Origin of the sequence: Acidithiobacillus ferriphilus (assembly GCF_028215975.1) — a bacterium.
Lineage (GTDB): Bacteria > Pseudomonadota > Gammaproteobacteria > Acidithiobacillales > Acidithiobacillaceae > Acidithiobacillus > Acidithiobacillus ferriphilus.
Genome location: NZ_CP116458.1, coordinates 1,595,674 through 1,650,329, shown reverse-complemented (window position 1 = coordinate 1,650,329; position 54,656 = coordinate 1,595,674). Strand labels below are relative to the sequence as shown.

The following is a 54,656-nucleotide window of genomic DNA, read 5'->3' as shown; positions in this document are numbered from 1 at the left end:
CTTGTGTGCTACCCACATGAATCTGTTCGTAGAGGCGCTGCAGAAACTCCGGCGCATCGGTTTCCGACCCCCCCGCGCAGACGACCTGCGTGCGTCCGGCGGCGGCTACCGCTTCACCCAGGAGCGTGCCGTCCATGGTGCCAACCGCATTGAGTGGTGGGTTGATCTTGACGAAGTCCGCCCCGAGACAGGCTGCCAGACCCGCGGCACCGGCAATGAGATGCGGGTCCTGCTCGCGTTCACCTACGGCCTTGCCGCGCGGGTAGGCCCAGATGACGGCCAGCAATCCCATGGCATGGGCATCCTGAATGATACGTGCCGCTTCACTGAGCATGGTCGGCTCGAACTCAGAGCCAGGATAAATGGTGTAGCCCACCCCAACCACCCGGAGACCGGAATGGCTCACAAAGTCGTGGACTTGCGCCATGCTCTGCCACTGCAGACTGACCGGATCGCGTTGCGCACTGTTGATCAGATGGGTTTTGCTGTTGAGCTTGAGTAGATAGGGCGTATTCGGGTAATCCATGCCGTAGCGGGCAATGAGACCCATTTGTGCGGCAAAGCAGCCCACGGGCGCTTCACCGGCTATGCGAAACAGATGCTCCGGGTCGGAATCGTCCGTCGCTACATGGCCGCCGATAAAATCGTCGTTGAGATGTTCGACTTTCTGATCGCCAGCCATCAGGAACAAGCGTCCGCTGTCCTGGGTGGCGAGACGATAGTTTTCTGTCCAGCGGTGTGTGCTTTCGGCGGACATGCCGAGCGGTGCTTGAGCAATTTTAGGCATGCGGGGCTCTCTATGGTATGGGCGGCTTCGTCCATCAGTATAGAACAGTCGGGGATTTTGAGTGCTCCAGCGGATGATCCTGTAACCTCCCGTGGGGATCTGAGTGGTTTCAGCAGGAATGACGCAATGCTACGGCAAATTAGTGTAGACAATGGGCTACAATCATAACAAATTGTTTATTATGAAATATATTATAATTATTTTGATGATCGTCGTTATGAGGCGACAGGTTTCCAGGGCGATATCCTTGATTATCCCGGCCAGGCTCATGATGAATCTGGAAAAAACAAATTTATACAATAGATTATCATAAATGGCACGAATTCTGCTAATTGAATGCGTGGGAAAAATTCCCACAAAACAGTAACGGTTAAGAGGATTGTTCCCCCTCACTCGTTGCTGACCCACGCCGGGAAGCAGGCATGCTGGTGAAAACCTTTTTGGGACCTTTTTGGAAAGAGGAGCACGTTATGATGTACAAAGGCAGATTTACAGCATCTATCCTGTTGGCGCTCGGTCTCACGGTTCCGGTCTTGTCCTGGGCCGAAGGGACCCTGCTGAATCTCAGAAACCAGGCCGAAGGTTCTCCTGCGGCCTTGCAGCAACTGCAGAACCAGGCCGATACCGGAAACAGGGCTGCCGGATATTATCTGGGGACGCTCTATGACCCTGGCCTGAAATTGGGGCATATCGAAAAACCCGACTGGGTCCGGGCGACCTACTGGTACGAAAGGTCTGCACGGGCCAAAAGGGACCCGGTGACCTGTTATCCCAACAAGGCGGTGGCCAGGACAGCGTCCGGGATCGGAGCCTGGTGGCGTATCGAAGCGGAAGAGAATATGAACGGCGGCGATAACGATAACGGGCATTGCTAAAGGCCCGTTATCCTGATGCGCCGGGAAGGTGCGCGCTAATTCCCCCGTCTGATTCGCAGGACAAATGATCGATCGGTCTTCCATACTTCCCCCATACTTCCCCTTGGCCCTCTTCGCGAGGGCTTTTTTGGGGGTACTCTCAAATGTTGAGCACGCGCGCCTCGGTCATCTGCAGCAGTTCGTCCAGATCATTATGGGAGAATATCTCTGTGCCCGGCCGGGCAGCCGTGCCGCTGCCGCAGGCGACGGCCAGACGCAGGGCCTCTGCCGGACTTTGGCCGTGGACCAGCGCGGCGACGAGGCCGGCGACCATGGAGTCGCCCGAGCCGACCGTCGACTTCACCTGAATGGGAGGTGCCTTGGCGAAATAGCTGCCATCGGGTCCGGCCAGCAGTGCTCCGTCGCCCCCCAGGGATACACAGACATACTGCACTCCTTCCCGCTGCATGGCGCGCGCCTCCTTCGCCACATCCTCCAACCTGGGTAACTCGCGCTGGCGCAGCAGGGAGAGTTCATAGCGGTTCGGTTTGATCAGGAAGGGGTGATGGGGAATGGCGTGTTGCAGGAGGGCGCCATGGGCATCGACAATGGATTGTCCGCCGCCGGCGCGGACGCGATCGACCATATCTCCGTAGAAATGGTCATCCACGCCGGGGGGAGCGGAGCCGGTGAGTACCGCAAAGCCGTCTTTGCACAGGCCCAGAAAGGTTTCCCGGAGTTCGGCGAGAATGAGTTCTGAAACCCGCGGCCCGATGCCGGTGATTTCAAACTGTGCGGCGGGGTCACCCTGCAAAATGGTGGCATTAACGCGGGTTTCTCCCTCCACCTGCACGCAGTGGGAATCATCCAGTTGATGCTGCAGCAGTTTTTGCAGCAGTTCGCCGATGTTGCCGGCCACGACACAGCAACTGTGGGCGTAGACCAGTAGCTCCTTGAGGGCGCGGGCGACATTGATGCCGTTACCGCCGGGATCGTAGCGGGTGGATGTAGCGTGACTTTTCTGATCCTCAATCAGGTGCGCCACCTCGTAGGCGATGTCTACGGCGGGGTTGAGCGTCAGGGTGGCGATGGGCGGGCGGTGGACGTTGCTTTCGGTCATGGCAGCATCTGGAGACGATGATAGTGCACCAGCGCCGCCAGCCCGGCGGAAACCAGGCGAGCACGGGCGGGATCGGCGCGGGAGGTGAGGATAACCGGCACCCTGGCGCCCATCACGATCCCTGCCAGCGTCGCCCCGGCCAGATATTCCAGATCTTTGGCGAGGATATTGCCGGACACCAGATCGGGCACCAACAGAATATCGGCATCTCCGGCCACGGCACTCTGTATCCCTTTGATCTCCGCCGACTCTTTGGAGATGGCGTTGTCGAAGGCGAGGGGTCCGTCCACCAGCGCGCCGGTAATCTGCCCGCGTTCCGCCATTTTCGACAGGCAGGCGGCATCCACCGTCGAGACGATAGCGGGATTGACTACCTCCACTGCCGAGAGAATGGCGGCCTTGGGTTGCGTAACATCCAGAATCCGCGCCAGATCAATGGCGTTTTGCAGGATGGCCGCCTTGGTGGTCAGGTCGGGTGCAATATTGATGGCGGCATCAGTGATGAGCAGGAGTTTCGGGTACGTCTTGATATCCGCAACAAAGACATGGGAAAGGCGCCGATCCGTGCGCAGTTTGGCGAGAATGGGGTGGAGGAAGGCGTCGCTATGCAGGTGTCCCTTCATCAGCGCCTTGGCCTCTCCGGCAAGCACCAACTCGACACCCTTTTCCGCGGCGGCTTCGGCGCCGTCGACGTGGATGATGCGAAAGTCGGGACAGACGCTGGAATCGTGCCCCAGCTTGGGCAGCAAACCACGAATTTTGTTTTCATCGCCGATGAGGATGGGATCTACGATGCTTTGCAGTTTTGCCTCGCAGGCACCGCGCAGAACATGCTCCTCGGCGGCATCGACCACGGCCACGGGGATGTCGTTCAGGGGGGCGACCGCGGCCAACAGCGCATCAAAATGGGCATAGGGCATATCCGACTCCTTATTGCGGCAAGGCCGGTCCGTGGTGTTCTTCCAGCGTCAGACCATGGCCTTGTACACGGAAGCTGTAAGTGAGCACTAAACCCAGCAGGCTGACCGTGCCCATCAGCAGCAAAACCATGGTAATGCCCAGCGCAGATTGGATCACCGGCAGCAAAAAAACGCTGATGGTGGCGCCGATTTTGGCTATGGCGGCAGCGAACCCGGCGCTGAAGGCGCGGACCTGGGTGGGGTACATTTCTGTCGGTAAGATGAAGGTCGTGGCGTTGGGGCCGACGGTCATGAACAGATTGAACACCATGAAACCGATCAGAATGAGCTGCAGATGGGCAGCGGCCCCTCCAGCCATGCCCGTCGCAAAATAGAGCAATCCCATGCCGAGCGCCATGCCCCCAAAACCGATCATCTGCATATGAATCCGGCCCAGCCAGGGTACCGCCCAGAGGGAGAGCAGGGAACCGAGGAGGAGGAAGAGATCCACCTTGCCGCTGTCCAAAGCATTGGCAAGGTCCCTGCCGACAATACCGATGATACCGACGTTCCCGCCATCGCGCATGGTGCCGAGCAGGATGGTGGTGAAAAGGCCGACGCCGTAGGTGGCTACGTCCATAAAAAACCAGGGCAGGGTCACCAGAATGGTGCGGCGTCGATATTCCGGAGAAAACAGGGTCCCTATACCCATATGTCGACCTGGTCGTACCTTGGCCACATGGTGGATTTTTTTGCCCAGATGCCGGGCCATGGCGGCGAGCATCTCTTTTTGTTGGGGCGCGATGTGTTCGAGAATGCGGACGGCTTCGGCATTGTGACCACGCCCCATGCACCAGCGCACGCTCTCCGGCAGGGTGAGGCGGCCGAGCAGGTAGGGGAGCACCAGCAGTGCTTCTGCGGCGAGCAGCCAGCGCCAGGTGTCGTCTCCGGGGTGGGCGCTTTGCAAGAGGACCAGCGCGAAACCCGCACCCGTCAGCATGCCGATGGATTGCACGGCGATCGCGGCCGCCATCATGCGTCCGCGCCGCCTCTGGGGCATGAATTCCGCCAGATAACTGCTACCTACCGGAAAATCCATGCCAATACCCACGCCGACCAGTAGTTCGGCACCGATGAGCACCGCAGCGTTGGGCGCGAGCGCGGCCAGCAGGGCGGCGATCATGAGCAGGATCATGTCCATGATCATGACGGGTTTGCGCCCGAGGTGGTCAGCCAGATGCCCGCCGACCAGCGCGCCGATGACGGTACCGCCCATGAGCATGGCGGCGGCGAGGCCGACGCTGGTGGCGGGCAGGGCAAAAATGGGTATCACCAGGGGCAGCGTGACACCCAGTAGAAACATCGAGACGCCGCTGAGCAAGGTGCCGCCGGTGGATAACGCCCAGATGCGATAATGAATCGGCAGCATGGGACTTTCGTCGAGAATCTGGGTCATGCTGGCATGATCGGGGTGTACCGGGTGCGCGGGCTGCCGCGCACGGTGATGGGTTTTACCGTATTTCAACGACGGTGCTCCCGTGTCGGTAGGAGCCGGTGACAGTGCCGGGCAATCATCAGATCTTCATTGGTGGGGATGACGAGGATTTCTACCGGGCTGTGCGGCATTGAAATGCGTAGTTCGGGGTCTTCATTGGCGACCGGATCTATCTCCAGCCCCAGTCCCAGCAGGGGCCGGCAAATGGCCCAGCGGATCGCGGCGGCGTGTTCGCCAATGCCTCCCGTAAAGACGAGGCGATCCAGTCCGCCCAGCACCGCCATCAGGCTGCCGATGGCCTTGCGCGCACTATAAGCGAATATGTCGATGGCCTGCGCCGCATGGGGATCGCCACTGCGCAGCTTCAGCAGGGTCTGCATGTCGCCGCTACTGGCAGAAATGCCCAGCAAGCCGGATAAATGATTGAGGAGCCGTTCCAGTTGCCCGGCGTTGTAGCCCTTTTCTGCCATGAGATAGAGCAGGACGCCGGGGTCGAGATCGCCGCTGCGCGTGCCCATCACCAGGCCGCCGGTGGGGGTGAGGCCCATCGTGGTATCGCGGCACTGCCCGTTATGCACCGCCGCCATGCTCGCGCCATTACCGAGGTGGGCGATGATGGTCTTGCCGGTGGCGTGATTGGGGAGCCGACCGACGATGTACTCGTAAGAGAGGCCATGAAAGCCGTATTTACGGACGCCTTCCTGCCAGAGATTGCGCGGCAGGGGCAGGCGGCTGGCGATTTCCGGGATGCTTTGGTGAAAGGCCGTATCGAAGCAGGCGACCTGCGGAATATGGGGCCACACCGCTTGTACGGCCTCTATGGCGGCGATTTCTGCGGGAAGATGTAAAGGGGCGAAACGCAGGGAAGCGCGCAGATCGCTGAGCACTTGGTTATCCACCAGGCAATGTGTCTGATGACGTGGTCCGCCGGAGACAATGCGGTGGCCGACGCCGTCTGGTGTCGCGCATCGTGCCTCCGCCAGTGCCGCGAATACGGCCTTTAGCGCATCCTGCTGCTGCGGCAGGGCCAACTGCCGGTCGATGGCCTGATCTTCTCCCCATCGCAACCATAAACGCCCGACGCTCTGCCCAATACGCTCGGCGGCGCCTTCCGCGCGTTTCTTTTCACCTGCAGCCCCCAGCGCAAAAACCGCGAACTTGATGGAGGACGAACCGCTGTTGAGACAGAGGATATGTCGCGTTGCCGCTATGCTCACCGGCCCCCCTCGCCAGAGGCTAACCAGGACAAGTCCTCCAGCCGCTTGCCCAGCCGCTGCAGAAAGCGCGCCGCGTCAGCGCCAAAAATCACCCGGTGGTCGCAGCTCAGGGTAAAGTCCGCACGCCCATCACCGCCTGCGGCGGCCACGGCCAGTATGGCGGAGGCGCCCACCGGCACGATGGCATTGAAGCGTTCTATTTCCGGGAAAACCCCGAGATTGGAAAGATAGAAGCTGGCTCCCTGATAATCTTCCGGATAAATCCGCCCCTTTTTGACTTTGCCGAGCAGGATCCGCCAGTACTCCATCAGTTCCTTGAGCGGCCGGCCAGCCGCATCGCGCAGCACCGGTGTGATCAGCCCGTCGCCGGTATCCACGGCGATACCTACATCCACCCGGCTGCGCCTGGCCAATCCCTGACGGGTCCAGACGTGGTTGAACCAGGGATCTTCGGCGACGGTCAGCGCACAGGCGCGGGTCAGGGCGAGGGTCAGACTGAGGCCCGCCTGTTTGGCGGCAGCATGCAGGGACGCCGTGGCAAAGCGGCTGCTGATGAGAAAGGTGGGGGTGTCGAGGGTCGCCGACATATTACGGGCCACCGCCGCGCGGAGCATGCTGGGTCGCTCGATGGTGTAGGGCGGGCCGCGGCGCAGGTCCGTATCTTCGGGCACTAAAGCGCTGGTCAGCACCTGGGCCGCATGAATGATTCCGCCGGGACCGGGTCTGATCTGGCTCAGGTCCAGTTCCAGATCACGGGCGAGGGCGCGGGCGTACGGAGAAGCCTGGAGACCATCGGCGTGCGGTGCGGTTGTCGCGGCAGTTCTGGCTGCGCCGCCTACATCGGTCTTTGTCGCTTCCGGCGTATCGACGATGTAACCGATGACCTGCCGTACCGGAATGTCCGTGTCCAGCTCGGCTAAAGGGCCTGCCAGAAAACCGTCGGCAAAGGCCTCCACATCCAGAATCGCTTTATCCGTTTCGAGCTCGGCAACGACTTCGCCTTTCTTGATCGCGTCACCGACGGCCTTGTTCCAGCGGGTGAGGCGTCCGGTCTGCATGGTGTCGGATAATACCGGCATGGTGATTTCTGCTTTCGTCAACCTTTCCCCACGATCAATGGCACTCATAGCGACGACTCCTTTTCCCTTGGGGGAAACCTGCTTCAGGCGATGCTGTTTTTGAGGAGGATGCTGTGTCCGGTCATGGCCTTGGGCTGCGGCAGACCCATGAGATCCAGGATGGTGGGGGCGATGTCGGCGGTACCACGGCCGATACCCAGGCGCGCGTCCGGTTCCCCGATCAGCAGCATAGGCACCGGATACACCGTGTGCTGGGTATGGGGCTCGCCGGTGATCGGATCCACCATCTCGTCGCAGTTGCCATGATCAGCGGTGAGGATGACCTTGAAACCCTGCTGTCGGGCCACTTGCAGCACCCGGTGAAACTGCAGGTCGAGGGTCTCCACCGCGCGCAGGATGGCGGGGATTTTGGCGGTATGGCCGACCATGTCGCCATTGGCAAAGTTCACCAGTACAAAGGCATAGCCACCACTCTCCAGCGCCGCGATGATCCGGTCCGCCACTTGAGGCGCGCTCATCTCCGGCTTCAGGTCATAGGTGGCCACCTGCGGTGAGGGGATGATCTCGCGATCTTCCCCCGGAAAGGGGTCTTCCCGCCCGCCATTGAAAAAATAGGTCACGTGGGCGTATTTCTCGGTCTCGGCGCAGTGGAACTGCTTCAGACCTGCGTCGCTGACCACTTTGGCCAGGACCCTGTCGGGAATTTCGGGGGGGAAAAGGACCGGAAAGGGATACTCGTCGTTGTAGGAGGTCATGCACAGGGCAGGTCTGGCGGCCTCGCCCTGCCGGTCGAAATACTTGAAGTCGGGCATGGCGACGGCCGCGCTCAACTGACGCATGCGATCCGAACGGAAGTTAAAGAAGAAGACCGGCTCATCGGCGGCTATGCGGTTCTGTCGCGGATCGCCGATGATGGTGGGCGGAATGAATTCATCCCCCTCACCGCGCTTCCAGGCGCTGTGGATAGCGGCCTCAGTGCTGTCCGCAGTGAGGCCTTCCCCACGCAGCAGAGCGGCCCAGGCTTTTTCCGTCCTGTCCCAGTAAGCGGCACGGTCCATGGCCGTATAGCGCCCGCAGACGGTGGCAATACGGCCCTTCCCCAGATGGCGCAGGGCTTTCTCCAGCTGACGGGCGTAAAGGTCGGCGCACTGCGGCGCCGTGTCACGACCGTCGGTAATCATGTGTACCACCGGCTCCACACCCGACGCCGCCACCAGCGGCAGAATACCCAGCAAATGCTCGATATGGGAGTGCACGCCGCCATCGGAAACCATACCTACCAGATGCAGACGCTTGGCGTCTCTGAGCATATCCTGCCAAGCCGGAATCCGCGCAAAACTGTCGTCCGCCAGGCTATCGGAAATGCGCACCAGGTCCTGCAGGAGAATCCGCCCCGAGCCCAGGGTGAGGTGACCCACCTCCGAATTGCCGAATTGTCCGTCCGGCAGGCCCACCGCCCGCCCCGAAGCCTGCAGGGCGGTATGGGGGAAACTGGCAAAGTAGTGATCGAGGTGCGGCGTGTGCGCCTGTGCCCAGCCATTAAAAGCGCGATTAGGATTGAGACCGAAGCCGTCAAAAATCACCAGTAATACCGGGTTGACCTTCATGCCCCTCCGCTCCGCTTTTTTTCCACGTCGAGCACATGCAAGGTCGTCGCCAGTACCGTATCCGGATTCAGGCTTATGGACTGAATGCCGATTTGCACCAGAAACTCGGCCATTTCCGGATAGTCCGAAGGGGCCTGCCCACAAAGCCCGGAGTGGACGCCGTTACGGGCGCAGCCCTCCACCGCGAGGCGGATCATCTCCTTGACGCCATCGTCCCGTTCATCATAGTCGAAGGCGACTATGGCCGAGTCGCGGTCGACGCCCAGGGTGAGCTGGGTCAGGTCATTGCTGCCAATGGAAAAACCGTCAAAGCGTTTGGCGAATTGATCGATCAGGATGACATTATTGGGAATTTCGCACATGGCATAGACCTGCAAGCCATTTTCGCCGCGGCGCAGGCCGAACTCCGCCATCTTCGCCAGCACCTCGTCCGCTTCTTTCACCCGGCGTACAAAGGGCAGCATGAGGATGACATTATCCAGCCCCATCTCTCCGCGGACCCGTTTCATGGCCAGACATTCCAGACGAAACCCCTCGGCATAGGCCGGGTGTGCGTAGCGCGAGGCGCCGCGGAAGCCGAGCATCGGGTTATCCTCCTCCGGCTCAAACCAGCGCCCCCCCAACAGCGCGGCATATTCGTTGGTTTTGAAGTCGGACATGCGCACAACCACCGGCTTCGGATAAAATGCGGCAGCGATGGTTCCGATGCCTTCCGACAAGCGTTCCACAAAGAAATCTGCGGGCTGGGCGTAGCCCTGGGTCAGCGCTGCCAGTGCGTTGCGCTCATGGGCATCCTCGACCTTTTCCGGATGCAGCAGCGCCATGGGATGGGCCTTGATGGCGCTGTTGATGATGAACTCCATCCGCGCCAGACCGATGCCATCGTTGGGTAACATGCACGTTTGAAAGGCGATTTCCGGATTGCCGAGGTTGATCATGATCTGCGTCTGCGGACGGGGCAGGGTGGCCAGATCGGTATGGCGGACCGTGAAGGGCAGGGCACCCGCGTAGACATTGCCGATATCGCCATTGGCGCAGGATATGGTCACACTGTCGCCTTCTTTCAAGGTGGTGGTAGCTTGATCGGTGCCGACGACAGCGGGAATACCCAGCTCCCGGGCGATGATGGCGGCATGGCAGGTACGCCCGCCGCGATTGGTGACGATGGCTGCCGCCTCTTTCATGACGGGCTCCCAGTCGGGGGTGGTGGTTTCCGCCACCAGAACCTCCCCAGGCTTGAACTCCGCCAGATGTTTCACATCGCTGATAATATGCACCGGACCGGAAGCTATCCTGCTGCCGATGGCGCGTCCCTGCACCAGTACGGTGCCCTGACCCTCAAGGATGTACTCCTCGAGCACCTGTCCCTTTTTTTGCGAGGCCACGGTTTCTGGTCGCGCCTGGACCATGTAAAGCTGGCCATCGGTACCATCTTTTGCCCACTCCATGTCCATGGGTCGGTTTGCCTGCATTTTCTGGCTGTAATGCCGTTCGACCTTGATGGCGTAATCGGCCAGGGTCAGCACGTCCGCATCACTGAGGCAGAAGCTCTCCTGTTCATGGCGCCGGGTGGCGACATTGCGAGTGCTGTTCCGGGTATCCCCTTCGGTATAGATCATCTTGATTTTCTTGCTGCCCAATACCCGCCGCAAAACCGCCTTTTTGCCACGCAGAAAAGCGGGTTTGAAGACATAGAATTCGTCGGGGTCCACGGTGCCTTGCACCACGTTCTCACCCAGCCCCCAGGATGCGGTGATGAAGACCACGTCGCGGAAGCCCGTCTCGGTATCCAGCGAAAACATCACGCCGCTGGTCGCCTTGTCCGAACGTACCATCTTCATGACACCGATGGACAGGGCGACCTTGAAATGATCAAAGCCCTGGCCAACCCGATAGTGGATGGCACGGTCGGTAAACAGGCTGGCAAAACAGCGGCGGCAGGCGTCCAGCAGGGCGGCTTCGCCGGAAACATTGAGATAGGTATCCTGCTGACCAGCGAAACTGGCGGTGGGCAAGTCTTCGGCGGTCGCCGAGGAACGGACCGCTACCGACAGTGTTTCGCCATATTCCCTGCGCAGTTCGGCATAAGCCGTCAGAATCTCTGTCTGTAAGTCTGCGGGTAACGGCGCGCCATAGATTATTTCGCGCGCCCGTGCGCCGCGTTTGGCCAGATCGGTGACGTTGGTCGGATCTAACCCATCCAGCGCGGCATGCAGTGCTGGCCAGGCGCCAGCCTGATCCAGCAGGTAACGATAGGCTTCGCCGGTGATGGCGAAACCATTGGGGACCTTCACGCCGTATGGGCTCAGCTCCCGGTACATTTCCCCCAACGAGGCATTTTTGCCTCCTACCAGAGGTATGTCCTCAATGCGTATATCTTTGAAAAAACGAATATAACGACCAGACATAACCTTCTCCTCTGCGGTAAATCCGATTGCCTTAAACATAGTAGACGTGTCGGGGGCCAGCAAGCCTTGGCAGCGCCTGGGCGAGGGCTCAGATATTGCTGGATGGCTTCTGGGGCAGGGTGGACGGTTTGGTATCTTTTATCGGCTCAAAGGCCTTCCACGATACTCGCAACTCTGGCAGAGGTCGATTCAGAACATGTTCCAGGCGCTCGATTTCCGGAGCATACAGTTCCTGTAGAAAACGGCGTGCTGCGTTGTCCATGGGCGGCTTACGACCTGCGCGCAAGAAAATGTGACGCCAGATATATTCGCCCCAGCTGTGCGGAAAAAGATGCTCGCCGATAAAACGGCTCATACGTCCGCTGGCAAGGCGCCGGGCCCAGTTTCCGCGCGGCAGGCGGTGAGCGTTGTGGGCTGTTTCCAAATCAATGACGCCCATCGCCGCACGATCAATGTCCAGAAAATCGGCGATGCCCTCCAGCACCGCCAGCGGGGTTTTTTTGAGATCTTCCAGGAGGCAAACATGCACATGGTCGGCTCCAAAACGCTGCTGATAACGGATGATCTGCGCCGTATAGCGCCCGAGTTCCACATAGAGTTGAGAGATGCCCCAGCCTTTGTCGGGACGGGTCCAGTCCCGCTGCAACGCCTCCATGAAAGGCAGGTCGAGGACGCCTTCATTGAAATCCATGAGATATTGGGCGTAGGCCCGTTGTACCGGGTCGCGCAGGATGACAATAATCCGTGCATCGGGCTGCACGGCATGGATACGCTCCGGGGCCTCTTCGCACCAGAGATAAGAAGGACTGGCATCGCCGATGCGGGGAAACTGATTCGCACCCCGGTAGAGGTGCTGATATTGCTCGACATTGGCTACGTACTGAATCAGATGGGTTTGCTCCGGAGACGGACGGGGCCGGGTGAAAAAATGCGGTTCCTTCATCGTTGGCAAAAAAACCTGGGGATGTTGCCGCAAGTAGGCATAGAGCGAAGTCGTGCCGCTTTTCACCGCACCAACGATATAGAAATTGGGCCATATGCCTTGGGACATGATGCGGTTCCTTTATTGTTCCACGCTATAAAAGCCGTGAAAACCCATCTGTTTAAGCTCGGCAATGACCTTGACTGCGGTGAGGCCATCCGGTAGCGGGCCGATCTGTACCTTGTAATACGGCCGCCCCTTCATCCGTCCCGGTACGATGAGCACACCGTGAATGCCCGCCTTGAGCAGGTGGTCACGCTCGCGAGTGGCGTTGTTGACCTGACTGAAGGCCCCAGTTTGCAGGAAGCTTTGTGACGGCGCGGGCATTTCCGGGGCCATGGGCAGGGGGGGCACCGTGCTCGTGCTCCCTGCTGTGCTTGCCGGAAGGGGGGCGGCGGGCGGCAGAGCGACGATCTGTACCGGCGCGGTCCCTTGCCCAGTCATTCCCAGGGCGTTGGCCGCTCCATAAGAGAGATCCATTATCCGACCATCCACAAAGGGACCACGGTCATTGATCAGCACGACAATGCTGCGCCCGTTGCTGAGGTTGGTGACCCGGGCGCAGGTGGGTAGCGGCAGATCCCTGCTGGCGGCACTGAAGGCGCGGGGCCGGAAGGGCGTGCCCATGGCGGTGGTGGAACCGGATTCCCAGCCGTACCAGGAAGCCATGCCGCGCACTGCGTACCCAGTGGAACTGGTCAGTGGCGTGTAGTGGCGGCCATGCGTCTGATAGGGACGGTTATAGGCAGCGCGCAGATTGGGGGCGGGCATGGCGCAGGTCGCAGAGGAGGACGACGAAGCGCCAGTGGCGGGAGGGGGGGGCGCGACCCCCGCACAGCCGCCCAGTGCCAGACTCCCCATACTCGCCGCCGTGTAGAGGATTTGCCGCACGCGCCTAATGGTCATCCGCAGCCTCCAGCAGATGCGCCATGATCTCCGTATAGATCTGGGACAAATGTTCCAGATCGGCGACGGCGACGCACTCGTTGATCTTGTGGATGGTGGCATTGACGGGTCCGAGTTCCACGACCTGCCCGCCCAACTGGGCGATAAAGCGCCCGTCCGAGGTGCCGCCGTCGGTAGAGAGCCGGGCTTCATGCTCTTCTACGGCTTGCAAGGCCTTTTGGGTGGCGGCCACCAAAGTCCCCGGCGCGGTAAAGAAGGGTGGACCGGACAACTGCCAGTCAATGGTGTAGCGCATGGCGGAGGTGTCAAGAATCTTGTGGACCTCCGCCTGCAAAGATTCCGGCGTGGACTCCGTGGAAAACCGGAAATTAAAATCTGCCTGCAACTGGCCGGGAATGACGTTGTTAGCCCCGGTACCCGCACGGATATTGGAAAACTGCAGGCGGGTGGGCGGGAAAAAATCATTCCCCGCATCCCAGGCCTGATCCACGAGATCCGCGAGTGGGCGAAAAGCGCGATGGATGGGATTATCGGCCTTGTCTGGGTAGGCTACATGACCCTGTATACCCTGCACGGTCAGACGTCCATTCAGCGAGCCGCGCCGCCCATTTTTGATGACATCGCCCAGCATGTTTTCGGAAGAAGGTTCGCCCACCACGCACCAGTCGATGGTCTCCCCATGTTCCCGTAACCAGTCCACCACATGCCGTGTGCCATGGGTGGCGATGCCTTCTTCATCGGAAGTGATCAGAAAGGCCAGACGCCCGGAATGCCCCGGATGCAGGGCGACAAAACGCTCCGCCGCCACCACCATGGCAGCAAGACTGCCTTTCATATCGGCGGCACCACGTCCGTAGAGTAGGCCGTCGCGGATGGTCGGCTGGAAGGGGTCGCTCTGCCATTCTGCGAGCGGGCCGCTGGGGACCACATCCGTATGCCCCGCAAAACAAAGACATGGACCGGCGTTGCCCCGCTCCGCCCAGAAGTTTTCCACCCCTCCGGCGGGCAGGCGCGTCACCCGGAAACCGATAGCCTCCAGCCGGGCGATCATCATATCCTGACAGCCTGCATCCTCCGGGGTCACCGAAGGGCGGGAAATCAGGTCCTTAGCCAGCTCCAGTACGGCACTGTTGCCCACGGGGCGCCCCTCAGATGTCACGGAGAATGGCGTTGATGCCGACTTTGCCCAGGGTTTTGGCATCCACCTGCTTGACGATGACGGCGCAGTAGAGGCTGTAGCTGCCGTCTTTGGAAGGCAGGCTGCCGGAAACCACCACTGAACCCGCGGGCACCCGTCCGTAGGTAATCTCGCCGGTTGCGCGATCATAAATGCGCGTGCTGGAGCCGATGAAGACGCCCATAGAGATGACCGAGCCCTCCTCGACAATCACGCCTTCCACCACTTCCGAGCGGGCACCGATGAAGCAGTTGTCCTCGATGATGGTGGGGTTGGCCTGCAGGGGCTCCAGCACGCCACCGATGCCAACACCGCCGGAGAGATGCACATTCTTGCCGATCTGGGCACAGGAGCCGACGGTGGCCCAGGTATCCACCATGGTGCCTTCATCCACATAGGCGCCGATGTTGACGAAAGAGGGCATCAGCACGCAGTTGCGGCCGATAAAGGCCCCGCGCCGCGCCGTGGCGGGGGGCACTACCCGAAAACCGCCGGTGCGAAAATCGTTGCTGTTATAGTCGGCAAACTTGCCCGGTACCTTGTCGTAAAAATTGGTCTCGGCTCCCGGAATACGGGCATTATCCTGCAAACGGAAGGAGAGCAGCACCGCCTTCTTGATCCACTGATGAGTGACCCATTGGCCATCGCGCTTTTCAGCCACCCGCAGGACGCCCTTGTCCAGCCCTTCGATGGTCTGATGCACGGCTTCCCGCAGTTCAGCCGGAGCCTGCTTGGGGGAAATCTCCGCCCGGTTTTCCCAGGCGGCGTCGATAATGGTGGCAAGACTCTGGCTCACACGAACTCCTTGATTAAGATTTGTTAATGGTCGAAATGGAATGCTGTTCCATAAAGTGACGCATGCGCTGCAGGCCCTCGACGCAATCTTCCAGGCTGCCGACCAGCGCGATGCGGACCCGATCCTTACCGGGGTGGACGCCGTGGGCATCTCGCGCCAGATAAGCGCCGGGCAGACAGCGTACATGCTCTGCCTCGTAGAGGGCGCGAACGAAGGCTTCGCCATCCCCCACCCGTGGCCAGAGATAAAAGCCGCCGGCGGGCGTTTCTACCGGCAGCAGCGCACCGAGAATATCATGGGCGGCGGCAAACTTCCGGGCATAATCGGCACGGGTATGCTGCACATGCTGCTCATCCCGCCAGGCGGCGATGGCGGCGGCCTGAATGAAGGGCGGGGTGGCGGCACCCAGATAGGTCCGGTAACGGACAAAAGCCTTGAGAATATCCGCGTCACCCGCGACAAAACCACTGCGCGCACCGGGAATGCTGGAGCGCTTGGAGAGGCTGTGAAAAGCCAGCACCTGCGCCAGACTGCCCGTCGCTGCGGCGGCCTCCAGAATGCCCGCGGGCGCACCTCCCTCGGAATAGAGTTCACTGTAGCACTCGTCGGCAGCGAGCACGAAGCCGTGTTGCCGGGCTTTGCGGATCAGCCAGCCCAGCGTCTCCAGCGGCAGTGTCGCACCCGTGGGATTATGGGGTGAGTTGATGTAGAGCAACGCGCAGCGTGCCCAGACCGATTCCTCCAACGCGAGAAAGTCCGGCTGCCCGCTGGCATCGCAATTCAGATAATAGGGCTCTGCCCCGGCGAGCAAGGCAGCACCCTCATAAATCTGATAGAAGGGATTGGGCAACAAGACCAGGGGCTTGGGGGTCTGACAAGGCGGCAGCGCCGCCTGCGCGATGCTGAACAGGGCCTCGCGGCTGCCGTTGGCGGGGATGACATGCCGCTCCGGATCGAGAAAACCGGCGGGCAGGGCAAAGCGCTGGGTGGCCCAGTCGGCAATGGCCTGCCGTAAACGCAGGTCGCCGAGCACCTTGGGATACTCGGCGAGGCCATGCAGATGCTCAATGATCGCTTCACTGACTATGGCCGGCGCCGGGTGACGCGGCTCACCGATGGAGAAGTCGATGAGCTCCTTGTCCGCCGGTGTCACGCCCGCGAGCAGCGTGCGTAAACGCTCGAAAGGATAAGCCTGCAAGGTTTCCAGCAGGGGATTCATGGAGTTTTTTGTCATAAGCAGCGATTCTGGGGCAAGGATGGCGGTCATGACAAGTGCCTGGAATTTTCTGGTGGGGGTGGCGGAATTCCGGGCGCTGACAAAGGTGCTGGGATTTTGTCGATTTGTGCAGGACAATACGGCGGAATTAAAACTTTGCCAAATGGGACGGTCGCTATTCATCAGAACATTCAGCCTGCCTCCGCGTTCCACCGGGGTGGCCCGACGATCGCCCTGCTCGTCGGCTCCAGCCTCTGGGGGGTGCTCTGGTGGCCGCTCCGCCATTTCAATGCGGCAGGTCTGCGCGGCGCGTGGCTGATTTTGGCCGTCTACCTATTGCTGGCGATACCGGCCGGTCTATGGTCCTGGCGTCGCCGCCATGAACTGCGGCAGCACGGGCGCACTCTGGTCGGTCTGCTCCTACTCGGTGGCTGGACCAATGTGGCCTTCATGCTGGCGCTGGTGCATGGGGAGGTTATCCGTATCCTTCTGCTCTTCTATCTCTCACCGGTTTGGGCTATTTTTGCGGCGCGGATTTTTTTGCAGGAGGCGATAGGCTGGCGCGGTGGCCTTGCGGCCTTGCTGGCGGTAGGTGGGTCGGCTCTGGTCGTCAACAATGGTCAGAGGTTTTCTCTCGCGGATATGGATACGAATGACCTGCTGGCTATTTCTTCCGGCCTCGCCTTCGCCCTGAGCAATGTCATTCTGCGCGCGGACACGGTCCTCGGTGATGTGCACCGCGCCACTGCAGTATGGTGGGGTTGTGTGCTGATTGCCTTGCCATTTGCATTTTTTCAGTATTTACCGGCGCTACCATTGCCGGAATATGGTTATCTGCTGGCTTTTTCCTGGCTGTGGATTGCCGGGGCGACGGTGGCGGTGCAATTCGGCGTGGCGCGGATGCCGGTGAGTGTTTCGGCGGTGATCATGCCTTTTGAGGTCATTGTGGGCGCGCTATCGGCCTGGTGGCTGGCCGGGGAGGCGCCGACGCTCCTGGAATCGTTCGGAGGTATCCTGATACTGCTGGCGGCGCTTCTGCAGATCACCCGCGGCCAGGGGCGCCCTATTTTACTGGGAGGCGTCGAAATGGAGAAGGGCGAACTCTAGCTGTTCGCTGCGCTGGATGATCTGGTCGGCACCCCAGTGTTGCGGGTCGTTACCGGCCTCCAGATAGCCCCAGGCGGCGGCCCAGCAGCGGGTTCCCGCCGCCTTGCCTGCGGCCATATCGCGCGGATCGTCCCCAATCATGATGCTTCGGGCCGCACTGACCCCCATCTCGGCAAGGGCATGGGTGACCGGCAGCGGATCGGGTTTGGCATATGCTGTGGTGTCGCCGCTGACGACGGCGCCTGGGGCAACCGGCAGTTTGAGCGCGTTCAGCAAAGGCAGGGTCAGGAATCCCGGCTTATTGGTCACAATGCCCCATACCATTCCGCGCTCCGACAGGGCCATCAGTGTTTCCACCATACCGGGAAAGAGGGTGCTCTGTTCGCAGATGTGGGCGGCATAAATCTCCAGAAACTCCGCCCGCAGGGGCGCAAAATCCGGGTCCTCCGGCTGCACATGAAAGGCTACCCGCAAGAGACCGCGGGCACCCTGGGAGGCGACCGGGCGAAGCGTTTCCAGCGGTAGTGCCGCTAGCCCGCGAGCGGTCCGCATCCGGTTGGCCGCGGCACCGAGATCAGGGGCGGTATCTACCAGCGTGCCATCGAGATCGAAGAGTACTGCGGCCAACTCAGGCATCAGGAGTTGCTTTGCGCGCATGGCTCAGATAGTTGACGCTGACGTCATCCGTCAGCCGCCCGCAGTGGCGGATAAGGTCAAAGTGCATGCCCTGGATGGTCACGGTTTGCAGATGACTTTGCCGGGTCATGGCGAGCAGCTCGCTGGGCCGGATGAATTTCTGATAATCGTGGGTGCCGCGTGGCAGCAGGCCCATGACGTATTCCGCACCGATAATGGCCAGCAGATAGCTTTTGGGATTGCGATTGAGGGTGGCGAAGAAGGCGTCGCCACCGGGACGCAGCAGGTGGGCACAGGCATTCACCACGGCGGCGGGGTCCGGGACGTGCTCCAGCATTTCCATGCAAGTCACCACGTCATAATGCCCCGGTTTTTCCGCCGCCAAATCCTCGACGGCGATCCGCCGATAGTCGATGCGGAGATGGCTGGTGTCTGCATGGGCACGCGCCGCATTCAGGCCGTCCTCTGCGAGATCAATACCGGTAACTTCCGCCCCCTGACGCGCCATGGCCTCTGCCAGGAGCCCGCCCCCAGTACCCACATCCAGCACTTTCTTGCCGTTCAGCCCAGCACAGCCTTTGGCGATGAAGTCGAGACGCAGCGGGTTGATTTCATGCAGGGTACGGAAGGGTCCATCGGTATCCCACCACTGATCGGCGAGGGCGTCGAACTTGTTGACTTCAGCCTGATCCATATTCATGCGTCATTATCCTTTTCACGAATGCGCTGTGCCCAGCCCCGGGCGCGTGCGAACAAATCCTGCGTGTCCCAATCCACGGCTCGTCCCTCGACAATACGCGGATTACCGTTTACCCAGACATGGCTGACCTGATCGCGGCCGGCACAATACACCACCTGCGAGACCGGATCATAGACCGGGAAAGTGGCCGGATGATCCAGATCAATGGCGATACAGTCGGCGGCCTTGCCGGTTTCCAGGCTACCTGTTTCTGCGCCCCAGCCGATGGCCTCCGCACCTCCCAGTGTTGCGGCCTCCAGGGCCTCCCAGGCGGGGAAGGCGGTGGGATCCCCGCTCACGCCTTTCGCCAGCAAAGCGGCGGTGCGCAATTCACCCAGCATGTCGAGGTCATTGTTGCTGGCCGCGCCATCTGTCCCGATAGCCAAGCCGATGCCCTGTTGACGCAGGACAGCTATCGCTGCCATCCCCGAAGCGAGTTTCAGATTGGATTCGGGGCAGTGGGCAACGCGTAGTCCCGAGTCGCGGCAAATTGCCAAATCCTCGTCATTCAAATGGGTCATGTGTACGGCGAGAAAGTGCTGGTCCAATAATCCCAGTTTGGCCAGACGCGCCAATGGGCGCATGCCATCACGATCAGTGGCTTCCTGCACCTCGCAAGCGGTTTCGTGGACGTGCATGTGCACCGGCAGGTCTTCCACCTTGGCCAGGTCGCGCGCCCCGCGCAAGCCCGCATCACCGACGGTGTAAGGCGCATGGGGTGCGATACTTTGGCGAATGAGGGGCATTTGGCGCAGGCGCGGCAATAAGTCCGCCGCCGCCTGCAGGCAGGCATCGGCATTGGCCGCATAGGCGGTGGGGAAATCAATGACGACGTGCCCGATGGTGGCCCGCATGCCCATGCGCTGGGCAACCTCCGCCGCAGCTTCAGGGAAGAAGTACATGTCATTGAAGGCGGTGGTGCCGCCGCGCAGCATCTCCACGACAGCCAGCTCCGTGCCCATGGCCACAAATTCCGGGCTGACAAAACGACCTTCTACGGGCCATATATGTTCATGCAGCCAGGTCCTCAGCGGGAGGTCATCCGCGAGTCCGCGCATCAGGGTCATGGCCGCATGGGTATGGGCGTTGACCAGACCGGGCATCAGCACATGGTGGTCGAGCTGTGTAGTGTGTGTTGCTGTGTAGCGCGCGCGGATTTCTTCGGCCGGGCCGATAGCGCGGATATGTCCGCCATGCACCGCCAGGGCGTGATCGCGGAGTACGCTGCGCGGTCGAATCGGCACGATCCAGCGCGCATGAATGATCAAATCGACGGATTGCATTCCCGATTTTTCTAACGCCACACCGGACTCCATCTTTTCTGGAAAGACAAAGGCGCCATGTTAGCACAAGGGCAGCGGCCTCCGACAAATGTCGTGGCGCCCGTGATATGGCCCCGAATCAGCCGTTGATAACCCGCTTGATCGCTTCGGCGTAGGCCCAGACTGTTGCCGAGTAATAAGTGCTCGGGTTGTAGCCCATGATGGCGTAGAAATTCGGGTAGGCGATGAACAGTGTCGGGCCACGCTCTGTCTGCAAGCGCAGCAGGCCCACTGGCGTTGATCCTGGGAGCCTCGAAGCCGTCTCCGGCTGAATGCCGGCAGCGCGCAGTTGCGCAAGCGGGTGCTTGCCTTGTAGAAAGGACGCCACGTCAGCGCCCCGATCGCCGGATACCCGGCCCAGCACCGGCTGTCCCGGCTGCCAGCCGTGGCCGCGGAAGAAGTTGGCGGTGGAAGCCAACACATCGGCAGGCGACTGCCACAGGTTGGGCATGGGTCCGCCCGGCGGGTCATTCCAGGTGACGCCGTAGCGCAGATAACTGCTGGCCAGGAACTGGGACATACCCATGGCGCCGGCCTGTGAACCCTGGAGTGTTCCTGGGGGAACACCTAAACGCTGCGCGAGCTTCAGGGTTTCCGCTGTCTGATGCAGAAAAAACCGCCGCCGGCCAGGTAACGCCAATGCCAGGCTCAAGTTACTGTTGAGCACCGAAAATCCGCCCTGAAAGGAGCCGAAGCCCGTTTCAATATTGAGAATGCCCATCAAAATCGATCCAGGAACGCCATATTTCTGACCGACCGCTTGCAGGAGCACGGCATGATCCCGCCAGAATTGCACGCCCTGATTCAGGCGGTTCTGACGCAGGAAGTGATTCCGGTAGCGCCACCAGGGAGAAGGCGGCGCGGGCGTTGCGGAAGGGGGAGCGGGCGTCATCAGTGCCACTGCGCGGGCGTTGAAACTGGCGTCTTGCAGGGCGGGGATCACATAGCTGGCGGGCAGGCCATCCCGTTCCTGCAGGTGGCAGGCGATTTTCTGCATCCGCTCCTGGTATTGCCGGGGAAAATTGGGGAACGCCACGTTGCTGATACAGGTGTTGCCGGTCTTTGGCATGACCACGGTGCTGGGTTGCTCGGGGGTGGACAGCGCGGGCAAGGGTAGTGGGGCGGGGGTGGCGATTGCCGGTGCGGCCGCTTGATTCACCGTGCCGACATTGGTCGCGCATGCCGGTAAAACCGCGGTTACCACAGTGGCCAATATGGTCTTCGGAAATGAGGCCCAATTTTTATGCATTTAGTTGCCTCGCATCGCCAGCAACTCGGTAGGCATCGGACGTCGCACGCCATCCAGCCGCTCCGCCCAGTAGGGAGTCCGCAGGCTCTGCACAGCGACACCTTGCTGCCGGTTCAAGGCGCTGACGAAGTGATTGCCGCCGATATAGATGCCCACATGGGAGAAGGGCTGGCCCATGGTGTTGAAAAACACCAGGTCGCCGGGGCGAATGCGGTTGAGACCTACCGCTGGCAGCGCTTCGGCTTGGGCAAAGGAGGTCCTGGGAATCGTTACTCCGGCGCGACCCAATACATATTGAATGAACCCGCTGCAGTCGAACCCTGTCCGGGGGCTTTCTCCACCCCATTGATATGGCTTGCCAATTTCTGCGATGGTATGGACGAGCACGGCATCCAGCGTGGTGGCTTCCGCGCGGCTGTCGTAAACGGGCGACGCGTTGTCGTGAGATAGGTTTGCCGGTGGATATGCTGAGTGCGGCGTCATGGAAGCGCAGCCGCTGAGGGTCAGAGTCAATAACAGAAGGAGTCCACCCCCACCTTTGATTGGACCGACAGGTAACATAATGCTTTGCCTTCGCATCGGCGCCTTCCTCGTTCTTTTTTCTCTAAAAAAGTAGATAGCCGAAATGCTGTGATTTGGCAAGGGGGAGTGTTCTGTGGCTCAGAGAAAAGCGGGGGCGCATGGTCCTTGACGCGAGTGGCGCGGAAGGCTAGGATACGCGCACTTTTCCCCGGTAGCTCAGTCGGTAGAGCGGGTGACTGTTAATCACTAGGTCGGCAGTTCGAGCCTGTCCCGGGGAGCCAAGTTAAACAAGGAGTTAGCCTTTCTTTTGCGCTATCAAGAAAGGTGGTTGTGACAAATTTGTACCGAGAGACGATAGCGCGCCCTCAATATTTGCTGAATCTCCCGCCAGGTGTTCCGGAGCAAGATGTGCATAGCGCCGGACCATCTCAACGGATTCCCAACCTCCCATTTCCTGCAACCGGCTAATAGGTGTTCCCGCCTGGACATGCCAGCTTGCCCAGGTATGACGCAGATCATGCCACCGGAAATTGCTGATTCCCGCTCTTTTAAGTGCATTCCGCCACGCCTTTGTATTTACCTGGTGAATGGACTGTCCATTGTAGGTGAATATGTAAGTCGGGTTTTTGCCCATTTGCCTGCGGATGATGGCTACTGCCGAATCTGTCAGACTTACACCAATCGCCTTGCGGTTTTTGGATTGATCCGGATGAATCCAAGCCACTTTTCGTGTGAGATCCACCTGTTCCCAAAGTAGTCCCGACATATTGGACTGCCGTAACCCCGTAGCCAGTGAAAAATGCGCCATATCCCGCAAGTGATCGGGCAACTCTCTCAACAGGCGAGTCGCTTCGTCGGTGGTTATCCACCGTACCCGCCTTTTGTTCTCGGGATACTGACGCAGTTTTGGGGCATTATCCAACCAGTCCCATTCGATACACATCCGCAGTACAGCACGAACTAAAGCCAAAACGCGATTTGCCGATGCCGGGCTCGTTTCTTTCTTTTTGATTTCCAATACCTCCATGATGAATGCCCGGTTCATTTCGATTAAGGGCTTCCCACGAAAATATGGCTGCAACCATGTCAGGTGTTCCATGTCTTTTTGGATGGTGGCCTTGTAACTCCGTTCATCCAACCACCGTACCCCGGCATCATCCCATGTGTAAGTGGGTCTTTCCCCTAGCTTGACCTGTCTCCATGTCTGGGCCCTGATGTTGTCGTAGAGTTCTTGTGCCTGTGTTTTGTCCGCTGTGCCAGCAGACTGTCTAATGCGCTGGCCGTTGGGTGCAGTGAAGTCAAACCACCAAGTTTTACCACGTTTGTAGAGCATTTTGCCTCCTTTTGCAGAGAAGGCGCCGCTTGCCGATTCTCAGGATAGAGCGATCGGAAGTAGGCGACAAGGTCTTCTTCAAGAAATGCCCAGCATTTGCCAGGCTTGGCGCCCTGAACCGCACCACGTTTGGCCCGGCGCCGAAGCTCTTCCTTGCTGAGTTGGAGAAAATCGGCGGCCTGTTGCAGGTCAAAGGTGCGGGCCATGTGGTTTCTCCTCTGGAATGCTGGGGTTCACCATAAAATCCTTTGGCGGGCCTTGCCCGCCCCAGGTGACTATTCACCCCTGTTATAGGTGTGTCCGAAATAAATGGCCGCGTGACGTACGGCCCCCGGCGCATCCCCGGGCGGAGGTACTGATACCCGTGATGCACTGCCGATGTTTTTTTTACGCTCTACGCAGGCATCCAGCCGACGGTGGATGTCCATGGGCACTACGGGCATTTATTGCAGCGCGGACATTCAATGCCGCGCTTAGCTTCAGTCACCATTAGTCCTTGCATCCAGTCCGACTCATAGCCGCACTTTGCGCAAGAAAATCGCACGATTTGACTACCTGGCCCATCACCACCTGCGTCACAGACGTGCATCAAATGACGGCGCCTTGCTCGCGGTTCGACAAGATCGGGAAACAGATCAAGTGTCTTTCTCATGGCTAATCCTTATTCTTTCCTGGCCCAGGCGCATGATGTGGCGATACAGCAGGTAGAAAAACAGGCAAACCCATACAATCCCTGATGCTCGGCTGCCCCAGACCACCCAATACGGGCCATGCGGGGTAGAGAACAGCCAGAATCCTTCCATTAACCCCACAATGCCGAATCCGAAGAGCAGGGCACTCAACGCCATAACTAACAAAACCAGCATGCTGCGCATTATTTGCTTCGAGACTTGCCATAGTCCGGCAACAAAAATCGACAGGTGATGGTCATTGCCCATGGATTTACTCCAGACACCGGGATGGAGCGGGCATCGCGAAACTCATCTCCGCTTCCATGCCCGGTGTTCTGTCTCCGGCATCCCAATCCGCCAACCGGTGGCTACATGCGCTGCATAGGCCAAGGCCGGTCTTGCGGTCCAGCCGGAGCCAGGAACAGCCTTCTGGGCAAGCGTGCAGGTCATCACATCCACACTCGACGCAGGTGGCCATGGCCGTTTCCTGTTGCACCCTCCGGATCGCCCGGATGACGGCACCCTCCTCGCACCAGGAACCCGCCCATACGATATGCTCCAGAACCTCGCGGATATGCTCTTCTGAAGCCTCCTCCAGCCATTCCGCCACGGTGCGCACATTGCGCTCCTCGACCATCCGCGCGGCGGAGAACTGGTAGGCCACCGGCAGGCGATCCGCCCGTACGGCCCTGAACACCCGATCCATGACCTGATCAAAAAGTGACATGTCAGAACAATCCCCTGGTAATCTCCGGCATGCCGCCGCCGGCGAGATCAGCGAGTTTCTCCAGACGGCCACGCAACCGGGTAATGGCGTCCCGGTCCGATTCCAGCACATCCAGGAGGATGCCTTTTTTGAGGCTCAGCGCGCGGTAGAACCGCGCAATCTCCTCCCAGGCGGGCCGTCGGCTTTTATCCTGGCTGTTGAAATCCTCTTTCCAGTGCTCCTCCATGATATGGATCAGGTCTTCCGCAAGCCGGGTGATCTGCGGGACATAGGCCGTCAGCACCTCGTCGAGCTTCTGGTTCATGGCGGTGACGCCACTCTGAAACTGCACGGCCCGCTGCTGGATCAGATCGACCAGAGGGGAATCTTCGGGAAGGGGCGGAATATCGAAGTGGAAAGCGCTCTCCGCCATGGACTGCTCTGCTGGACGGCCACCGCGCTCGGCGGGAAGATACTCGCCGGATGCAGGCTGAGGTTGTGGGGGAGCTTTCCGCGCCGCCAACTGCTCCACAATCCTTTTCGTCGGCAGTTCCTTGTCGATTTCCGCCAGGGTGGCCTGGATCAGTCCCTCCGCTCCCAGTTTGGGCAGGGCATATTCCTGCGCTGCGGAATCTTTGGGGAATCGGGCGAAATCGGCGACGTAAGCGCTGAAGGCCCGCCGGATCGTGGAGTCGGGATCGTCGATGATCTCATATTCCACCAGGCGGTGGCTGATCTTGGCGAGGACGCCCAAATCGACATGCCTGCCGCGCTCGGTATCGCGCCACAGATCGAAAAATCGTGTGGTGGTATCTTCCATGCTGAGGCGCAACTGTTCGGCCAGTACCCGGATGATGCTGCGGCAGACCTTGGCCATGTTGCCGTAGCGGTGTACCGTAGCCGGGCCGACGTGGTAAAGGGCTGCCAGGGCTTCTCGTGTGCGGCCATCCGCAAATGTTGAGGAAACGGAGGTATCATTTGATACCTCCGTTTTGGCCGCATTTAAATTGCCGGGGAGAGCGCCATGCCGCTGTTTCTCACTGAGATAATGATTCCCGATCACCCAGACCTTCTCGAAATCGGAGAGGTGGCGATGGGACCAGTTGAGGCGGGCGGCCAAGTCCACCACGGCGGGATCTGCGGGATGGATCTGTTTGGCGATGTAGGGCGCCTGCTTGAGACCGAGCCTCCTCGCCACCATGACCCGCATATAGCCGTCGATGACGTACAGATTGCCATCCTCACACTCGATGGCCACCACGGGATTCAGGATGCCCATTTCCCGGACACTATCGATCAGGGTGGTGAACTCGGGACGCCCATTGTCCCGGGGCGGCATCAACTGGACGACGCTTTCGATGGCCCTGAAGCGCTCCAGGTCGCCATACCACACTTTATGGGTGTCCTGCCCGGTTTGAGCTAGTGCCTGGGTGCTCATACCTTGACTTCCTTCCAGTTTTTGGCCGGATGGGGGATGACCGCGATGCGTGCGCCATCGGTGGCGAGGACGGCCCCCAAGGGGGCAGCCATCCGGACTTTGCGGAGGGCTTGCGCGGTCTTGACCGGCAGATCAGGACGGGCGGGGACCGAGACGATGGGATTGACAGCATCCTCGCCGTCTTCGGTGGCGGGCCGAAAGATCAGGCGGCCATGGCCGTCGTGGGTAACCATGAGGTTGAGGGATTGGGCCAAGTCCTGCGCGAGGGCGAGGACGGAGTGAAATGGCAGATTTGGGGCTTGGATGTCGAGAATCATGAAGCACCTCCTTTATGTTAAGCAGCAAAGTTGCCGACCCCTCATCGGGGGTATAGCAATAAACTGCTACTTCATGACGAAGTTGTCAAGCAAAATATTGCTAGACAACTAAAGAACGGAAACGCACGCCTCTCCTTTGGGTGGGCGTCAGGACATGACGGCTACACCTTGTGAGACCTTACTTTCTGGTCAGGTTTCTCCTGGCTACTATAACGAGCCTCTGCCTCAGAGATGCGGCTGACCATGTCCCTACCATTTTGGTCAATCGTAGAGTAAGCATCTACAATCTTTGCAAGATTGTGAGATGTAAGAACTTCTATTGGTAGATCAGGAATTTGCAGTTGCCAAGCAGGCAAGGAAAACGATGCTGCCAGCTTTTCGATGATGTGGATCGTAGGCGAGTAGCGAGGGTCTGCATCAGCGTTGAGGATATTGCTTATGGTGCGCTGAGATACGCCTGATCGCCCTTCGACGTCTTTCTGTGATAAGCCATGATGTTTCATCAGCTTGTCTAGGTTTTCAGCAATAGCCATCTTGGTTCTTTTATCCATATCTGAACTGTACGATAAATGGTTAGCAAAATACTGCTTGCGTGGATAGCAATATAGTGCTAGCTTTGTTGGCCATGACGAACTCTCTGTATAGCAAGGCTATCACTATCCTTCAGTGCCAAAGAGGTTCTTGGGCAGCAATAGCCCGCGAATCGGGTATCAGCTATTCCTGGATTACAAAATTCGCAAACGGAAAGATCACCAACCTAGGGATTAAACGCATCGAAGACCTCATGGCGCACTTGACGCGTCAAGGAGTTATTGGTCACCAGCCAAAGCTCCCGCGCGAGAAGGAAAAACGATGACTTGGATCTGCGGTTACCCTGATGGCACTACTCGACGCCTGCCGAACCGGATGCGACGGACAGGTTGGTGGAGCATGTGCAGGTATACCGACAAATCCCTATAACCCAATCAAGCCCCCCATTCCGGCCAACTGGCGAGGAGACTACTGATGAGTAAGCACCGTATGCCCCGCAAACTTTCTGCACCGGATACCTGCTCTGGGAGGACAGCTAATGAACTGTGACGAGAATCGGCAGAAACGCCGTGCGTTGCTACGCCGAATGATGCCAGCCAAGCCCAAAGCGAGGGATTGGTTGTTGCTGCAACTACTTCTGGATCTGGAGAGCCGCGACCTGATCGATCCGATCGAGACAGAGGATGACGATCTGCAGTTTTTTCTTCCGTGCGCGGACAGCGCGGTGCGGAGGCGGGCTCTTGAGCAGGCGGGGCCGGAGGCGCACCAATGACCATCACCTGCTGGAATGACCTGGAAGATGGTCAATTACAGGGCGCTCCATTAGCTTCCCAAATCTTGTACTTGCGCGGTTTGCGGAAATACATGGACTATGAGACCGGGCTTGTAGGCGCCAAGCGGCGAACCTCCTGGCAGGCGTTGACAGAAGTTCTCTATGTGGAGCCGCATCAGGGGGAAACCCGCTCCGGCTCCTATTCCAAGCAGCAGGTCCGGCGTCTTGCCAAGCGACTGGAGACACTGGGCCTCGTAGAAATGCGCTCTGACCAGACCGCCAAACACCTTGTTTTTTTCCTTCCCCTGGCGTTTACGGATCGGTCCGTTCAGAAAAAAGCCGACACAAACCCGACACAAACCCGACACACCAAACCCGACACAGAACCTGCCATAGCGAACGCCAATAACGGCGGGGCTTCTGTGGGGAAAGGCGGCACAGAACCCGACACAAACCCGACACACCCAAAAATAGGAAAAGCCGACAGACATCCGATATCCGATATAAAAGATAAAAAGCCTTACACCGAAGCTGACGCTTCGGTGTCTGCGCAGCCCGTTGTTTTGCGAAATCCGATCCCATCGCCTACCGAACCGCAACGCCAGGCACCGCTTCTGCCGCCGGTGGTTCTGACCAGCACCACTCCGGCACCGGAGCCGACGCCCAAAGTCGCCAAACCCCGGGTATCCACCGTGCCAGCCTGGACGGCCTACAGCGCCGCCTACCACGAGCGCTACGGCGTCGATCCCGTGCGCAATGGGACCGTCAACGGCCAGCTGGCCCACCTGGTCCGTCGCCTGGGAGATGAGGCACCGGACGTGGCCCGGTATTACCTCGACCTGGAAGATGGGCTCTACCGCCGTGAGGGTCATTCCGTGGGAATGCTGCTCAAGCACTGTGAGCACCTGCGGACCCTGTGGGCCAGATCTCGCAGAGCGTTCCCCGCCGGCGAGATCAGCGCTGACGACGTGGTGGTGGCGCTATGAGTGCAACAATATCTCCTACGCTACGCGCGACCGCGGGGCGATGGAAAGGCTCAATCGTGGTGTTCTCTGCGGCCAAGTCCTTCAGCCAGAAGCATGGTCACCAGGGTGTTCAGGGAAGTGCCCTCCGCCCTGGCGCGTGCCACAAGACTTGCGTGCAGACTGCGTGGCAGGCGCTGCATCAACCGCACCGGCGCCCGGTTTTCGCCGTGCCAGGTTGGTTTGGGTATCGGTTTGCCCATGTGGATGCGCGCCGACATCCAGGCGGAAAACGCGTCCCGACCGTTCGCGATGGCCTCCTCAATGGTTTCCCCGTCGGACATGCAGCCCGGAAGATCGGGAAAGGTGATCAGGTAACCGCCGCCGTCATCCACTGTCAACGGTTCCAGCACGTGCGGATAGGCTTCAAAGGAATACGGCGGGTCCATGTGAACCACTTGAATTTCGCTCATGACAACAACTCCTTCACTTTGTCGACCAAGGCCACGAACCGCCGCACATACACCGGCTTGATTGGCCGATGCGCCGGCACGGACAGATCTTCTTCGATGCCAGGGAAGGAAAACACATGATGGCTCCCTCCCTCATTACGCCAATCTATCCGGTAATGGCTGGCCACCGCTTTGAGATCATCGATGCGCCAATCCTTGGGATTGTTGCGCATTCGGTTCAGCAGCTTGGCGTGGGTATTCATAATGGCAATAGTGTCGCATATGGCATCATGCCCAACAAGCACTGCTGCCGGTTAATGGAGCCTTTCGTACCGAAAACGTTGCTCAAGTACGGCGAGCACTTGCGGACCTTGTGGGCGCGGTTCAGAGGCAAGGCCACCACCATGGGTGAAATCGGTCCTGATGACGTGGTGATAGCGTTATGACCACCCTCACGCTCAGCCGCAGTCACCTCGACGGGGGCTTCCACCGTGCGGTCGCCCTGATTCGGGTGATCGTGCGCGCGTTCACATTCGCAAGCCTGTTTTTCTCGGTTCTGGTTGCCTTTTTGTACCTGGCGGCGCCCTCGATCTTGCGCAGCTTCGCCCGTTCCGCGGCTTTGCATCGGGGCGCGATTACGGTCTGGGCGGCGATCTTTCTGGCGCTCATGGCGATGTATCTGGCGATGACCGGGATCTCCGCCCTGGCGGATTGGCTGGATCGCCTTTGCGAGCGGTCACCCAAGGCTGAAACGGCGATCACCGCATCAGTGGCTCTGATTGTTATGGCTTTCCTGGGATTTATTGCCTACGGCGCGCTTTTTGAGAACCCAGCCAAACATCCGCCTGTCCCGGCGCGCACCGTACTCCGTGAGGCCCAGCCGTCGGGTCGGGTGCTGCTGCATTTCTGGACCCATCGAACCCCTGCGGAAGCCCGCCAGGATTCGCCACACTGGATAACCAACAACGTGGTCGGTGGCGCGAAGATCGAGCGGCTTGGACCAGGGCATTACCAGGTATGGGTGCATAAGGAGGGTGGCGCATGAATACCCAGACGAAACACATTTCGGCGAGTGACTTAGCCGAGGATATCCGGCGTCGCCATGGTCTGCCGCAGAGCAGCAACGTCGCCCTGCTGCCCGACCGGCACCCCCAGTACCGCCAGTGCGAGCGGCATGGGCGTTATCCGGCATCCCGGATCGATGCCGACTGCACCGTGCGCTACATCATGCCCGCCGACTGTCCGCGCTGCCGCACCGAGCGGCAATTGGAAACCCTTCTGGACCGCGCGGCCATTCCGCAACGCTACCAGCACTGCGATTTTGACAATTACCGGATCATCTATCCCGCCCAACGGGCCGTGGTCGATGTCTGCCGGCGCTTTGCCACGGAGTTTGCCGAAAACCGGGACGGCCGCGGGCTGATCCTGCTCGGCCCGCCCGGGACGGGTAAAAACCACTTGGCGGCGGCCATGGCGCGGGAACTGCTGGCACAGGGCCACACCGTCCTGCAAACCACCGTCTGGGAAGTGATCGACCGGATCCGGGAGACCTGGCGGCGGGAGGAGGGTCCCAGTGAGCGCGCCGTCATCAAGACCTTCGGCGCAGTGGATCTCCTGATCCTCGACGAAATCGGCAAGCAGCACGGCTCGGACAGCGAGCGGGTGAGCCTCTTTGCCGTCCTGGACAGCCGCTCCCGCGACTGCCGCCCCACGATTGTACTGAGCAACGAAACACTGGCCGGAGTGGAAAGCACTCTGGGAGCGGACGCATTCGATCGCCTTTGCCACAACGGCACGCTACTGCAATGCCAATGGCCCAGTTACAGGCGGCAGGGAGGAAAATGATCATGAAGGCTGACGGGATTTTTATCGGCTCCTGGAGCGAGTTTCTGGAGGAGAGCATCCATGAGTAGCGACACGAATAGCTTTCTGAGTGACACAGACAGAAGGGCCATGGAAAACCAGATTGGAAAGATGGGTTGGGAATTGACCGTGTTCCAGCTGTCGTTGAGCCATCTGATCCGTGATCTGATAGCGGACCCCGGGGTGTTGCGACCGGTGTCCGCCAGTGACCGCGCAAGGCTGGTGGAAAGGGTGTGTGAGAAGTTGGCGGACGATCCTCTGGATGCATCATCACTGCACAGCATGGTGAATATCCGAATGGTGCCATTTCTGATGTGCCCCGCCCCCGTAGTTGAGGGTGAGGAGATTCTTGATGTCCCGTCCGGCGCGGTAAGTCCGGCCGCCGGAGATCGCCCAGGCTCTGCCGCAGAGCCAGATACGGATGCCCCTGCGGAGCGGTTGAAGCGGTCCTTGTCCGGTTTGTGGCGGACCATGGTGATCTGCCATTGGCAAGTGTGCGTCTTGGGGTACATGGTACCTCCAAACTACCTGGAACGGCATAAGGATGACGCTAACTTTTCGGTGGAATTCCTTTCCGGCGGACCGGAAGTGATCCGTCCGGCAGATCCTGCGTTGGACGAATCAGTGGGGAGCGAAGTCGTCAAACCCGGAAACCTGGGCATCAAACATGCGGAATCCTAGCTTTTCGAGCAAGTCCTCTCCGGTTGCTATGGGTAAATATTCTATGGATAGAAAATCACGCCAATGTTTTGCGTCATATCTTAGGCTATCGCGATTAAGGCCATTGTTGATGATGACGGAAGGTCGAAGTGTGAAATCAATGATCTCCATGCTGGGTAGCGTTAACCAGGCGTGCAGGCTCAGACCAAAGGGATTCCCAACGCCTGACCTTGCCCAGGTGCTTACGTCGGCCTGTGTGAGCGGGAACCCGATAGAATCCCCCTTTTTAATGCTGCCGATGGTAAACATTGGATGCAGATTAAGGCGTTTCTTCATAATTTTTGCCAAGGCCAAGTGTATGTTGATGCACTGCGAAAAAAACACCGATGGTCCTTTGTCTTCCATGAATTTGAGGAAATATATATCCAATTGCGGCAGTACGGTTGAGGTAAGCAGCCGCGTATCGGTTTTTTCAAATTTCGGAACCGACACGCCCAGGCTCCGGGAAAACTGGACAGCTTCAAGAAAACGATCCTCGAATGTCAGGTGGGGTTTCGTTGCCATTATTCCGTATCCATGTTCGCAGGCTTTCCCGCATAGCCATCTGACCGAGTGTACCGCAGGAGGTCACCCATGAGCACGCCGCTGGAACAGATCGGCATCAAGGCCTTCGCCGCAGTGGATCTCCTGATCCTCGACGAAATCGGCAAGCAGCACGGCTCGGACAGCGAGCGGGTGAGCCTCTTTGCCGTCCTGGACAGCCGCTCCCGCGACTGCCGCCCCACGATTGTGCTGAGCAACGAAACACGGGCCGGAGTGGAAAGCACTCTGGGAGCGGCCGCATTCGATCGCCTCTGTCACCACGGCACGCTACTGCAATGCCAATGGCCCAGCTACCGGCGGCAGGGAGGGCAGCCCAGATGAACGCTGCGACTTTAAGCACTTATGACCTGAAGTGTATCGTGACGTTTTTGTTTTCCTTCGCCAGCTTTGATTGGGGATCGAGATTTCTCGCTGGTTTATTCCGACTGCATTCTCTTGAGACTTTTGCCGATACCGCAAGACCGTTTTATGGTCGGGATGTCATATTCATCAAGTCGGTTTTCTGGAGCAGCATGGACCGGCTTATAGTCATGTTTGCGACGTATTTTCTGTTTATAACGGTTTTTATATTTCGCAATGACGATTTGCCCAGTATCAGTTATATATTTATCGCATTTTTTTACGGAATTTTCCATTTTTTTGCGGAGTTGTCGTCATATCGTGAGTATACCTATTGCGAAAACCAATGTAAGAAGAATCGCCACGATGGCGAGGGCGTAAATATACCTGTTGACGGCGACGCCAGTAGCCAAAAGCTGAATGGTAATCTTGAGGAAAAAGATCGTGATCACCAGGAAGATCAAAATATAAAAGAAAACCTGAATCCAGAATTGGTGAGTATACCGGTGACTAATATCCAGGAGAATGGACATGACCACGATATATCCGATTAAGGTGTTAAAAATGTCGTTGAGTGCTGCCAGAAGGCGTTTCTCTTTTGGTGATAATGGGACGATGGGCGATTTTGTGATCCATGGCTGCATCCAACGATGGAGCCTGTCCGTGATCCATTGTTTCCACGCCATGAGCGATTTCTCCAGTTGTTTGTGGGCAACCGGCCCATGTTGCCACGGATTCGCGAGGTCTGAGTATGTATAAACCCTATTTCCCCAAGCCGGCGAGATTGAAGGGATTGCTGATCGTCCTGTCTCTGGTGGCGACACCCGCCTGGGCGGCCTGGACCTACATCGGCCCCGGCGCCCGCTCGGTGCACCTGACCCTGCCGCCTGTTGCGCCAGGTCCGGTCAGCGCCAACGCCGTACCCCCGCTCCCGGTGACCACACCACCGCCCCACGAGGGTGTCTCCCTGACCCATCTGCAGCAGCAGGGCCGGTTGAGCGGTGTCCTTGCCCATAATCTCCACGGCTGGGAGCCCAATCGCTGGGTCCCGGCCGGTCATGGCCCCTTGCGCGAGGCCGTAGGGAAACTGCTCCCGCGGCACACCATCCACGTTCACGCAGGCCTGCTGCTGCCCACGGTCTCCTGGCCCGCCGGCACCGCGTCCATCGCCCTCTATCACGTCGCCCGCAGTGCCGGCCTGCTGCTGGTGGTGACCCATCATGCTGTTTACGTCCTGGCGGGGTGAATCATGCGCATTCGCGATTTCTTCAAAAGCTCTGAACCACGGACGGCCCATCGCCGGGGTCTGCTGATGGTGCTCGGCTCACTGTTGATCGGCATCGCCATCGGCCTGCGGGTGCTGTTGACCGGTCCGATCGCCCCGTCGGGGGTGTATCACGTCACCCAGATTTATGGACAGGGCGGCTTCGCCGAGCCTCTCTATCTGCAGACCATCACGGTCCGGCGGCAGGGCCTGATCCTGGAAGGCGGTTCCGGCGGTGTCGTGACCGGCATGCACCATATCCATCACGTCAACGGCCCGCTGGTGTTGATCTGTGGCGCCCAGGATGGCGGAACCGTCCAGGCGCAGATCAGCAAAAACCATCACCGCATCCGGGTGCGGATCGGGCAATGCCTGGTGGAAGGGCGGCGGTCATGATGCCCGTCTCTTTGCCGATCACCCCCGTGCATCGCCTCTGTGTGGCGGCTGCCGCCGCCCGTTACCACGAGCCGGTTTGGTTGCTCTACGGGATCCTCGCGACGGAAGGCACCCGGCCCGGGCAGATAGTCCGGGACGGCAATGGCAGCTACGACATGGGTCCCATGGGCATTAACAGCGTTTGGCTGCCGGTCCTCGCGCGTCTCAATATCAGCCGCGCCGATGTTCTCGATGACGGTTGCCAGAATGTCGCCATCGGCGCCTGGATTCTTGCCCGCAAACTGCAGGGTCATCAGTTGCCGCAAAGCGCTTTTACTCACCCCCGCGCTTTCTGGCGGCATGTCGGGGATTACAACTCGGCGACTCCCCACTGGAACCACCAGTACCGGCAGAGTGTCGATCTGGCGGCGCAGCGGCAGTATTTCGCAGCCATGGGAGGTCACTGAGTCATGGATGACATAATACGTATATTCCGGAAGTCTGCCAGGGACGCACAGGCGATGCAGGCGTTGTTTCTAGAAAAAATGGAGTTTGCATGTCGGGGAATGGTTATCGCCAGAAACCGTATTGCGGCCAGATCCCGGGAGCGCATACGGATGGGGGAGAATATCGAGCATGTGGCGGATGCCGCCATTCATGAATATTGCGAAACATTGTCGTGGCTTGCGGACAATACGATCAAGGGCACATGCAAGGAGAATGCGTAAATGCTCACTCACCATTCAGACCTTGTTTTTGCCATCCATCAAAAACTGCAAGAGGAACTGGAAGCAATGCTGGCGGATATTCTGTCGGACGTTCCTGACGCGGTGGAGGATCGGGAAGCCTTGGCGGTGTTCCATCGGTTGAGCGCACAAGAGCGATTAGATGTCTTTAAGGTGGTAATGCACCTTGCGCATATCTCGCAGTTTGTGGGGAATTGATATGACAAACATCATGGAGTTTGGAATATGGATAGCGTGAACCGAATTCAGTCATCAACCAGCGATCAATTACTGGCGGAAAAGGCCACGAAAATAGCCGGCAGTCTGACCGTGTTAAAGCATACGCTCGATATTACAGCGCGCGCATTGGCAGCAAAAAACCTCGAATTTGCTGCATGGAGCCCTGAGATGGCCGAAAAGGCAGCGACTCTGGCGGTCCCTTCTGCTCTACAAGATGTTTTCAATCCATCATCTCACCTCCTGAATATCCTGCAAACCGGACGCGCGCCGATTCTCCTGCGGTATCTTGGCGAGGGCCCCGCTGAAGCGCTCGGTGCGGATCGCCTGCAAGCGCCGTTACCAAAAGCATTCAGAATGGTGCCGGCCGCAGACATTCTGGACAGCATCCAATGCCTTCTGACGGAGTGGCAGGCGGAGATAAACCTGTTGTCCCTGCTCTTGCCGGACCACCTGTCCATGGTGACCCGGTATCTTGAAAGTTTTGATGTGGAATTTCTTTCTAATAGCCAGACCCAATACAGTCTGGGTGGGAGCTAATCATGGCCGCCATTGATCCCGTGCAATCGACAACCAACCCGCAGGCCCGGACAGATCGCCTGCCCAATAAGCTGACCGTCGAACCCGTGGAGCTGATCGGCATCGGCATCGCCGGCTGGAAGCGGCTCTGGTGCCTGAGTTTCGGCACCAACATCATCCAGGGCGTGGTCAATATCGGCTTGGTTATCGCGGTCGTAGTACTCGCCACCCAGCCGGCCATCGTGAAATTTGTGGCGGTCAACGCCGAGGGCGGGGAAACACCCCTGATCACCACGAACAAACCCATGATGGGAGATGCCGCCGTCCTCACCTTTACCCAGCGGGCGGTGGAGGACAGTTTTTCACTCGGCTTCGCGAACTATCGCCTGGATATGCAGCGGGCGCGCAAGTTTTACAGCGACGCCGGCTGGAACGGTTATCTGGATGCCCTGCACAAGTCCCACGATCTCCTCGCTGTGCGCCGCCGCCAGCTCGACATGACGGTGGTGGTCTCCGGCCCGCCCACGGTGGTGAAGCAGGGGGTGCAGGCCAATGGCCGCTATGGCTGGATCGTGCAGATGCCGGTGCGGCTGGTCTTTGAAGGCGACGGCGAACGCAGCGCCAACGACTGGATCATGGTCATCCACCTGCAACGGCGTAGCAACCTGACCAATCCCTACGGCATCGCCATTCAGCACTTCCATATGTTGTCTGCGGCCTGAGAAGGAAAGAACCATGCAAGCACATCGACGGAATCGCCATAAAAATCTGCTCTGGGTTGCCCTGCTGGCCGCCTGGCCGCTACTCGGTCAGGCGGGCGTGATCACGAATCCCAATGCGCTGCTGACGGGATCTACCGCGGCCTCCGCTGCGCAGGGCGCTACACCTGCAGGCGGGTTTACCCCGGCGCAGAGTGGGCCAGGAAGCACCGGTAACGCTCCAACCTGGCATCAGGTGGGTGGTCAGAACGCGGCGTCCACCTCCAGCACTTCCACTCCCCCTGCCGCACCGGCAACGCCGGCACCCACCAATCCACTGGTGGTCAGCGGTACCGTGACCACTCCCGCACAGAACGGCGGAGCCAACGGGGTCGAGTACGTCAATACCGGTCACGGTCAGGTCATGGCGCTGCCGCCCCTGCCCACGGTGGACGCCCTGCATCAGGCCATGCGCGCAAAGCGCCCGCTGAATCCCGGACAGGTCCGCTGGGTGCGCCGGAGCATCGCCATCAGCCAGCAGGCCGCCCAGGCGCCCCTGTCCGCCGTGACGCCGCGCCTGGTCGGGGTCACGGTGCATCTGGATTCCGGTTCCCCGCCCGCGGTCGCCCTGCATGCGGGTTACGTCACCACCCTGAATTTCGTGGACGCCTACGGGCATCCCTGGCCAGTGACCCATGTCGCCGCCGATGTGCACGATGTCTCGGCCCAGTACGCCGGGGACAGTGTGGCCCTGAGCGTGATCGCGCCCTATGCGGACAGCAATCTCGCGGTCTGGCTGCAGGGGGAGCCGCAACCGGTGCTGCTGTCTCTGGTGCCCGCGCACGGGGTGGCGGATTACGCCGTCCATGTGCGGGTGGACGCCCTGGAGCCGGGCCTGCCGCCGCCGGTCGGGGGCGGGAATGCGACGGGCGGCTATACCAACGTCCTGCTGTCCCTCACCCAGGACATTCCCCCGGCGGGCGCGCAGCCTCTGACGATCGCCGGCCAGCCGCCGCGCACCGGCGCCTGGCTCTGGCGGGGTCCCCATGGTCCGCGTCTGTTGTTGCGGGTGCCGCACCCGGTCCTCGCGCCCGCCTGGGTATCCCGGATGGATGGCGCGGCCGGCGTCCGTGCCTACGTTTTGCCTGATGTACCAGCGGTCACGGTGAGTGTCGCGGGCCAGCCCGAGACTTTGAACCTGTCCCGCCTGCCGGGAGTGGGAGGACATCATGGCTGACAAAATCATGAATCAGGGTGTGGCACCCGATCGTACTGATCCATCCTCCTCTACCGGAGATCAGATTCCGGCGGCGGGTGCGGAGCAGACCACTTCCAATGCACCGGATACGGGAAGTGCGCCGGGCACTGGGAATCCCCCATTACCCCGCAGGCAGGGCGCGCTGAGCCGGATACTGAGCAATCCCCATCAGCGCCCGCTGGTCGTCGGTGCGGCCACTTTGGGGGTGGGGGTGATCGCCGCGGCGGTCATTCTGCTGATGCCCGCGCACCACAGCGAGATCAGCCAGGCCGGACAGGCGGCGCAGATGCACCCGGTTCCGGGTGGTTCCGGCAGTCCGCGCTACGAGGCGCAACTGGCGGCCTACAACGCCGAACAGGCGAAACGGGCTGCCGAGCAGCATCAAAGCGAGCTGCCGACCCTGGGGCAACTGCACAAGGTGCATCCCGTCAAACAGCCGCCGAAACCGCAGCAGCCCGTCTACCATCCAGCACAACCCATGCCCGTGCGCTACGGTCCCAATCCCAACGGCAAGGCCATTGCAGCCGAAATCGGCGCCTTGATGGCCGAAAACACGGCGGCCACGGTATCGGCTTACCAGATCCTGCCCAATCCTCTACTCAAGGTACGCGCCCAGGCCGCGCCGCAAAACGGTTCAGCGGAAACCCGGTCCTATACGCCGCCGGCCCATATACTTGCCAACACCGGACATATCAGCTTCGCGGTGCTCGATACGGCCATCAAATCCACCGAACCCGGACCAGTGCTGGCGACCATCGAAACGGGCCGTTTCGCGGGCGCGCGCCTGCTGGGGGGATTCGCGCGGGTGCATGACCGGGTGCTGGTCAAATTCAGCACCATGAACTGGCAGCATCGCACCATTCCCATAACGGCCACGGCGATCACCCTGGCGACGGCGCGCACGGCGCTGGCGACCTCCGTCAACCGCCATACCCTTTACCGCTACGGCTGGCTCATTGGCGCCTCCCTCCTGCAGGGCGTCAATGACGCGATGGCCTATGCCAACACCAACACGTATCTGACCGGCTCCGGTCTGGGCGTGATCACGCATCAGCTGAGCAATGGACAGCTCGCCATGTCCGCCATCGGCAATGTCGGGCAGACGCTCACGCCGATCATGGCCCAGCGTTTCAACACGCCGCCCACGGTACGGGTGCGCTCGGGCACGGGCATCGGGGTGCTCTTCATGGCGCCGGTCAAGGCGCCGGGGAGGGCTGGATGAACGCGGAATGCGCTGTGCACCCCATCGACCACCTGGCGGAGCGGGCCCGTGCGGGTGAGGCCCGTGCCGCCGCCGCGCTGATGAAGGCCATGCGGCCCTACAGCGGCCATATCCGCCGTCTGGCCCTGGCGCTGCGGATCGATCCCGACGAGGCTATGGGCCTGCTGGGACTCGCCATCACCCTGGCCTTGCGCAACTGGGATCCGGCGCGGGGCCACTTCGCCACCTGGACGCTGTGGCAGGCGCGGGGGCTGCTTTCGGCGCAGCGTCCGGCGCCGCCCATGGAGTCCTGGGAGGCACTCTGCGAACACCAGGACCCGGTCACCGGCGAGGAAGACGACGCCGAGGAGCACTCCCCGGAAAGGGAACTCGCCCGCCGGATTCTCGACGAGACGCCGGAGTTTCTGCGGGGCTGGCTGCAGATACGGATACTGCGGGACCACTCGCAACATCAGGCCGCCGAGACATTGGGGCTGTCGCACCGCCAGGCGATGCAGATGGATGCCCATCTGCGGCGGTATTTTCAACGCTGGGAAAAGGCACAGGTGACGGTATGAGGGCTTCACGATTTTTCAGGCTGCCCATGTTGAAATTAAAAATCCTTCGCCCTAAAAACAAGCGTGATGCACGGTTGGATGCCATCAATATGCAATTGTTTCTGGTGCGATCAGATTTGCATGACATTCTCAGGGTGATTGCGGAAGGGGAAATTCCCAGTCGCAACTTTTATTGCGCGGTGAAAGGTTGGTTACGGCCCAGGCATTGCGTGAAAAATGCTGCATTCTCAAAAACAGTCCATATGCTGGTGACGTTCGTCTCCAACTGCAAATGCTGGAGAGCCCGTCATTTGTTGGGTATGTGGTTGCGGATAAGGACCCTTACTCCACTGCGGCAGATGAGGGGTCAGCCGGGTTGCCAAAGGGCGTAGCGAAAGTAGGGCGCGTGGAGAATGAACGTGATGCGCAGATGGATAACATTAACGCGCAGTTGTCCCTGTTGCGGACAGAGCTGCACCACGTTCTCAGGTTCATGGTTGAGGGAAGTTCCGGATTGCGCTTTCTGTCAGATGGAGAGCGGAAGGCCAGAGCAAAAGAGCTGCGTGAAAGAAACGGGGGATTACAAAACAGTCGATGTGCCGCCCTTCATCCGGAATTACAATTAAAGTAGAGTCCGTCATTTGTTTCTTTGGGGGATATGGACAAGGGCCATCTGGATCAGGTTTAGCCGCTACAGGAGATCGTATCCGACAGTGATGGGGGATGGATGAGCGGTGATGTTTTGGAGAACCGTAATGATTTATACATACATAATACTGGTTAGCTTAATCATTGTGGCAGAACAAATATACTTTAACATTTTCCATGATCGAATCGTCTTTTCGATATTTTCTCTTTTGTCGGTTTTTTCGCTGGCTTTTGCTTTTAGAAATTTAATTGGCGAAGGATATGGGCATGAGTATCTAAATGTGGTGCTTGCTGTGGTGACAATGTTTGTTTTTATTAAAGCCTTGCTAACGTCTGTCATAAAGAAACATAAAAGCAAAAACGGAATCGGTGATATTAAATAAATACATAACAGTGAGCCGTAAAAAACACAAATGGCAAAAGTTGATAATGCATGGTTCGTTTATAACATCAAAGACTGGAGATGCATAGCGGCCAGTAAGGGAGATGGCAGTTGTTCTTGGCGCTGGCGGATGGATCCACGCATGGTTATGCGATGGCGTTTGTAACACTCGTGAAGATCAAGGTGGCGATATGAATGAACGGAGCAAATTCTTTCTGTTTGTCGGGGTGTTCGGCGCGGGCGTCATCGCCCTGCTGGTGGGCGCCTACTACTGGGATTTCGCGCCCAAGGCGGCCAAACCCGCCGGGGATAGTTTCGTGGCGGCGCAGGGTCCGGGTTCGACCCCGGCACTGCCCATTGCGCAACGGCCCGCGCCACCGGCGGCTGCCGCCGTGCCCGGCGGGTCGTCCAGCGCGCGGTGGCCCACTGCGGCGGCATCGGTGGCGACTCCACCGGTGTCTCCCGCGCGGCAGGGGGCCTCCGCGGCAAAGTCCACGGCACAAACACAGTCCGCAACCCCCACCCCCGGCACCCGCGAAAAGGTGGACCAGCAGCTGCGCGCCCTCCGCCAGGACCTGCAGATACTCACCGCGGAGCAAAGCCGATTGGACCGACGGCTCCTGCATCGGCAGGCGGCGCATTACCCGATAACGGCGGCATCCACGCCCATTACCGGCAACGCCCGGCAACAGTCTCTGCCGGGCTGGTCGGTGGAATCCATTGGCGCCGGACAGGCCTGGATTCAGGGACCCTCCGGCAATACCCACGTGGTGCAGGCGGGGGCGACGCTGGACGGATTCAAGGTGCTGGCCGTTGATCCTGACCAGGTGGTGACGACCCGTGGCCGGATCAGATACTGAAGCCGGAGACACATCATGACCGCCATCGAAATGATCACCCAGGCGGCGAGCCAATTGGGGCCGTTCTTCGTTCTGACCGTGGGAATGTGCTTTCTGATCGGGCTCTACTATGCCGCCGACAGCGTGTTCCTGCTCTGGCGGACCAGCCAGGACCCGCGCATTCACAAGAGCCGGATCCTCATCACGGCGGCCACCGGCGCCTGTCTCATGGCCCTGCCGGTCTTCACTTTCCATATGGTGGGGACCTTCTTCACCCAGGGGCAGCCCTCACCTCTGGCCTACACCGGTCCGGGCGGGCAGCAAATGACCCTGGCGGTGGAAGGCATCGAGAACTTCGTGCAGCTCATCGGCTGGATCGCCATCGCGCGGGGGCTGGTGATCCTCAAGCGGGTGGGGGACGGCACCACCCGGGAGACTTCGGACAAGGCGTTCGTGCATATCATCGGCGGCGCGGTCGCGGCCAACGTGGTCGGTGGCGCCATCCTCTTTGCCCATACCTTTGGCCTGACGTTGCCGATTTGAGGGGGCCATGTGGAAAAAGGTGATGGTGGTACGGATTCGCGCAGACCGGAGGCAACCCCGGGATGAAACCGTCCAGTGATGGATTCGATATGGAAAGTAACGCTACAGATCAGCCGATGACCCAAACCGTCTGGCGTTTTGGGGATAGCGAGGCGATCGTCGAGATTATGCCGGATGGCATGGTGCTGGTCAACGGATCGCCCGTCGAACCGATTGAGACAACAAAGGCACGGTTAAGCCTGCCGGAAACTCCTCTCGACACGACGTCAACTATCCATCACGAAGCGGAGGACGAATAAATGCTCTACATGGAACCACAGGCCGGTGTCGCACCGATCATCCAGCTTATCGACTCGGCCCGCCATCATCTGACCATCGACGGTTATCTGGTCGATGACGGAGCGATTTTGCGCGCCATAGCCCAGGCCCATGCGCGGGGTGTGAACGTGCAGGTGATGATCTCCGGTAAGCCCTATGGCCTGCCTGCCGCCCAGGTGCGACACGAGGGTACCGGCCTATGCACGTCAGGCGCTCGTGGTCTCTCCCGGCGCCGAGGCGAAAATTCTTGGGGTGCTGCGGCAGCCTGGGACGGTCACGATCGAGGCCGAGGAACTGGGTTACTGCCCGCCAATATCGACGCATCGGATCGCCGCCATGTCGAGACGCTGGGGCATTACGGCGTACAGGTGCGATTGCTGCCGGTGAAACCTCATTATCTTTACACCAAAGCTTTTTGTGCCGCAAATGAATGTTTCATCGGCTCGGTCAATCTGTCGGACGTCAGTTTCAACGATAACCGGGAACTAGGCCTGTTATTGGATGGCCGGGATGTGGGCATTCTGGAACGCCAGTTTGATCATGACTGGGCGATTGCGGACTGAGGGGAAGAATTATGTATGCAGTGTATAATTTGTGGGCAATATATTCCGATGACAAAGGTGGATTCCTGACCGGCGAAGGGAATGTGATAAGACCGGAGGATAAGGAAAACCGAGTGCCTCTGATTTTCGCGTCCAGGATAGATGCCACTCAAGCAGCACGGGGGTTTTGTAACATTATGGATGTGCGTGCAATAGAAGTCTATATGTCAACATTTGCCAAGGAAGTCTAGCCGTTCTAGTGATGACTTTATAAGATTTCTTATTGCTCTTGACAATCTCGTTTTAGGACGAAACTCATTCCGGCTATAGGCGGACACAAATCCAGTCAGCGAGAATAGTGCTAAATCAAATTCTTTTTGTTTTACGTTTAGTGTTCCGCTCTTTATTTTGTTGAGCGCTGATGGAAAAGAGATAATCGCTGCTATAGCCGAAACAGCGATACCGGCTGTTATTATGATCGGTTTTATTGTTTCGATAAGTTCGTCAATTGATGTCATATAAGTTCGTGGTCTGTCGCCCAGGGCTTGTTATTCTCAAGCGCGTCGGGGGTTGCGGAACGGTCAAGCGGCGTCTTCGATGCGTATCTCGATGCGCAGTCCTGCCGCCGAAGCCATGTTGACCAGCGCATCCAAGCCGAACAAGCCGATCTTCCCACGCGTCAGGTCCGAGATGCGCGGCTGAGTCACGCCAAATAGCTTTGCGGCCTGGGCCTGACTGAGGCCTGCGCGGTCGATGTGGTCCTTCAGCGCCATCATCAGCGCCGAGCGGAGTTTCATGTTCTCCGCCTCCTCGGGCGTGTCCTCGATGGCATCCCATACGCTGTCAAACGGTTCGCTGCTCATAGTCCCAACTCCTTCACCAAATCACGATAGCGCTTCGTCGCCAAGTCCAGATCCGCCTTGCTGGTCCTCTGCACCTTCTTCTGGAAGCAGTGCAAGACGTAGATGGCATCCGCGAACTTCGCTACGTAGATCACCCGGAAGCCACCAGAGGCATCCCAAATCCGAATCTCCCGAACTCCTTGCCCAACGGTGGGCATCGGTTTCCAGTCGTCGGGTTCCCGGCCATGCTGCACCTGGTCGAGTTGGTAGCCTGCCTCCCGTCGCACGGAAGCGGGAAACTCCCGCAGATCATCCAGGGCGCTACCCTGGAACTTGACCGGTTTAGGTGTGCTCATGGAGTAAGTATACAAGGTTTTGTATAACCATGACTACTGACGAGGCTCTGCCTCACGCAGGCCACCCGGAAACCATCATTCCTCCCGGAAATTCCGGTCAGTTCCCGGCCCTTTGTTTGCAGGATGCCCGGAGCCGGAAAACTCCTGCCTCTGCCTCGCCCTCCCACACTTCTCCACCGGGTGCTCCCCAGATTTTGGGGATATCTCCGCCTGGCCCCTTCGCTTCCTGTCCGACGAAGACCGGATTTCCCTGCGCCCTATAACCTCGATGCGGGGGCAGTCCCCGTCTCTTTGCGCAAGGAGCAAGTCATGCAATCTGAAGTGGATGTTATCAACCCCGCAGTCCCTGCCGAAGCTACCGCCGCCGAATTGGCCGATGCACCGGTCACCTCTGGCTCAACCCCCTCCACCCGTCGCCGTCGCTGGCTCTTTGTGGCCGGTACGGCGATCGTGGCCCTCGCCGTCGCTTCGGACGCTTTCGCGTATTCGGGCGTGGGCAACATGGCCAATAACGCCTCCGGCATCATCCAGTCTGTCGTTAATCTGGTTCTGGGCGGCACCTTCGTCACCGGCCTTGGCTTCGGCGCTAATTCCGGCCTGAAAGCCTGGGAGGCGCACAAGCAGCACGGACAGGGACAGGCCCGCTGGAGTCATGTCGCCACCCTCGCTGCTGTTTCCGCCGGCCTTATGGGGCTCCCGGCGCTCGCCTATCACTATGAGGGCACCATCTTCCACAGCAACACGGGGGTACAGGTGCAGCAGATCCAGATGAGCGGCCCGTACGGCTGAGGCGGATATGGCCTTAGCGAATCTCGCCGATCTGGTAGCCGTCCACTCGCCGCAGGACGCCCATACCTTCGCGACCGGAGACGGGGCGCTGGTGAGCCTCTTCCGGGTGGATGGCCTGACCCGGGTCTACGGTCGGCCCGAGGGAAGGCTCAGCCCGGAGCTGCTAAAGCGGCTGTTCGCAGCACTCCCCAGTTTCTTCCAAAGTCCCGGCCATCGCCTGCAGTGGACCCTGGCGCGGGATCCGGACTGGGCGGATATGGCCGTGGAAGCCCACTTCGCCGCCCTCGATGCCCAGGCCAAACGCCTGGGGTTTCGCAGCGAGGGTTTCACCACCGGCGCGCCGGTGGACCGTCTCAAAGCACACTTCCTGCCGGAACGCAGCGTCCTCGCCCTGTGGACCGAGCCCAACATCCTGAGTGCCACGGACCTCAAGCAGGAGCGTAAGGGACTCAACCGCGCTCTGGAGGGCGTGACCTGGGGTCCCTGGCAGGTCCTCGATCCGGGCCTCGGCCTGCGCGGGTTGATCCCCATCCACGAAGCCGCCTGCGAAACCTTGCTGGAGGCCTTGGGTCCGGGTGCGCATCGGGTGGGTCTGCGCCTCGTGCGCCTCAAGACCCGCGAGGCCCTCGCCGCCTGGCGGCAGATCCTTGATCCCTCGCGCGGGCAGGGCGCCCTCTTCGATGTGGAGCATCCGCCGCTCATGACCGATCCATTCGGTCCCGCGCTGCCGAAGATCGCCCGTCAGGTCCTGCCGGCCTATACCACCGTGGGCGACGGGGAGACCATCGCCGCCGGCGGTCTCTATTACCGGGTCCTGTCCATGGGCATGGGACCCGCGCGTATGGTGGACTTCGGCGATCTTTTCGCGCGCCTGCCGCGGGACCTGCCCTGGCGCTATACGGTGACCCTGACCGCCGATACCGGCTCCGGCTGGCTCAAATCCTTCCTCGCAGGGCTCTTGAGCTGGTCCAACGCCGTCAACCACGGCATCACCCGGGCCCGCGCGCGCATCCAGAAAAAGGCCCTGCTGGGAGATCCCGCCTGTTTGATGCAAATACTCGCCTGCACCTGGGGCAGGACTCCGGAAGAGGCGGGGCAGAACGCCCGCCGTCTCGCCCAGCGTTTTGAGAGCTGGGGCAACACTGTCGTTGAAGAAGTCTTTGGCGACCCCGTCCCCGACTGGATTACGCTCGCGCCCGGCCTGCGCCCCAAGGGTAATGCCCGCTGGCACGGTCTCAACCTCTCCGACGCCTGCGCCTTCGTGCCGGTCGCCTCCCAGGCGTCGCCTTGGTACGGCGCTCCGCTGCTCCTGCGCGGCCCGCAGGGACAGGTCCTGCCGCTCGCTATCGGTTCGAGCCGGCAGAAGAACTTCAACATCGCCATTTTCGCCGCCACCCGTTCCGGCAAAAGCGTGCTGTTGGCACTATTATTGATCCTGGCCCACCTCCTCGAACCCGGCAAAGTGCGCCTGCCGCGCTTCGCCTTTCTGGATGTGGGCTACGGCGGCATGGGCGCTGGCCAGTTCCTGCGCGAACTGCTGGGCAATCGCGCGGACCTGGTGCAGACCCACCGCCTGCGCAATGCGCCCGAATACGCCATCAACCCCTTCGACACCCTGCTCGGCCAGCGCGAACCTCTGGCCCTACACCGGGCCTTTCTCATCGACTTCCTGACCCTGGTCTGCACCCCCATGGGCCGGACCGAGGCGCCGGAGCATGTCTATGAGATGGCGGCGGGCCTCATCGATGCCGCCTATCCCTTTTATTCCGACCAGCCCCCTGAAGGCCAGCCCAAGCGCTGGAACCCGGGCCAGCCGGGCATGTCCGCCGTCGATGCGGTCGTGGAAAAAGCCGTTGCCAGCGGAGATCTCCCGCCCGCCCCCAGCTGGTGGCAGGTGGTGGATCATCTCTTTGCCCGGGGAGACACCAGCGCCGCCCACGCCGCCCAGCGCTTTGCGGTCCCGCTGCTCTCCGACCTGCCGGAAATCGCCAATGTCGCCGGCGAGCGTTTCGCGGCCTTTCACAAGATTTCCGTGGGCGGCAAGGACGGCCTGTCGGTCTTCGACTTCATGATGCACCTGATCACCCAGGCGCAGGCCCAGTATCCGGTGATCGCCGCGCCCACGGCCTTCAATCTCGGGGCCGCCCGCGGGGTGATCCTGGATCTCAATGAAGTGACCGCAGGGCAGGGGGGCGATGCGGATAAAAGAACCAGCATCTTCTATCTGCTCGCCCGCTGGGTGACGACGGGCCAGTGGTTCGTGCACACCGACGATCTGGTCCATGTCCCGGAGAGCTACCGCGCCTTTCACACGGAACGCATCCGCGAAATCCTCGAGGATCCCAAGTTCGCCATCTACGACGAATTTCACCGCACCAACGGATCGGTTCCGGCCCGCCGGGTGGTGGACCGCGACGCCCGGGAGGGCGGCAAGTTCAACATCCGGCTCGCCATCGCGAGTCAGGTGCCGACCGACTTCGACCGGGAGTTCCTCGAAGAACACGTGGCCACCCGCTTCATCCTCTCGGCACCGGAGAACACCCGGCAGCTCGCGGAGACCTTCGGGCTCAATGCCGAAGAGGAGCGTCTGCTGAAGGAGCTCAACGGTCCCGGTCCCCACGGCTCCCCCATCCTGGCCCTGCTTGATACCCGGGAAGGGCCGTACCGGCTCTTCTGCAGCGATCCGGTACCCCTGGAATGGCTCTGGGCCTTCAACACCACCTCCGAGGACCGGGCCGTGTATCAGCGCCTTATCCAGCAGATGCCGGCAGCCGAAGCCCGGGCGCTGGCTGCGGCGCGTTTCGGGGCCTCGGCCAAATCCCTCATCGAGGATCTCGCCCGCAGCAACCTGCAAGCACAAAGCAGCGATGGCGCGACCGAGGCGGCCGCCGGGCAACTGGCGCAATCGGTGCTCGCGGAATGGCACCGCGACTGGGTGCTGCGGGCGCTGGAGAGTCTGGGATACCGCACGAAAGAGGGAGAAGCGGCATGAACGGACTGGCACGGTTATGCCATGGAAAGGAGGATCTTATGGTGACCCGGGATAATGTGCGTAATGGAAAAGACAACCCCGAATGGGACTTCACACGGACACGCTGCTGGCAGAGGGGCAAATGGTTTCACCTGGCCGGATGGCTGATGTGGGTGCCCATTCTGGTGTTCACGCTGGGCGCCTGCACGAAGCCACCACTTTTCGTATTAACAACGTCTGCCGAAAATGCCAACGATGTCATCCTTGTGGGATCAGGGATGGTGTTGGTCGCCCTGACGCTGCTGTTTCTCCCGATTGTTTTCTGTAATCGCCCAGAAAAAGAAATGAATAGCGAGCGAGAAGATGGATAGAACGATGAGATCAAACCCAGCCAATTTGCTTTGCGGCCCAAGGACTGTAAAAAACATACCCGTCCAAAACCAGATGGCCGAAACAGTTCCCGGGGTTCATCGCGCATCGTCAAGCGCGACTTTTTGCCACTTGTTAGCGCTCAATAAACAAAAAAGTCCTGCAATGAGAATCGTCGAAACGATGGGGACGCCCAACACCCAGCCAATGTTGAATAAGGAAGCAAAAAAATCCCCCCCATCCTACCGTGAGATTTTACCATGACCAACCCCTCCCGAGAAGACGAAAAAGTCGTGCAATGGCTGCTGGAGCGCTGGCAGGAGAGGGATGTGCCGCCCTGGCGCAAGCCCTGGACGCCACCGCCCTGGCCGACAATGCCGCACAATCCCTTCACGAAGTCGGTGTATCACGGCGGCAATGCCATCCTGCTGCATCTGGCGGGGGTCGCGTATGATTCGCCCCTCTACGCCACCTACAAACAGATTCAGGACCAGGGCGGGCAGGTCCGCCGGGGCGAGCACGGCGTGCCCATCATCGTCTGGAAGGAATGGACGCCATCGGCACCGCAGGAGGGTTCCAGCAAACCACTCGGACCCGAAGACCGGGTGCCCGGCGTGGATCCCCGGCTCGCCCAGAGCGTGGAGCAGGGCAATGGCATGGCCGAGCCACGCCGCCGGGGCTTCGCCAAGGTCTACCGGGTCTTCAATCTCGCCCAGACCGATGGTCTCGAAGCCCTGCTGAACCAGGCCGCCCCCGAAGCGGCCTGGGATCACAATGTCGCGGGCAGGCTCTTCCTCGAACGTCTGCGGGAGATCGGCGTCCGGGTGGAGCAGGGGCTGGGAGATCGCGCTTACTGCCAGCCGGGAGAAGGCCGGATAGTGATGCCCGCCGAGGGGCGTTTTGCGACCCCGTCCGCCTATTACGGTACGCTCCTGCACGAAGCCATCCACAGCAGCAAAAACACCCTGCAGCGTCCGGACTGGTATGCGGCCAGGGGCATGGATCCCGACCAGGCCTATGCCGCAGAGGAACTGGTGGCGGAGCTCGGCATGCTGCTGCTGGCGCGCCGGCTCAATGTGCCCATCGCCCCCGAGGATGCGGAACAGACGGCGAGCTACCTGAAGGGCTGGACCCTGCGCGCGGCCGTGGAGGAGAACCCCAGGCTGCTCTACCAGACCGCGCGCCTCGCCCAGGCGGCGGTGGATCATCTGGCCGCGCCGGAGTTCGTGCTAGAGCTCGAAGCGCTCCAGAAAGTGCAGAAAACCGGGCCAGGGCAGACCCAGACGCCGCCCGGCAGTCTCCGGGAACCTGCGCCCCAAGCACCGGAATTTCCGCGTCTGTCCATCGACATCGATGCCGGCGAGCGGTACACCTTCCACGGCGACGCCGGTCACGGCTGGCTGGAAGTACCCCGATCCGACCTGAAAGCTTTGGACATCGATGGTCTGATCAATGTCTTCTCGTACCAGAAAGGAAACCGGGTCTTTCTCGAAGAAGACCGGGATGCCCTGCTGTTCCATCGCGCTTTGGAAAAAGTGCTCGGCAGGGACCTGAAACCCGAGGACTTCAGCCGGGATGTGTTCGATGGGGACGAATTCCCCATTCGCGGTTATGACCGGTATTTTGCCCCGGATCGGGGTCTGGAAGCGGAAGGCCCGGCGGTGTCCCGCGGCGATTATGTGCGGTACCGGGACGAGACCGGTACAGAGCGCGAAGCCGTCGTGCTCGACCCCGCCCATCCCGGCGAAGCGACGCGGCTGAGGCGCATCTACCGGAGGCCGGAAGGCGCCCCGGGCATGGACGGGGCGGACCACATTGCGCCCACGGTGCTGCCGGAGCAGATGTTGGAGCACATCCCGGGAGCCGTCCAACCCGGGCCGGATCTGGACGCCGCCGATCCGCGGACCGATGCCTACCGACGGACGATGGGCATGGACGATTCGCGCGCACGGGCCGAGCATGCCGTGCTCACCGCAGTCGAAACCGCGCGCGGCGTATCTACGCGGCCCCTGCCAGCTCCCGATGAGCAAACCAAGGAAATCCACCACAAGGTCGTCCTCACCCATCGCACCGATCTGGCGAACTACGTGCGTCAGGAACCCATCGACCCGGACAAGCCGATCCTGGAAATTCAGGCGCATCCCCGCCAGCGCATTTCCGGGGTGCTGCGGGATTACGAGAAGTACGCCGTGCTGCTGGATACCCGGGAATTCGGCCCGGTCAGCGTCGAGATCGGCAAGAGTTTCCTGGCGGATTCGTTGGGCGATGATTATCTGCGCAAGTCCATGGGGAAACCGGTGGACGTGTCGATCAGTGGTGATGGACGGGTATTGAGCATCCATAACCCGGAACTGGGTGTTACCCCCGCGAAGGACATTTTTGCATCCCCCGCAATTCCCTTTGGCCTGATGCCGTACAGAAACATGGAACAGAAAGGTGCGGGGCAGATCACCGGAAGGCTGACCCACATCCACGACACGAACGTGCTGGAAATCCAGAGCGCAGGGCAACCCCTGCTGGTCTCCGGTCGCGAGCCGGATGCCCGCCACCAGGCGGAAATCCGCAAGATGCAAGGGCATATCGTGACGGTATCTCCTGGGTCCGAGGGAAACTTGCAGGTAACCGATTCGGGCCCTGAACGCGCCCTCCGGCCGCAAGCTTCCGCTCATCGTGGGCGGCGGCCATGAGTACGGACATGGATACCCGGCTGGCAGACCTTGCCCTGCGCATGGCGACGGTATTCAGCACGCCGTCGGAAGCAGCGGATGATGTCCGCGCGCCCCTGCACCCTGCCGACAGCCTGCTGGGAGAAGACCTGCCGCAACTGGCCCAGGCCATGCTGGCTCTCGCCCTGCGCATGCTGGATCCGCTGCTCGCGGCCTTGCGGCACCTCGCGGCGGGTACGCCGGAAGCGGGCGTGCTGGAACATCTCTCCGGTGCCACAGGGCGAGGCTTCGACAGTGCAGCGGTCCGCATCGAATCACAAGACGGTCGCCTCGCTGTACAGGGCTGCAACACGCTGCCGTCGGCTTTTCTGCCCTGGATCGCCAGCAATCTGGTGGGCGCGGGCGCGCTTCTGGTTCCGCATCCCTTTTCCGACCCCGAGAGCCTGCGCCGGCACATCGGCGAGACCCTGCTGCGCATCGAGCGCCTGACGGTCCCACATACAATAGAACAGCCCATCACTCCGGAGCCGCGGGAAACGGTGCGGACGGGACCATCCGGGGAGATCACACCAGCGGTCACCGAGGCATACGTCCCGGCAACGGCGGCACCGGAGTCCGCTGAAGTACCGGCGCCGAGTTCGGGTGTCGGACCGGAATCCGCCCGTGTCCTGACAGACCGTGTCCGGACGGATCCCCACGCACCTAAACGTTAGGAGTTATCCATGGCTTTCTGGAAAAAAGCGGGGTATGTCGCCGGTGTCGCCTCTGGTATTCTGCCGGTGGTCTGGATGGGCCGGTTTACCTGGCGGGCGAGCCGGGCCATGGTGCCGCCCCTGCATCTGGGCGATCTGCCGGGCGCAGGGGCGCCGGACGCCGCCGAACAGGCGGCGGCGCGTTTCGCGCAATCGGTGGCGGCCCAAAGACTGACGCCCGCCGATCTCGAACGCGCCCAGCGCCGCGCCCAATGGCGCATGCACCTCTCGGCCCTGTGTGCCGCGGCCTTGCTGGTCTACGGCGCCTATCACCCGGCCGCCTGGACCTTTCTGCCCCTCTGTCTGCTCTCCTGGATCTACGGGCGCTACCAGAGTGTCTGCATCGCGCGCAATGAACTGCCCCTGTTCCGCTCCTGGCTGATCCGCCCGTTCCGCCGCTTCCGGTGGTGGAGGCATTCCGGTGAATGACCGCGGCGCACAGGATACAGGTTCGGACATCCCAGGCTTCGTCGTCGCCGGGATCGCTTTGGCGGTCCTTGCCGTGCTGGCCTGGCTGCTGGGCCACACCGCGCTGGTCAGTCTGTGGTTGTGGCTCAAATCGGGAGAAATCGCTGCAATCCGCTTTTTCGACCTTTCGGATCCTGCCCGCTTCCGGCATCTGGCCCACGCGCTGGCTACTGTCCGGGCGGAACATCTGCAGGCCCGCGTCCGCCTCGCGACGGTATCCGCGGTCAATCAACGGATTGGCCGGTATATCGGTCCCGTTTGCGCGCTGCCCATCCTGATTTTTGCCTTCATCGTCTTCCGTGCGCGCCAGAAGCGCCTGCGGGGATTTACCACGGAAGAGGTGGTGGAAGCCATCCAGGAGCGCTACCCCTGGGGGCGGTACTGGAATCTCGGCATCCACACCATGGACCCCCACAGCGGACCCTTTGCACTGGCCCTGCGGCCCTGGGATCTCGCCCGGCAACTGGACGCCGCCCGCTGGGAGCCGGAGGGTAGCGATCATCTCGTCATCCGGCCGGAGCGATTCGCGGCCTATTACACGGAGCAGCTGGGCAGTGATGATCTGCGCCATCTGCATCCGGCGGTGGCCGCGCTGGTGTATGCCATCCTGCCGCAGGTGACCGGCGATGGGAAAACCACCTATGCCCGCCTCGCGCATCTGACCCGACGGGCCACCGATGACCGCAAGGATCCCCTGCGCGGGGTGCGGGAGATGACCGCGAAAGACATTCCCTGGACGCCGACTGCGGAAGAATCTGCTGCCTGGCGGGAGATCGCCGGGAATCACCATTACGCCCGCATCCAGGTCCTCGCCTTGGTGGCGCGAGCGTGCGAGAGCGGACTTTTGCCGCCGGTCTGGATGCTCTGGCTCAAGGGGGTGGATCGCGACCTGTACTACGCCATCCAGAGTCTTGGTAACGGTGGCGGCATGGCCTTCGTCGAGGGCGCGGGGATTCTCGCCCACTACCGGGCAGAAAAGGCGGCGGGCAGGGCGCTGGTCACGCCGCAGATCGAGGACGCCGTGGCCGGCATCGAGGCGGCACTGAAACAGGTACGTGGATGAACCGCGCGCCCTCCGTCGATACCCGCACCGTCAGTCAGGACACCCGGCCCTTCGGGCAGCGTTTTCGGCAATTCGCCCAGGATGCGGGATTTCTGACCCTGTTTATCCTCGCTGGACTTTGCGCGATGCCGCCCCTCGATGCCTGGGCGGACCTGATCCTGCCGGTGGCCACCCTGTACTTTTTGATCCTCCTGCATACCGTCCGCCACAACGGCTGGCCCTTGCGCGCCCCTTGTTTTGCGGGCACCTGGGACCCCAAGGATCTCGACGAGCGGGGACGTCCACAGCCCGCCAACGGTATCTATCTCGCGGGTTTCGACCGGGAGACGGGAGCCGCCGTCTGGCTGAACAACGTGGACCTGCGCGCGGATCTCTACATCCTGGGGGCGGTCGGCGGCGGCAAGACCGAAGCCCTGATGGCGGCGATCTTCAATGCCTGCATGCTGGGCACGGGAGCGGCCACCGGCGACGGCAAGGGCGAGGTTGCCACCTGGGAACAGATCTACGGCATCCTGCGCCGCTTCGGGCGAGAGGACGACGTTTTTCTGCTCTCCTACGTCACTGGTGGGCGGGACATCTACGGCGCCATTCCCGAGCGGCGCCTGTCCAATACCGACAATCCGCTGGCCCTCTGGGATTCGTCCTCGCTGTCCGAGCTCCTGATGCAGCTCCTGGACAAGGGTTCGGTGACGGATCCCTTCTGGATCGGGCGGGCGGAGAGCTACATCCGCGCCATCCTGCCGCCCCTGGTCTGGCGGCGGGATCAGGGTATCGAGGCGCTATCCCCAGCGGTGGTGCGCCGGCATCTCGAACTTGAGGCGCTGCAGAGTCTTGCCCATGATAAAACGATTCCCTTACGCCTGCTGGATGGCGTCGTGGCCTACCTGCGCGTACTGCCCGGCGGCTGGGATCCGGACAAACCGCCGCCGTCGTCGGATGCCCGCGATCCCCAGGCGGAACAAGCCCCGAACCTGAGCCGCGGCGAGCAGCACGCCTACGTCACCATGCAGCTCACCAACGCCCTGGGCCTGCTGGCCGACAGCTATGGCTACATCACCAATACTCCCTATCCCGAGATCGACTGGTATGATGCCGTGGTCAACCGGCGCTTCGTGGTGGTGATCCTGCCCGCACTCGGCAAATCGGCGGAAGGAGCCGCTGCCCTGGGGCGGATCTTCACCGCGAACATCAAGGGCGTCATGGCGCGCGTGGCGGGCAGCCAGACCGAGCGCCGGGTGGGAGAAGCCGCCGAGCCCCTCATCACCAAGGCGGATCATCCCTACTTCATCCTGCAGGACGAAAAACCCGCCTATGTGGTGGACGGTGAGGATGTCATCTACCAGGAAGCCCGCAGTCTCGGATTCGCGCTCTTCATCCTGGCTCAGTCCCACCAGCACATGCTCAACAAGAACAAGACCGTGGCCGACGCCATCGCCGGTTCAGCCACCCGGTCGAAGATGTTCCTGGGGGTGGAAGACATCGAGACCATGGAGCTCGCGCGCAAGCTCA

64 protein-coding genes and 1 tRNA gene (2 of these 65 only partly in view) are annotated in these 54,656 nt (G+C 60.4%); 35 read left to right on the top strand and 30 right to left on the bottom strand.

The window, feature by feature from the left end; all coding sequences use genetic code 11:
- Positions 1-787, bottom strand: partial view of a beta/alpha barrel domain-containing protein gene (locus tag PJU76_RS08390; protein ID WP_271779153.1) — the 5' portion only. The gene continues 134 nt to the left of window position 1, outside the view; 787 of the gene's 921 nt are visible here — the first part of the coding sequence; the start codon lies at positions 785-787; the stop codon falls past the left edge of the window.
- Positions 788-1,257: 470 nt separating this feature from the next.
- Between PJU76_RS08390 and PJU76_RS08385 the strand changes: the two genes are divergently transcribed.
- The gene (locus tag PJU76_RS08385; RefSeq protein ID WP_271779152.1) at positions 1,258-1,662 is read left to right on the top strand and encodes a hypothetical protein; all 405 of its coding nucleotides are present in this window, start codon (positions 1,258-1,260) and stop codon (positions 1,660-1,662) included.
- Between the two features lie 139 nt (positions 1,663-1,801).
- On the opposite strand, the gene PJU76_RS08380 is transcribed toward PJU76_RS08385, so the two are convergent.
- The 12 genes from PJU76_RS08380 to dapC all read right to left on the bottom strand — a co-directional run bounded on the left by PJU76_RS08380 (position 1,802) and on the right by dapC (position 16,594).
- Entirely contained in the window at positions 1,802-2,761 is a 960-nt protein-coding gene (locus PJU76_RS08380; protein ID WP_271779151.1) for a 1-phosphofructokinase family hexose kinase, read from the bottom strand.
- Positions 2,758-3,681 (bottom strand): bifunctional enoyl-CoA hydratase/phosphate acetyltransferase, encoded by a 924-nt coding sequence (locus tag PJU76_RS08375; RefSeq protein ID WP_215849062.1) that lies wholly within the window; start codon positions 3,679-3,681, stop codon positions 2,758-2,760. Before PJU76_RS08375 ends, PJU76_RS08380 begins: the two co-directional genes overlap by 4 nt.
- Before the next feature lie 10 nt (positions 3,682-3,691).
- A complete protein-coding gene (locus PJU76_RS08370; protein ID WP_271779150.1) occupies positions 3,692-5,185 on the bottom strand; it encodes an MFS transporter in 1,494 nt (497 codons plus the stop codon).
- On the bottom strand, positions 5,182-6,372 hold the full coding sequence (locus PJU76_RS08365) for an acetate/propionate family kinase (RefSeq protein ID WP_271779149.1): 1,191 nt from the start codon (positions 6,370-6,372) through the stop codon (positions 5,182-5,184). The genes PJU76_RS08370 and PJU76_RS08365 overlap by 4 nt, the downstream gene beginning before the upstream one ends.
- Positions 6,369-7,499, bottom strand: coding sequence for a 2-oxo acid dehydrogenase subunit E2 (locus PJU76_RS08360; RefSeq protein ID WP_271779148.1), 1,131 nt, complete (start codon positions 7,497-7,499; stop codon positions 6,369-6,371). The genes PJU76_RS08365 and PJU76_RS08360 overlap by 4 nt, the downstream gene beginning before the upstream one ends.
- Before the next feature lie 35 nt (positions 7,500-7,534).
- Positions 7,535-9,058 (bottom strand): 2,3-bisphosphoglycerate-independent phosphoglycerate mutase, encoded by a 1,524-nt coding sequence (gpmI, locus tag PJU76_RS08355; protein WP_271779147.1) that lies wholly within the window; start codon positions 9,056-9,058, stop codon positions 7,535-7,537.
- Entirely contained in the window at positions 9,055-11,466 is a 2,412-nt protein-coding gene (gene ppsA / locus PJU76_RS08350) for a phosphoenolpyruvate synthase (protein WP_271779146.1), read from the bottom strand. The genes gpmI and ppsA overlap by 4 nt, the downstream gene beginning before the upstream one ends.
- 88 nt (positions 11,467-11,554) lie before the next feature.
- Positions 11,555-12,517, bottom strand: a complete 963-nt coding sequence (locus PJU76_RS08345; RefSeq protein WP_271779145.1) for a sulfotransferase family protein — start codon at positions 12,515-12,517, stop codon at positions 11,555-11,557.
- 12 nt (positions 12,518-12,529) lie between these two features.
- Positions 12,530-13,354, bottom strand: a complete 825-nt coding sequence (locus tag PJU76_RS08340; RefSeq protein ID WP_271779144.1) for a septal ring lytic transglycosylase RlpA family protein — start codon at positions 13,352-13,354, stop codon at positions 12,530-12,532.
- Complete coding sequence (gene dapE / locus PJU76_RS08335; RefSeq protein WP_271779143.1) at positions 13,344-14,492, bottom strand: succinyl-diaminopimelate desuccinylase; 1,149 nt, start codon at positions 14,490-14,492, stop codon at positions 13,344-13,346. Before dapE ends, PJU76_RS08340 begins: the two co-directional genes overlap by 11 nt.
- A gap of 10 nt (positions 14,493-14,502) precedes the next feature.
- A complete protein-coding gene (gene dapD, locus PJU76_RS08330; protein WP_064218585.1) occupies positions 14,503-15,327 on the bottom strand; it encodes a 2,3,4,5-tetrahydropyridine-2,6-dicarboxylate N-succinyltransferase in 825 nt (274 codons plus the stop codon).
- A 13-nt stretch (positions 15,328-15,340) separates the two neighbouring features.
- Positions 15,341-16,594 carry a succinyldiaminopimelate transaminase gene (dapC, locus tag PJU76_RS08325; RefSeq protein WP_456298490.1) on the bottom strand — a complete coding sequence of 418 codons (1,254 nt, stop codon included), beginning with the start codon at positions 16,592-16,594 and terminating at the stop codon, positions 15,341-15,343.
- 105 nt (positions 16,595-16,699) lie between these two features.
- On the opposite strand from dapC, the gene PJU76_RS08320 reads away from it, so the two are divergent.
- On the top strand, positions 16,700-17,650 hold the full coding sequence (locus PJU76_RS08320) for a DMT family transporter (RefSeq protein ID WP_271779142.1): 951 nt from the start codon (positions 16,700-16,702) through the stop codon (positions 17,648-17,650).
- On the opposite strand, the gene PJU76_RS08315 is transcribed toward PJU76_RS08320, so the two are convergent.
- The 5 genes from PJU76_RS08315 to PJU76_RS08295 all read right to left on the bottom strand — a co-directional run bounded on the left by PJU76_RS08315 (position 17,612) and on the right by PJU76_RS08295 (position 22,157).
- Complete coding sequence (locus PJU76_RS08315) at positions 17,612-18,286, bottom strand: HAD family hydrolase (protein WP_271779141.1); 675 nt, start codon at positions 18,284-18,286, stop codon at positions 17,612-17,614. The genes PJU76_RS08320 and PJU76_RS08315 overlap by 39 nt on opposite strands.
- Positions 18,279-18,986 carry a bifunctional 2-polyprenyl-6-hydroxyphenol methylase/3-demethylubiquinol 3-O-methyltransferase UbiG gene (ubiG, locus tag PJU76_RS08310; protein WP_271779140.1) on the bottom strand — a complete coding sequence of 236 codons (708 nt, stop codon included), beginning with the start codon at positions 18,984-18,986 and terminating at the stop codon, positions 18,279-18,281. Before ubiG ends, PJU76_RS08315 begins: the two co-directional genes overlap by 8 nt.
- Positions 18,983-20,329 carry a TRZ/ATZ family hydrolase gene (locus PJU76_RS08305; RefSeq protein ID WP_271779139.1) on the bottom strand — a complete coding sequence of 449 codons (1,347 nt, stop codon included), beginning with the start codon at positions 20,327-20,329 and terminating at the stop codon, positions 18,983-18,985. Before PJU76_RS08305 ends, ubiG begins: the two co-directional genes overlap by 4 nt.
- A 97-nt stretch (positions 20,330-20,426) precedes the next feature.
- A complete protein-coding gene (locus PJU76_RS08300) occupies positions 20,427-21,596 on the bottom strand; it encodes a lytic murein transglycosylase (RefSeq protein ID WP_271779138.1) in 1,170 nt (389 codons plus the stop codon).
- Positions 21,597-22,157 (bottom strand): C40 family peptidase, encoded by a 561-nt coding sequence (locus PJU76_RS08295; RefSeq protein WP_271779137.1) that lies wholly within the window; start codon positions 22,155-22,157, stop codon positions 21,597-21,599. It lies immediately after the preceding gene.
- A gap of 166 nt (positions 22,158-22,323) precedes the next feature.
- Between PJU76_RS08295 and PJU76_RS08290 the strand changes: the two genes are divergently transcribed.
- Positions 22,324-22,399 (top strand) — tRNA-Asn (locus tag PJU76_RS08290).
- A gap of 14 nt (positions 22,400-22,413) precedes the next feature.
- On the opposite strand, the gene PJU76_RS08285 is transcribed toward PJU76_RS08290, so the two are convergent.
- The 7 genes from PJU76_RS08285 to PJU76_RS08255 all read right to left on the bottom strand — a co-directional run bounded on the left by PJU76_RS08285 (position 22,414) and on the right by PJU76_RS08255 (position 27,116).
- A complete protein-coding gene (locus PJU76_RS08285; RefSeq protein WP_408629758.1) occupies positions 22,414-23,391 on the bottom strand; it encodes a tyrosine-type recombinase/integrase in 978 nt (325 codons plus the stop codon).
- Positions 23,301-23,657, bottom strand: a complete 357-nt coding sequence (locus PJU76_RS13745) for a helix-turn-helix domain-containing protein (RefSeq protein ID WP_408629733.1) — start codon at positions 23,655-23,657, stop codon at positions 23,301-23,303. The genes PJU76_RS08285 and PJU76_RS13745 overlap by 91 nt, the downstream gene beginning before the upstream one ends.
- Before the next feature lie 429 nt (positions 23,658-24,086).
- Entirely contained in the window at positions 24,087-24,389 is a 303-nt protein-coding gene (locus PJU76_RS08275; protein ID WP_271779134.1) for a hypothetical protein, read from the bottom strand.
- A 4-nt stretch (positions 24,390-24,393) separates the two neighbouring features.
- Complete coding sequence (locus tag PJU76_RS08270) at positions 24,394-24,849, bottom strand: hypothetical protein (RefSeq protein WP_271779133.1); 456 nt, start codon at positions 24,847-24,849, stop codon at positions 24,394-24,396.
- Between the two features lies 1 nt (position 24,850).
- Complete coding sequence (locus tag PJU76_RS08265; RefSeq protein WP_271779132.1) at positions 24,851-26,266, bottom strand: ParB/RepB/Spo0J family partition protein; 1,416 nt, start codon at positions 26,264-26,266, stop codon at positions 24,851-24,853.
- Positions 26,263-26,583 (bottom strand): hypothetical protein, encoded by a 321-nt coding sequence (locus tag PJU76_RS08260; RefSeq protein ID WP_271779131.1) that lies wholly within the window; start codon positions 26,581-26,583, stop codon positions 26,263-26,265. Before PJU76_RS08260 ends, PJU76_RS08265 begins: the two co-directional genes overlap by 4 nt.
- 161 nt (positions 26,584-26,744) lie before the next feature.
- A complete protein-coding gene (locus PJU76_RS08255; protein WP_271779130.1) occupies positions 26,745-27,116 on the bottom strand; it encodes a helix-turn-helix domain-containing protein in 372 nt (123 codons plus the stop codon).
- 536 nt (positions 27,117-27,652) lie between these two features.
- Between PJU76_RS08255 and PJU76_RS08250 the strand changes: the two genes are divergently transcribed.
- Both PJU76_RS08250 and PJU76_RS08245 read left to right on the top strand, forming a co-directional pair.
- Positions 27,653-27,886 (top strand): hypothetical protein, encoded by a 234-nt coding sequence (locus tag PJU76_RS08250; protein WP_271779129.1) that lies wholly within the window; start codon positions 27,653-27,655, stop codon positions 27,884-27,886.
- Positions 27,883-28,872 (top strand): hypothetical protein, encoded by a 990-nt coding sequence (locus PJU76_RS08245; protein WP_271779128.1) that lies wholly within the window; start codon positions 27,883-27,885, stop codon positions 28,870-28,872. The genes PJU76_RS08250 and PJU76_RS08245 overlap by 4 nt, the downstream gene beginning before the upstream one ends.
- Positions 28,873-28,922: 50 nt before the next feature.
- Here PJU76_RS08245 and PJU76_RS08240 read toward each other — a convergent pair whose 3' ends face one another.
- Positions 28,923-29,321, bottom strand: a complete 399-nt coding sequence (locus PJU76_RS08240) for a type II toxin-antitoxin system HicB family antitoxin (protein ID WP_271779127.1) — start codon at positions 29,319-29,321, stop codon at positions 28,923-28,925.
- A gap of 68 nt (positions 29,322-29,389) precedes the next feature.
- On the opposite strand from PJU76_RS08240, the gene PJU76_RS08235 reads away from it, so the two are divergent.
- Genes PJU76_RS08235 through PJU76_RS08220 form a run of 4 tightly spaced genes read left to right on the top strand, consistent with a single transcriptional unit; the run spans position 29,390 to position 31,844 of the window.
- Positions 29,390-29,746, top strand: a complete 357-nt coding sequence (locus tag PJU76_RS08235) for a hypothetical protein (protein WP_271779126.1) — start codon at positions 29,390-29,392, stop codon at positions 29,744-29,746.
- Complete coding sequence (locus PJU76_RS08230; RefSeq protein WP_271779125.1) at positions 29,743-30,345, top strand: hypothetical protein; 603 nt, start codon at positions 29,743-29,745, stop codon at positions 30,343-30,345. The genes PJU76_RS08235 and PJU76_RS08230 overlap by 4 nt, the downstream gene beginning before the upstream one ends.
- The gene (locus PJU76_RS08225; protein WP_271779124.1) at positions 30,342-31,145 is read left to right on the top strand and encodes an ATP-binding protein; all 804 of its coding nucleotides are present in this window, start codon (positions 30,342-30,344) and stop codon (positions 31,143-31,145) included. Before PJU76_RS08230 ends, PJU76_RS08225 begins: the two co-directional genes overlap by 4 nt.
- 60 nt (positions 31,146-31,205) lie before the next feature.
- The gene (locus tag PJU76_RS08220; protein WP_271779123.1) at positions 31,206-31,844 is read left to right on the top strand and encodes a hypothetical protein; all 639 of its coding nucleotides are present in this window, start codon (positions 31,206-31,208) and stop codon (positions 31,842-31,844) included.
- Here PJU76_RS08220 and PJU76_RS08215 read toward each other — a convergent pair.
- Positions 31,785-32,387, bottom strand: coding sequence for a hypothetical protein (locus PJU76_RS08215; RefSeq protein WP_271779122.1), 603 nt, complete (start codon positions 32,385-32,387; stop codon positions 31,785-31,787). The two genes, PJU76_RS08220 and PJU76_RS08215, sit on opposite strands and share 60 nt — an antisense overlap.
- Positions 32,388-32,456: 69 nt before the next feature.
- Here PJU76_RS08215 and PJU76_RS08210 point away from each other — a divergent pair, with 69 nt between their 5' ends.
- From PJU76_RS08210 to PJU76_RS08125, 18 genes are all read left to right on the top strand, one after another.
- Positions 32,457-32,747, top strand: coding sequence for an ATP-binding protein (locus PJU76_RS08210; protein ID WP_271779121.1), 291 nt, complete (start codon positions 32,457-32,459; stop codon positions 32,745-32,747).
- Entirely contained in the window at positions 32,744-33,319 is a 576-nt protein-coding gene (locus tag PJU76_RS08205) for a hypothetical protein (RefSeq protein ID WP_271779120.1), read from the top strand. Before PJU76_RS08210 ends, PJU76_RS08205 begins: the two co-directional genes overlap by 4 nt.
- Before the next feature lie 197 nt (positions 33,320-33,516).
- The gene (locus PJU76_RS08200; RefSeq protein ID WP_271779119.1) at positions 33,517-34,011 is read left to right on the top strand and encodes a hypothetical protein; all 495 of its coding nucleotides are present in this window, start codon (positions 33,517-33,519) and stop codon (positions 34,009-34,011) included.
- Positions 34,012-34,014: 3 nt separating this feature from the next.
- Positions 34,015-34,425: a hypothetical protein gene (locus tag PJU76_RS08195; protein WP_271779118.1), complete on the top strand. Its 411-nt coding sequence runs from the start codon at positions 34,015-34,017 to the stop codon at positions 34,423-34,425.
- Positions 34,422-34,871 (top strand): lytic transglycosylase domain-containing protein, encoded by a 450-nt coding sequence (locus PJU76_RS08190; protein WP_271779117.1) that lies wholly within the window; start codon positions 34,422-34,424, stop codon positions 34,869-34,871. The genes PJU76_RS08195 and PJU76_RS08190 overlap by 4 nt, the downstream gene beginning before the upstream one ends.
- 3 nt (positions 34,872-34,874) lie before the next feature.
- Positions 34,875-35,132 carry a hypothetical protein gene (locus PJU76_RS08185; protein WP_271779116.1) on the top strand — a complete coding sequence of 86 codons (258 nt, stop codon included), beginning with the start codon at positions 34,875-34,877 and terminating at the stop codon, positions 35,130-35,132.
- A complete protein-coding gene (locus PJU76_RS08180; RefSeq protein WP_271779115.1) occupies positions 35,133-35,348 on the top strand; it encodes a hypothetical protein in 216 nt (71 codons plus the stop codon).
- A gap of 27 nt (positions 35,349-35,375) precedes the next feature.
- A complete protein-coding gene (locus PJU76_RS08175) occupies positions 35,376-35,906 on the top strand; it encodes a hypothetical protein (protein ID WP_271779114.1) in 531 nt (176 codons plus the stop codon).
- A gap of 2 nt (positions 35,907-35,908) precedes the next feature.
- Positions 35,909-36,607, top strand: a complete 699-nt coding sequence (locus PJU76_RS08170; protein ID WP_271779113.1) for a DotI/IcmL/TraM family protein — start codon at positions 35,909-35,911, stop codon at positions 36,605-36,607.
- 13 nt (positions 36,608-36,620) lie between these two features.
- A complete protein-coding gene (locus PJU76_RS08165) occupies positions 36,621-37,820 on the top strand; it encodes a DotH/IcmK family type IV secretion protein (RefSeq protein WP_271779112.1) in 1,200 nt (399 codons plus the stop codon).
- Positions 37,813-39,063, top strand: coding sequence for a DotG/IcmE/VirB10 family protein (locus PJU76_RS08160; RefSeq protein ID WP_271779111.1), 1,251 nt, complete (start codon positions 37,813-37,815; stop codon positions 39,061-39,063). The genes PJU76_RS08165 and PJU76_RS08160 overlap by 8 nt, the downstream gene beginning before the upstream one ends.
- The gene (locus PJU76_RS08155) at positions 39,060-39,620 is read left to right on the top strand and encodes a hypothetical protein (protein WP_271779110.1); all 561 of its coding nucleotides are present in this window, start codon (positions 39,060-39,062) and stop codon (positions 39,618-39,620) included. Before PJU76_RS08160 ends, PJU76_RS08155 begins: the two co-directional genes overlap by 4 nt.
- A gap of 187 nt (positions 39,621-39,807) precedes the next feature.
- On the top strand, positions 39,808-40,230 hold the full coding sequence (locus PJU76_RS08150; protein ID WP_271779109.1) for a hypothetical protein: 423 nt from the start codon (positions 39,808-39,810) through the stop codon (positions 40,228-40,230).
- 124 nt (positions 40,231-40,354) lie between these two features.
- Positions 40,355-40,630: a hypothetical protein gene (locus PJU76_RS08145; protein ID WP_271779108.1), complete on the top strand. Its 276-nt coding sequence runs from the start codon at positions 40,355-40,357 to the stop codon at positions 40,628-40,630.
- A 190-nt stretch (positions 40,631-40,820) separates the two neighbouring features.
- Positions 40,821-41,489 carry a hypothetical protein gene (locus PJU76_RS08140; protein ID WP_271779107.1) on the top strand — a complete coding sequence of 223 codons (669 nt, stop codon included), beginning with the start codon at positions 40,821-40,823 and terminating at the stop codon, positions 41,487-41,489.
- A gap of 15 nt (positions 41,490-41,504) precedes the next feature.
- Positions 41,505-42,011, top strand: a complete 507-nt coding sequence (locus PJU76_RS08135) for a hypothetical protein (RefSeq protein ID WP_271779106.1) — start codon at positions 41,505-41,507, stop codon at positions 42,009-42,011.
- Positions 42,012-42,073: 62 nt separating this feature from the next.
- On the top strand, positions 42,074-42,310 hold the full coding sequence (locus tag PJU76_RS08130) for a hypothetical protein (RefSeq protein WP_271779105.1): 237 nt from the start codon (positions 42,074-42,076) through the stop codon (positions 42,308-42,310).
- Entirely contained in the window at positions 42,311-42,892 is a 582-nt protein-coding gene (locus PJU76_RS08125) for a phospholipase D-like domain-containing protein (RefSeq protein WP_271779104.1), read from the top strand.
- 206 nt (positions 42,893-43,098) lie between these two features.
- Here PJU76_RS08125 and PJU76_RS08120 read toward each other — a convergent pair whose 3' ends face one another.
- The 3 genes from PJU76_RS08120 to PJU76_RS08110 all read right to left on the bottom strand — a co-directional run bounded on the left by PJU76_RS08120 (position 43,099) and on the right by PJU76_RS08110 (position 44,069).
- Positions 43,099-43,389, bottom strand: coding sequence for a hypothetical protein (locus PJU76_RS08120; RefSeq protein WP_271779103.1), 291 nt, complete (start codon positions 43,387-43,389; stop codon positions 43,099-43,101).
- A gap of 63 nt (positions 43,390-43,452) precedes the next feature.
- Complete coding sequence (locus tag PJU76_RS08115) at positions 43,453-43,734, bottom strand: helix-turn-helix domain-containing protein (RefSeq protein ID WP_271779102.1); 282 nt, start codon at positions 43,732-43,734, stop codon at positions 43,453-43,455.
- Positions 43,731-44,069: a type II toxin-antitoxin system RelE/ParE family toxin gene (locus tag PJU76_RS08110; RefSeq protein WP_271779101.1), complete on the bottom strand. Its 339-nt coding sequence runs from the start codon at positions 44,067-44,069 to the stop codon at positions 43,731-43,733. The genes PJU76_RS08115 and PJU76_RS08110 overlap by 4 nt, the downstream gene beginning before the upstream one ends.
- A 309-nt stretch (positions 44,070-44,378) precedes the next feature.
- Here PJU76_RS08110 and PJU76_RS08105 point away from each other — a divergent pair, with 309 nt between their 5' ends.
- From PJU76_RS08105 to PJU76_RS08070, 8 genes are all read left to right on the top strand, one after another.
- Positions 44,379-44,858, top strand: a complete 480-nt coding sequence (locus PJU76_RS08105; RefSeq protein WP_271779100.1) for a hypothetical protein — start codon at positions 44,379-44,381, stop codon at positions 44,856-44,858.
- Between the two features lie 7 nt (positions 44,859-44,865).
- Entirely contained in the window at positions 44,866-47,850 is a 2,985-nt protein-coding gene (locus PJU76_RS08100) for a hypothetical protein (RefSeq protein ID WP_271779099.1), read from the top strand.
- The gene (locus tag PJU76_RS08095) at positions 47,847-48,200 is read left to right on the top strand and encodes a hypothetical protein (protein ID WP_271779098.1); all 354 of its coding nucleotides are present in this window, start codon (positions 47,847-47,849) and stop codon (positions 48,198-48,200) included. Before PJU76_RS08100 ends, PJU76_RS08095 begins: the two co-directional genes overlap by 4 nt.
- Before the next feature lie 258 nt (positions 48,201-48,458).
- Positions 48,459-50,885 (top strand): ArdC-like ssDNA-binding domain-containing protein, encoded by a 2,427-nt coding sequence (locus PJU76_RS08090; RefSeq protein WP_271779097.1) that lies wholly within the window; start codon positions 48,459-48,461, stop codon positions 50,883-50,885.
- On the top strand, positions 50,882-51,577 hold the full coding sequence (locus PJU76_RS08085) for a hypothetical protein (protein WP_271779096.1): 696 nt from the start codon (positions 50,882-50,884) through the stop codon (positions 51,575-51,577). The genes PJU76_RS08090 and PJU76_RS08085 overlap by 4 nt, the downstream gene beginning before the upstream one ends.
- Positions 51,578-51,586: 9 nt before the next feature.
- Positions 51,587-52,045, top strand: coding sequence for a hypothetical protein (locus PJU76_RS08080; RefSeq protein WP_271779095.1), 459 nt, complete (start codon positions 51,587-51,589; stop codon positions 52,043-52,045).
- Positions 52,038-53,147 carry a secretion/conjugation apparatus DotM-related subunit gene (locus PJU76_RS08075; protein WP_271779094.1) on the top strand — a complete coding sequence of 370 codons (1,110 nt, stop codon included), beginning with the start codon at positions 52,038-52,040 and terminating at the stop codon, positions 53,145-53,147. The genes PJU76_RS08080 and PJU76_RS08075 overlap by 8 nt, the downstream gene beginning before the upstream one ends.
- Positions 53,144-54,656, top strand: partial view of a type IV secretory system conjugative DNA transfer family protein gene (locus tag PJU76_RS08070; protein WP_271779093.1) — the 5' portion only. It continues 539 nt past the right edge of the window; only the first 1,513 of its 2,052 coding nucleotides appear in the window; its start codon is at positions 53,144-53,146; its stop codon lies beyond the right edge, outside the window. The genes PJU76_RS08075 and PJU76_RS08070 overlap by 4 nt, the downstream gene beginning before the upstream one ends.

Excerpts from the sequence above, each read along its gene's own strand:
- PJU76_RS08190 (WP_271779117.1), top strand. The coding sequence starts at position 34,422 with ATGATGCCCGTCTCTTTGCCGATCACCCCCGTGCATCGCCTCTGTGTG.
- PJU76_RS08105 (WP_271779100.1), top strand. The coding sequence starts at position 44,379 with ATGCAATCTGAAGTGGATGTTATCAACCCCGCAGTCCCTGCCGAAGCT.
- PJU76_RS08255 (WP_271779130.1), bottom strand. The coding sequence starts at position 27,116 with ATGGCTATTGCTGAAAACCTAGACAAGCTGATGAAACATCATGGCTTA.
- PJU76_RS08120 (WP_271779103.1), bottom strand. The coding sequence starts at position 43,389 with ATGACATCAATTGACGAACTTATCGAAACAATAAAACCGATCATAATA.
- PJU76_RS08145 (WP_271779108.1), top strand. The coding sequence starts at position 40,355 with ATGATTTATACATACATAATACTGGTTAGCTTAATCATTGTGGCAGAA.
- PJU76_RS08130 (WP_271779105.1), top strand. The coding sequence starts at position 42,074 with ATGAAACCGTCCAGTGATGGATTCGATATGGAAAGTAACGCTACAGAT.
- PJU76_RS08260 (WP_271779131.1), bottom strand. The coding sequence starts at position 26,583 with ATGATTCTCGACATCCAAGCCCCAAATCTGCCATTTCACTCCGTCCTC.
- PJU76_RS08100 (WP_271779099.1), top strand. The coding sequence starts at position 44,866 with ATGGCCTTAGCGAATCTCGCCGATCTGGTAGCCGTCCACTCGCCGCAG.
- PJU76_RS08375 (WP_215849062.1), bottom strand. The coding sequence starts at position 3,681 with ATGCCCTATGCCCATTTTGATGCGCTGTTGGCCGCGGTCGCCCCCCTG.
- PJU76_RS08200 (WP_271779119.1), top strand. The coding sequence starts at position 33,517 with ATGTATAAACCCTATTTCCCCAAGCCGGCGAGATTGAAGGGATTGCTG.
- PJU76_RS08160 (WP_271779111.1), top strand. The coding sequence starts at position 37,813 with ATGGCTGACAAAATCATGAATCAGGGTGTGGCACCCGATCGTACTGAT.
- PJU76_RS08240 (WP_271779127.1), bottom strand. The coding sequence starts at position 29,321 with ATGAGCGAAATTCAAGTGGTTCACATGGACCCGCCGTATTCCTTTGAA.
- PJU76_RS08085 (WP_271779096.1), top strand. The coding sequence starts at position 50,882 with ATGAGTACGGACATGGATACCCGGCTGGCAGACCTTGCCCTGCGCATG.
- PJU76_RS08180 (WP_271779115.1), top strand. The coding sequence starts at position 35,133 with ATGCTCACTCACCATTCAGACCTTGTTTTTGCCATCCATCAAAAACTG.
- PJU76_RS08135 (WP_271779106.1), top strand. The coding sequence starts at position 41,505 with ATGACCGCCATCGAAATGATCACCCAGGCGGCGAGCCAATTGGGGCCG.
- PJU76_RS08155 (WP_271779110.1), top strand. The coding sequence starts at position 39,060 with ATGAACGCGGAATGCGCTGTGCACCCCATCGACCACCTGGCGGAGCGG.
- PJU76_RS08195 (WP_271779118.1), top strand. The coding sequence starts at position 34,015 with ATGCGCATTCGCGATTTCTTCAAAAGCTCTGAACCACGGACGGCCCAT.
- PJU76_RS08110 (WP_271779101.1), bottom strand. The coding sequence starts at position 44,069 with ATGAGCACACCTAAACCGGTCAAGTTCCAGGGTAGCGCCCTGGATGAT.
- PJU76_RS08270 (WP_271779133.1), bottom strand. The coding sequence starts at position 24,849 with ATGTCACTTTTTGATCAGGTCATGGATCGGGTGTTCAGGGCCGTACGG.
- PJU76_RS08115 (WP_271779102.1), bottom strand. The coding sequence starts at position 43,734 with ATGAGCAGCGAACCGTTTGACAGCGTATGGGATGCCATCGAGGACACG.
- PJU76_RS08250 (WP_271779129.1), top strand. The coding sequence starts at position 27,653 with ATGAACTGTGACGAGAATCGGCAGAAACGCCGTGCGTTGCTACGCCGA.
- PJU76_RS08230 (WP_271779125.1), top strand. The coding sequence starts at position 29,743 with ATGACCACCCTCACGCTCAGCCGCAGTCACCTCGACGGGGGCTTCCAC.
- PJU76_RS08095 (WP_271779098.1), top strand. The coding sequence starts at position 47,847 with ATGAACGGACTGGCACGGTTATGCCATGGAAAGGAGGATCTTATGGTG.
- PJU76_RS08360 (WP_271779148.1), bottom strand. The coding sequence starts at position 7,499 with ATGAGTGCCATTGATCGTGGGGAAAGGTTGACGAAAGCAGAAATCACC.
- PJU76_RS08385 (WP_271779152.1), top strand. The coding sequence starts at position 1,258 with ATGATGTACAAAGGCAGATTTACAGCATCTATCCTGTTGGCGCTCGGT.
- PJU76_RS08265 (WP_271779132.1), bottom strand. The coding sequence starts at position 26,266 with ATGAGCACCCAGGCACTAGCTCAAACCGGGCAGGACACCCATAAAGTG.
- PJU76_RS08235 (WP_271779126.1), top strand. The coding sequence starts at position 29,390 with ATGCGCCGGCACGGACAGATCTTCTTCGATGCCAGGGAAGGAAAACAC.
- PJU76_RS08225 (WP_271779124.1), top strand. The coding sequence starts at position 30,342 with ATGAATACCCAGACGAAACACATTTCGGCGAGTGACTTAGCCGAGGAT.
- PJU76_RS13745 (WP_408629733.1), bottom strand. The coding sequence starts at position 23,657 with ATGGCCCGCACCTTTGACCTGCAACAGGCCGCCGATTTTCTCCAACTC.
- PJU76_RS08340 (WP_271779144.1), bottom strand. The coding sequence starts at position 13,354 with ATGACCATTAGGCGCGTGCGGCAAATCCTCTACACGGCGGCGAGTATG.
- PJU76_RS08090 (WP_271779097.1), top strand. The coding sequence starts at position 48,459 with ATGACCAACCCCTCCCGAGAAGACGAAAAAGTCGTGCAATGGCTGCTG.
- PJU76_RS08165 (WP_271779112.1), top strand. The coding sequence starts at position 36,621 with ATGCAAGCACATCGACGGAATCGCCATAAAAATCTGCTCTGGGTTGCC.
- PJU76_RS08300 (WP_271779138.1), bottom strand. The coding sequence starts at position 21,596 with ATGCATAAAAATTGGGCCTCATTTCCGAAGACCATATTGGCCACTGTG.
- PJU76_RS08125 (WP_271779104.1), top strand. The coding sequence starts at position 42,311 with ATGCTCTACATGGAACCACAGGCCGGTGTCGCACCGATCATCCAGCTT.
- PJU76_RS08210 (WP_271779121.1), top strand. The coding sequence starts at position 32,457 with ATGAGCACGCCGCTGGAACAGATCGGCATCAAGGCCTTCGCCGCAGTG.
- PJU76_RS08205 (WP_271779120.1), top strand. The coding sequence starts at position 32,744 with ATGAACGCTGCGACTTTAAGCACTTATGACCTGAAGTGTATCGTGACG.
- PJU76_RS08185 (WP_271779116.1), top strand. The coding sequence starts at position 34,875 with ATGGATGACATAATACGTATATTCCGGAAGTCTGCCAGGGACGCACAG.
- ppsA (WP_271779146.1), bottom strand. The coding sequence starts at position 11,466 with ATGTCTGGTCGTTATATTCGTTTTTTCAAAGATATACGCATTGAGGAC.
- PJU76_RS08080 (WP_271779095.1), top strand. The coding sequence starts at position 51,587 with ATGGCTTTCTGGAAAAAAGCGGGGTATGTCGCCGGTGTCGCCTCTGGT.
- PJU76_RS08345 (WP_271779145.1), bottom strand. The coding sequence starts at position 12,517 with ATGTCCCAAGGCATATGGCCCAATTTCTATATCGTTGGTGCGGTGAAA.
- PJU76_RS08220 (WP_271779123.1), top strand. The coding sequence starts at position 31,206 with ATGAGTAGCGACACGAATAGCTTTCTGAGTGACACAGACAGAAGGGCC.
- PJU76_RS08275 (WP_271779134.1), bottom strand. The coding sequence starts at position 24,389 with ATGGGCAATGACCATCACCTGTCGATTTTTGTTGCCGGACTATGGCAA.
- PJU76_RS08295 (WP_271779137.1), bottom strand. The coding sequence starts at position 22,157 with ATGTTACCTGTCGGTCCAATCAAAGGTGGGGGTGGACTCCTTCTGTTA.
- PJU76_RS08245 (WP_271779128.1), top strand. The coding sequence starts at position 27,883 with ATGACCATCACCTGCTGGAATGACCTGGAAGATGGTCAATTACAGGGC.
- PJU76_RS08315 (WP_271779141.1), bottom strand. The coding sequence starts at position 18,286 with ATGCCTGAGTTGGCCGCAGTACTCTTCGATCTCGATGGCACGCTGGTA.
- PJU76_RS08380 (WP_271779151.1), bottom strand. The coding sequence starts at position 2,761 with ATGACCGAAAGCAACGTCCACCGCCCGCCCATCGCCACCCTGACGCTC.
- PJU76_RS08175 (WP_271779114.1), top strand. The coding sequence starts at position 35,376 with ATGGATAGCGTGAACCGAATTCAGTCATCAACCAGCGATCAATTACTG.
- PJU76_RS08170 (WP_271779113.1), top strand. The coding sequence starts at position 35,909 with ATGGCCGCCATTGATCCCGTGCAATCGACAACCAACCCGCAGGCCCGG.
- PJU76_RS08140 (WP_271779107.1), top strand. The coding sequence starts at position 40,821 with ATGAATGAACGGAGCAAATTCTTTCTGTTTGTCGGGGTGTTCGGCGCG.
- ubiG (WP_271779140.1), bottom strand. The coding sequence starts at position 18,986 with ATGAATATGGATCAGGCTGAAGTCAACAAGTTCGACGCCCTCGCCGAT.
- dapC (WP_456298490.1), bottom strand. The coding sequence starts at position 16,594 with ATGACCGCCATCCTTGCCCCAGAATCGCTGCTTATGACAAAAAACTCC.
- PJU76_RS08215 (WP_271779122.1), bottom strand. The coding sequence starts at position 32,387 with ATGGCAACGAAACCCCACCTGACATTCGAGGATCGTTTTCTTGAAGCT.
- gpmI (WP_271779147.1), bottom strand. The coding sequence starts at position 9,058 with ATGAAGGTCAACCCGGTATTACTGGTGATTTTTGACGGCTTCGGTCTC.